General features: G+C 66.7%; 53 protein-coding genes (1 of these 53 only partly in view). 17 read left to right on the top strand and 36 right to left on the bottom strand.

All coding sequences use genetic code 11. The features are described from left to right. On the bottom strand, positions 1-954 hold the start of the coding sequence (locus tag FG94_RS25150) for a TonB-dependent receptor (protein ID WP_051997097.1). It extends 1,938 nt beyond the left edge of the window; only the first 954 of its 2,892 coding nucleotides appear in the window; it begins with the start codon at positions 952-954; the stop codon falls past the left edge of the window. A 240-nt stretch (positions 955-1,194) separates the two neighbouring features. Here FG94_RS25150 and FG94_RS25145 point away from each other — a divergent pair, with 240 nt between their 5' ends. Continuing rightward, a complete protein-coding gene (locus tag FG94_RS25145; RefSeq protein WP_036217461.1) occupies positions 1,195-1,998 on the top strand; it encodes a ThuA domain-containing protein in 804 nt (267 codons plus the stop codon). A 1-nt stretch (position 1,999) separates the two neighbouring features. On the opposite strand, the gene FG94_RS25140 is transcribed toward FG94_RS25145, so the two are convergent. From FG94_RS25140 to FG94_RS25125, 4 genes are all read right to left on the bottom strand, one after another. Then, entirely contained in the window at positions 2,000-3,517 is a 1,518-nt protein-coding gene (locus tag FG94_RS25140; protein ID WP_036217683.1) for a family 43 glycosylhydrolase, read from the bottom strand. A gap of 5 nt (positions 3,518-3,522) precedes the next feature. Continuing rightward, the gene (locus FG94_RS25135) at positions 3,523-4,827 is read right to left on the bottom strand and encodes a glycoside hydrolase family 28 protein (protein WP_051997096.1); all 1,305 of its coding nucleotides are present in this window, start codon (positions 4,825-4,827) and stop codon (positions 3,523-3,525) included. A gap of 95 nt (positions 4,828-4,922) precedes the next feature. After that, a complete protein-coding gene (locus FG94_RS25130; RefSeq protein WP_051997094.1) occupies positions 4,923-6,719 on the bottom strand; it encodes a penicillin-binding protein 2 in 1,797 nt (598 codons plus the stop codon). Next, positions 6,720-7,361, bottom strand: a complete 642-nt coding sequence (locus FG94_RS25125; RefSeq protein WP_036217458.1) for a trimeric intracellular cation channel family protein — start codon at positions 7,359-7,361, stop codon at positions 6,720-6,722. A 116-nt stretch (positions 7,362-7,477) separates the two neighbouring features. Here FG94_RS25125 and FG94_RS25120 point away from each other — a divergent pair, with 116 nt between their 5' ends. After that, a complete protein-coding gene (locus tag FG94_RS25120; RefSeq protein WP_036217456.1) occupies positions 7,478-8,365 on the top strand; it encodes a LysR family transcriptional regulator in 888 nt (295 codons plus the stop codon). A gap of 24 nt (positions 8,366-8,389) precedes the next feature. Beyond that, the gene (locus FG94_RS25115) at positions 8,390-8,785 is read left to right on the top strand and encodes an STAS/SEC14 domain-containing protein (RefSeq protein WP_036217453.1); all 396 of its coding nucleotides are present in this window, start codon (positions 8,390-8,392) and stop codon (positions 8,783-8,785) included. On the opposite strand, the gene FG94_RS25110 is transcribed toward FG94_RS25115, so the two are convergent. The 3 genes from FG94_RS25110 to FG94_RS25100 form a co-directional block, all read right to left on the bottom strand. Beyond that, on the bottom strand, positions 8,778-9,203 hold the full coding sequence (locus tag FG94_RS25110) for a DoxX family protein (protein WP_036217450.1): 426 nt from the start codon (positions 9,201-9,203) through the stop codon (positions 8,778-8,780). The two genes, FG94_RS25115 and FG94_RS25110, sit on opposite strands and share 8 nt — an antisense overlap. Positions 9,204-9,273: 70 nt before the next feature. After that, the gene (locus tag FG94_RS25105) at positions 9,274-10,059 is read right to left on the bottom strand and encodes a dioxygenase (RefSeq protein WP_036217448.1); all 786 of its coding nucleotides are present in this window, start codon (positions 10,057-10,059) and stop codon (positions 9,274-9,276) included. A gap of 99 nt (positions 10,060-10,158) precedes the next feature. Next, entirely contained in the window at positions 10,159-11,061 is a 903-nt protein-coding gene (locus FG94_RS25100; RefSeq protein WP_036217446.1) for a LysR family transcriptional regulator, read from the bottom strand. Between the two features lie 102 nt (positions 11,062-11,163). Between FG94_RS25100 and FG94_RS25095 the strand changes: the two genes are divergently transcribed. Further along, complete coding sequence (locus FG94_RS25095) at positions 11,164-11,538, top strand: group III truncated hemoglobin (protein ID WP_036217444.1); 375 nt, start codon at positions 11,164-11,166, stop codon at positions 11,536-11,538. A gap of 10 nt (positions 11,539-11,548) precedes the next feature. Continuing rightward, on the top strand, positions 11,549-11,824 hold the full coding sequence (locus FG94_RS25090; protein ID WP_036217443.1) for a DUF1971 domain-containing protein: 276 nt from the start codon (positions 11,549-11,551) through the stop codon (positions 11,822-11,824). On the opposite strand, the gene FG94_RS25085 is transcribed toward FG94_RS25090, so the two are convergent. Continuing rightward, complete coding sequence (locus FG94_RS25085) at positions 11,821-12,897, bottom strand: PEP-CTERM sorting domain-containing protein (protein ID WP_036217442.1); 1,077 nt, start codon at positions 12,895-12,897, stop codon at positions 11,821-11,823. The genes FG94_RS25090 and FG94_RS25085 overlap by 4 nt on opposite strands. Before the next feature lie 111 nt (positions 12,898-13,008). On the opposite strand from FG94_RS25085, the gene FG94_RS27755 reads away from it, so the two are divergent. Beyond that, positions 13,009-13,503, top strand: coding sequence for a universal stress protein (locus FG94_RS27755; RefSeq protein ID WP_051997093.1), 495 nt, complete (start codon positions 13,009-13,011; stop codon positions 13,501-13,503). 16 nt (positions 13,504-13,519) lie between these two features. Here FG94_RS27755 and FG94_RS25075 read toward each other — a convergent pair whose 3' ends face one another. From FG94_RS25075 to FG94_RS25050, 6 genes are all read right to left on the bottom strand, one after another. Further along, positions 13,520-14,575: an NAD(P)-dependent alcohol dehydrogenase gene (locus FG94_RS25075; protein ID WP_036217440.1), complete on the bottom strand. Its 1,056-nt coding sequence runs from the start codon at positions 14,573-14,575 to the stop codon at positions 13,520-13,522. A 20-nt stretch (positions 14,576-14,595) separates the two neighbouring features. Further along, positions 14,596-15,432 carry a universal stress protein gene (locus FG94_RS25070; RefSeq protein WP_036217437.1) on the bottom strand — a complete coding sequence of 279 codons (837 nt, stop codon included), beginning with the start codon at positions 15,430-15,432 and terminating at the stop codon, positions 14,596-14,598. Between the two features lie 70 nt (positions 15,433-15,502). After that, positions 15,503-18,064, bottom strand: a complete 2,562-nt coding sequence (locus tag FG94_RS25065; RefSeq protein WP_036217431.1) for an HAD-IC family P-type ATPase — start codon at positions 18,062-18,064, stop codon at positions 15,503-15,505. After that, positions 18,061-19,200, bottom strand: a complete 1,140-nt coding sequence (locus tag FG94_RS26310) for a GGDEF domain-containing protein (protein ID WP_051997092.1) — start codon at positions 19,198-19,200, stop codon at positions 18,061-18,063. The genes FG94_RS25065 and FG94_RS26310 overlap by 4 nt, the downstream gene beginning before the upstream one ends. Positions 19,201-19,216: 16 nt before the next feature. Continuing rightward, complete coding sequence (locus FG94_RS25055) at positions 19,217-19,675, bottom strand: universal stress protein (protein ID WP_036217428.1); 459 nt, start codon at positions 19,673-19,675, stop codon at positions 19,217-19,219. 112 nt (positions 19,676-19,787) lie between these two features. Further along, positions 19,788-20,906 (bottom strand): 6-phosphofructokinase, encoded by a 1,119-nt coding sequence (locus FG94_RS25050; RefSeq protein WP_036217425.1) that lies wholly within the window; start codon positions 20,904-20,906, stop codon positions 19,788-19,790. Between the two features lie 139 nt (positions 20,907-21,045). On the opposite strand from FG94_RS25050, the gene FG94_RS25045 reads away from it, so the two are divergent. Next, positions 21,046-21,702: a VTT domain-containing protein gene (locus tag FG94_RS25045; RefSeq protein WP_036217422.1), complete on the top strand. Its 657-nt coding sequence runs from the start codon at positions 21,046-21,048 to the stop codon at positions 21,700-21,702. A 52-nt stretch (positions 21,703-21,754) separates the two neighbouring features. On the opposite strand, the gene FG94_RS25040 is transcribed toward FG94_RS25045, so the two are convergent. From FG94_RS25040 to FG94_RS26975, 4 genes are all read right to left on the bottom strand, one after another. Then, positions 21,755-22,456: a TetR/AcrR family transcriptional regulator gene (locus FG94_RS25040; RefSeq protein WP_036217418.1), complete on the bottom strand. Its 702-nt coding sequence runs from the start codon at positions 22,454-22,456 to the stop codon at positions 21,755-21,757. Between the two features lie 144 nt (positions 22,457-22,600). Next, the gene (locus tag FG94_RS25035; RefSeq protein WP_229446069.1) at positions 22,601-23,887 is read right to left on the bottom strand and encodes a hemolysin family protein; all 1,287 of its coding nucleotides are present in this window, start codon (positions 23,885-23,887) and stop codon (positions 22,601-22,603) included. Between the two features lie 122 nt (positions 23,888-24,009). Further along, a complete protein-coding gene (locus FG94_RS25030) occupies positions 24,010-24,876 on the bottom strand; it encodes an ADP-polyphosphate phosphotransferase (RefSeq protein ID WP_036217413.1) in 867 nt (288 codons plus the stop codon). Beyond that, entirely contained in the window at positions 24,873-25,025 is a 153-nt protein-coding gene (locus FG94_RS26975; RefSeq protein WP_373965868.1) for a DUF2256 domain-containing protein, read from the bottom strand. Before FG94_RS26975 ends, FG94_RS25030 begins: the two co-directional genes overlap by 4 nt. 97 nt (positions 25,026-25,122) lie before the next feature. Between FG94_RS26975 and FG94_RS25025 the strand changes: the two genes are divergently transcribed. The 3 genes from FG94_RS25025 to ftsZ all read left to right on the top strand — a co-directional run bounded on the left by FG94_RS25025 (position 25,123) and on the right by ftsZ (position 28,967). Then, positions 25,123-25,806, top strand: a complete 684-nt coding sequence (locus FG94_RS25025) for a Crp/Fnr family transcriptional regulator (RefSeq protein WP_036217410.1) — start codon at positions 25,123-25,125, stop codon at positions 25,804-25,806. Positions 25,807-25,921: 115 nt separating this feature from the next. Then, positions 25,922-27,604, top strand: coding sequence for an AMP-binding protein (locus tag FG94_RS25020; RefSeq protein WP_036217409.1), 1,683 nt, complete (start codon positions 25,922-25,924; stop codon positions 27,602-27,604). A 259-nt stretch (positions 27,605-27,863) separates the two neighbouring features. Further along, positions 27,864-28,967, top strand: a complete 1,104-nt coding sequence (gene ftsZ, locus FG94_RS25015; protein WP_229446065.1) for a cell division protein FtsZ — start codon at positions 27,864-27,866, stop codon at positions 28,965-28,967. Positions 28,968-28,993: 26 nt separating this feature from the next. On the opposite strand, the gene FG94_RS25010 is transcribed toward ftsZ, so the two are convergent. Then, positions 28,994-29,575 carry a hypothetical protein gene (locus FG94_RS25010; RefSeq protein ID WP_036217407.1) on the bottom strand — a complete coding sequence of 194 codons (582 nt, stop codon included), beginning with the start codon at positions 29,573-29,575 and terminating at the stop codon, positions 28,994-28,996. A 529-nt stretch (positions 29,576-30,104) separates the two neighbouring features. Between FG94_RS25010 and FG94_RS25005 the strand changes: the two genes are divergently transcribed. Then, on the top strand, positions 30,105-31,067 hold the full coding sequence (locus FG94_RS25005) for a glycoside hydrolase family 43 protein (RefSeq protein ID WP_051997088.1): 963 nt from the start codon (positions 30,105-30,107) through the stop codon (positions 31,065-31,067). 77 nt (positions 31,068-31,144) lie between these two features. Here the strand turns inward: FG94_RS25005 and guaA are convergent, their stop codons facing one another. Together guaA and guaB are read right to left on the bottom strand one after the other, a co-directional pair. After that, positions 31,145-32,755, bottom strand: a complete 1,611-nt coding sequence (guaA, locus tag FG94_RS25000; protein WP_036217405.1) for a glutamine-hydrolyzing GMP synthase — start codon at positions 32,753-32,755, stop codon at positions 31,145-31,147. 70 nt (positions 32,756-32,825) lie between these two features. Next, on the bottom strand, positions 32,826-34,286 hold the full coding sequence (gene guaB, locus FG94_RS24995) for an IMP dehydrogenase (protein ID WP_036217396.1): 1,461 nt from the start codon (positions 34,284-34,286) through the stop codon (positions 32,826-32,828). Positions 34,287-34,446: 160 nt separating this feature from the next. Here guaB and FG94_RS24990 point away from each other — a divergent pair, with 160 nt between their 5' ends. After that, positions 34,447-34,959, top strand: a complete 513-nt coding sequence (locus tag FG94_RS24990) for a DUF4124 domain-containing protein (RefSeq protein ID WP_036217387.1) — start codon at positions 34,447-34,449, stop codon at positions 34,957-34,959. Between the two features lie 4 nt (positions 34,960-34,963). On the opposite strand, the gene FG94_RS24985 is transcribed toward FG94_RS24990, so the two are convergent. From FG94_RS24985 to FG94_RS24975, 3 genes are all read right to left on the bottom strand, one after another. Then, entirely contained in the window at positions 34,964-36,172 is a 1,209-nt protein-coding gene (locus FG94_RS24985; RefSeq protein ID WP_051997086.1) for a GGDEF domain-containing protein, read from the bottom strand. A 125-nt stretch (positions 36,173-36,297) separates the two neighbouring features. Continuing rightward, positions 36,298-36,606, bottom strand: coding sequence for an RnfH family protein (locus FG94_RS24980; protein ID WP_036217384.1), 309 nt, complete (start codon positions 36,604-36,606; stop codon positions 36,298-36,300). Next, the gene (locus tag FG94_RS24975) at positions 36,599-37,030 is read right to left on the bottom strand and encodes a type II toxin-antitoxin system RatA family toxin (protein ID WP_036217380.1); all 432 of its coding nucleotides are present in this window, start codon (positions 37,028-37,030) and stop codon (positions 36,599-36,601) included. The genes FG94_RS24980 and FG94_RS24975 overlap by 8 nt, the downstream gene beginning before the upstream one ends. Before the next feature lie 107 nt (positions 37,031-37,137). Between FG94_RS24975 and smpB the strand changes: the two genes are divergently transcribed. After that, positions 37,138-37,587, top strand: a complete 450-nt coding sequence (smpB, locus tag FG94_RS24970) for an SsrA-binding protein SmpB (protein WP_036217379.1) — start codon at positions 37,138-37,140, stop codon at positions 37,585-37,587. 9 nt (positions 37,588-37,596) lie between these two features. Here the strand turns inward: smpB and FG94_RS24965 are convergent, their stop codons facing one another. After that, positions 37,597-38,772: a multidrug effflux MFS transporter gene (locus tag FG94_RS24965; protein WP_036217378.1), complete on the bottom strand. Its 1,176-nt coding sequence runs from the start codon at positions 38,770-38,772 to the stop codon at positions 37,597-37,599. A gap of 236 nt (positions 38,773-39,008) precedes the next feature. Next, positions 39,009-39,677, bottom strand: a complete 669-nt coding sequence (gene lepB / locus FG94_RS24960; RefSeq protein ID WP_036217377.1) for a signal peptidase I — start codon at positions 39,675-39,677, stop codon at positions 39,009-39,011. Positions 39,678-39,838: 161 nt separating this feature from the next. Here lepB and ppk1 point away from each other — a divergent pair, with 161 nt between their 5' ends. Next, positions 39,839-41,995 (top strand): polyphosphate kinase 1, encoded by a 2,157-nt coding sequence (gene ppk1, locus FG94_RS24955; protein ID WP_036217372.1) that lies wholly within the window; start codon positions 39,839-39,841, stop codon positions 41,993-41,995. Continuing rightward, positions 41,961-42,437: a histidine phosphatase family protein gene (locus tag FG94_RS24950; RefSeq protein WP_036217370.1), complete on the top strand. Its 477-nt coding sequence runs from the start codon at positions 41,961-41,963 to the stop codon at positions 42,435-42,437. The genes ppk1 and FG94_RS24950 overlap by 35 nt, the downstream gene beginning before the upstream one ends. A 150-nt stretch (positions 42,438-42,587) precedes the next feature. Here FG94_RS24950 and FG94_RS24945 read toward each other — a convergent pair whose 3' ends face one another. Genes FG94_RS24945 through FG94_RS24935 form a run of 3 tightly spaced genes read right to left on the bottom strand, consistent with a single transcriptional unit; the run spans position 42,588 to position 45,436 of the window. Further along, positions 42,588-44,036: a Ppx/GppA phosphatase family protein gene (locus tag FG94_RS24945; protein ID WP_036217367.1), complete on the bottom strand. Its 1,449-nt coding sequence runs from the start codon at positions 44,034-44,036 to the stop codon at positions 42,588-42,590. 60 nt (positions 44,037-44,096) lie between these two features. After that, on the bottom strand, positions 44,097-44,279 hold the full coding sequence (locus FG94_RS24940; RefSeq protein WP_036217364.1) for a hypothetical protein: 183 nt from the start codon (positions 44,277-44,279) through the stop codon (positions 44,097-44,099). Continuing rightward, the gene (locus FG94_RS24935; protein WP_036217361.1) at positions 44,276-45,436 is read right to left on the bottom strand and encodes a PepSY domain-containing protein; all 1,161 of its coding nucleotides are present in this window, start codon (positions 45,434-45,436) and stop codon (positions 44,276-44,278) included. Before FG94_RS24935 ends, FG94_RS24940 begins: the two co-directional genes overlap by 4 nt. Before the next feature lie 124 nt (positions 45,437-45,560). Here FG94_RS24935 and FG94_RS24930 point away from each other — a divergent pair, with 124 nt between their 5' ends. Beyond that, on the top strand, positions 45,561-47,717 hold the full coding sequence (locus FG94_RS24930) for a TonB-dependent siderophore receptor (protein ID WP_036217359.1): 2,157 nt from the start codon (positions 45,561-45,563) through the stop codon (positions 47,715-47,717). Between the two features lie 18 nt (positions 47,718-47,735). On the opposite strand, the gene FG94_RS24925 is transcribed toward FG94_RS24930, so the two are convergent. The 5 genes from FG94_RS24925 to ppsA all read right to left on the bottom strand — a co-directional run bounded on the left by FG94_RS24925 (position 47,736) and on the right by ppsA (position 53,486). After that, positions 47,736-48,578, bottom strand: coding sequence for a hypothetical protein (locus FG94_RS24925; protein WP_152571129.1), 843 nt, complete (start codon positions 48,576-48,578; stop codon positions 47,736-47,738). A 138-nt stretch (positions 48,579-48,716) separates the two neighbouring features. After that, complete coding sequence (locus FG94_RS24920; protein ID WP_036217355.1) at positions 48,717-49,526, bottom strand: SDR family oxidoreductase; 810 nt, start codon at positions 49,524-49,526, stop codon at positions 48,717-48,719. Further along, a complete protein-coding gene (locus FG94_RS24915; RefSeq protein WP_027865287.1) occupies positions 49,523-50,458 on the bottom strand; it encodes an SPFH domain-containing protein in 936 nt (311 codons plus the stop codon). The genes FG94_RS24920 and FG94_RS24915 overlap by 4 nt, the downstream gene beginning before the upstream one ends. 39 nt (positions 50,459-50,497) lie before the next feature. Beyond that, complete coding sequence (locus tag FG94_RS24910; protein WP_036217353.1) at positions 50,498-50,920, bottom strand: NfeD family protein; 423 nt, start codon at positions 50,918-50,920, stop codon at positions 50,498-50,500. A gap of 208 nt (positions 50,921-51,128) precedes the next feature. After that, positions 51,129-53,486, bottom strand: coding sequence for a phosphoenolpyruvate synthase (gene ppsA / locus FG94_RS24905; RefSeq protein WP_036217351.1), 2,358 nt, complete (start codon positions 53,484-53,486; stop codon positions 51,129-51,131). Between the two features lie 264 nt (positions 53,487-53,750). Between ppsA and FG94_RS24900 the strand changes: the two genes are divergently transcribed. Then, positions 53,751-54,611 (top strand): pyruvate, water dikinase regulatory protein, encoded by an 861-nt coding sequence (locus FG94_RS24900; protein ID WP_051997082.1) that lies wholly within the window; start codon positions 53,751-53,753, stop codon positions 54,609-54,611. A 556-nt stretch (positions 54,612-55,167) separates the two neighbouring features. Here FG94_RS24900 and FG94_RS24895 read toward each other — a convergent pair. Further along, entirely contained in the window at positions 55,168-55,557 is a 390-nt protein-coding gene (locus FG94_RS24895) for a hypothetical protein (RefSeq protein ID WP_036217349.1), read from the bottom strand. Between the last annotated feature and the right edge of the window lie 279 nt (positions 55,558-55,836).

Below are 55,836 nucleotides of genomic sequence, written 5' to 3'. Positions count from 1 at the left end.
ACGCTTGCGCTCACCCTGGACGTCGCTCTGGAAGATGGCGTCGCGCGCCAGGTAATACGGATAGGCCTTGCCGTCGAAATTCAGGGTCGAACCGGCTGCCATCGGCAAGCCGGTACGGGTTCCGGGCGCCCAGATGTTGTTGTCGAAGATGCGCTGCAAGGGCGTATACCCTGGCGGCACTTCGGCCGCATTCGGGCTGGTGAACGGCACCATGGCGCCCGGCGTCACGCTTTCATTGCGATATCGCGTCTGGGTGGCCGCCAGGTTGACCAGGGCGCCAACCTCGCCGATGCCGGTTTCCCAGCGGTTGCTGAACATGGCGCTGAGCTGCGGGTTCCACTTTTTCGCGGGATCCAGATAGGTTTCGCGCGCCGAGATCGACACCTGCGGCCCCTTGAAATCGAAGGGCCGCAGCGACTTGACGTCGATCTGGCCTGCAATGCCGGTTTCCAGCTGGCTGGCGTCGCGCGTCTTGTACACGTCAATCTGGCGCACCAGGGTCGAGGGAATGTCCTGGAGCGCGACCTGGGTGCCCGAGGCGGTAAAGATGTTACGGCCGTTCCAGGTGGTCTGGACGTCGGGCAGGCCGCGGATCGACAAGGCGCCGACTTCGCCGCCGGCGCGGTTGGTGACCTGGATCCCGGTCACGCGCTGCAGCGCTTCGACGACATTGTTATCGGGAAGCTTGCCGATGTCTTCAGCAACGACCGATTCCACCACCTGGTCGCTGATGCGCTTGATCGCCAGGCTCTTGATGAGCGATGCCCTGACGCCGGTGACGACCACGGTCTGCGTATCACTCGGCTCCGTCGTGTCGGCCGCGGGAGAGATTTCCTGGGCGCCAACCGTGGCGGCGCTCATCAGGCCTGCTCCGGCCAGTGCGGCGACCGTGGCGCGAAGTGTGAAGGCGTGACCGGTACTGGCCGCGGCGCGGCCGAATGATGTGCGTTTCATACGTCTCCTGATGTCGTTGTCGTTATGGCCGCTGTGCCGCGGCTTTGCTGTTATTACATGCTCGACAGGAATGGTAGGCGCTGCATCGAGAGCATTCCAATCATATTTTTGGCCAATCCGATACCAAAACATGTATCGGCCGGGCAATCACAATCGTGATTGCTTGCCTGGCCATGCGCACGCGCTGCCTTGACTCGCTACCATGCAAGCCTGTCTGCTCATCCGAACAAGAAGGACATCATGCTCAAACCGATCGCCGGCGCCGCCGCACTCTTCTTCTCCACCCTCCCCGCGGCGCATGCCGAGGCGCCCAGGCCGGTCAAGGTGCTGATCGTCAGCGGCGGCTGCTGCCATGACTATCCGCGCCAGCGCGCAGTGCTGGAACGGGCGCTGAAGGAGCGCATGCCGGCCGAAGTCAGCCACGTCTACCACGATCCCAGGCCCGGAGAACAGGCGACGCGTCCGGCGCTGCCCATCTACGGCAATCCGGGCTACGCCGACGGCTACGACGTGGTGATCCACAACGAATGCGCGGCCGACGAGGACAGCGCGCAAGCGCTCGACGCCGTGCTGGCGCCGCACCGCAAGGGCATCCCGGCCGTGAACCTGCACTGCGCGATGCATTCCTACCGCTCGGGCGACTGGCGCCGGCCAGTGAAGGCCGGCGACGCCAATGCGCGCTGGTTCGAGTTCACCGGCATCCAGTCCAGCGGCCACGGGCCGCAGTCGCCGATCCGCCTGAGCCTGGCCGCCAAGGAGCATCCGATCGTGAAGGGATTCGTGCCCTACACGACCGGCAGGGACGAGCTGTACAACAACCTGAGCAACTTCGGCGTGACGCCGGTGCTGACCGGGACGCAGCCGGAATCGAGCATCGAAGCGGACCGCGCCAAGGTGTATACGGTGGCCTGGACCCACCTGTACGGACCGCAGCGCACGCGTGTGTTCAGCACCACGCTGGCCCACAACGCGGCCGAGATGGAAGACCCGCGCTACCTCGACCTGGTCGCGCGCGGTGTGCTGTGGGCGGTCGGCAGGCTGTGACTCAGTCGCGGACCAGGCTGACGTCGTCCAGCATCAGCCACTGCCCGTCCTTGCCCTCGGTGTAGACACCGACCTGTACGCTGCCCTTGCGCACGTCGATGCCGGGCAGCGTGACCTGCGTCCAGTCACCGAGCGCCCCGGTAAAGACATGCGCGATTTCCGGTCCGCCGTGGCCGCTGACGAACAGGCGCGCCACGCCGTGGGCGCCACTGCTCCTGACCCAGGCCCGCAGGGTGTAGCTGCCGTTCGGCAGCTTGATGTCCTGGATCGCGCTGCCCATGCTCGGATCGGCATGCCTCAGCACCAGCGCCCAGCGGCTGTTGCGGCCATCCAGGGTGTTCACGATCGGCGCGGCGCCTTTCAGGCTGGTCCAGCTGGTGCGCCAGCCGGCCACGCTGGTTTGCGTGACGCGGTCAGCCTCGAAGCCGGGATTGAGCACGTAGTTGTTGCCCTTGCCGACCGACCAGCTGCCCTTGGCGGCATCGAGCCTAAATTCGCTGAGCGAGTTGAACACCGGTTTATCGCCCTCGAAGGAGAGCGGCGCCCAGATGTTGTAGCCGATGCCGTTGGCGGCGTAGTTGCTCCAGCGGTCGCCCGCGTACAGCACGGTCGTGCCTTCGCTGCCCTGCACGGGAACGAAGAAGCCGTTCTGCGACACGTGCGAAAAATCGGCCTCGGTGCCCTCGATCAGCCGCTCCGGCGTGTAGGGGCCGGTGATGCTGGTCGCGGTCATGTAGAAGCTGCGCGAGGCGTTCCAGCCGTGCAGGTCCGACGAGCAGAAGTAGTACAGGCCCTTGTACTTGAACATGGCATTGCCTTCGCGCCCGCCGGCCGGCGCCGAATGCACCAGGGTGGCCGGTTCCACGGCCAGGAAGTCCGAGGCGCGCAGCGGCGCCACGTACAGCTTGCGCCGGTCGCCCCCGCTGCTGAACACCAGCCAGGCCTGGCCATCGTCGTCGACGAACACGGTCTGGTCGCCCGACGTCGGCGTGGCGACCCGGTCGATCCGGGTCTGCAGGCGCTCATAAGCGAAGGGCCCGGTGGGCGAATCGCTGGTGGCGAACAGCACGCCGCTGCCGTTTTCCCGGCTGCCGTACTGGGTCAGCAGCACGTACTTGCCGCTGCGCTTGTTGTGGACCACGCCCAGGCGTCCGACCCAGCCTGGCTTGTCGAACATCTTGCCCGCCGCACCCGCCTTGAGCACCTCGCCTTCGAACTTCCAGTTGACCAGGTCGGTGGACGAGTAGGCCGTTACTGCGCTGAACGTCGGGTTGGCGCTATTGGGCTTCGGCGTCGGCGCCCTGGCGTAGCTGACCGCCTCGGCGTACTTGGCGCCGTACCAGTAGTAGGTGTCGCCCACTTTCAGGATGCCGCCGCCCTGCGAGTAGATCGGCGTGCCGGACGTGTCCTTCCAGAAGACGCCGTTGCGGATGGTCGATTCGGCGGCGCAGGCGATCGGCGCCAGGCCGCAGAGCCCTGCACATATGAGCAGGATTTGTAAATCACGGCGTGGATTCATGAAGCTCATTGATGAGTCGCTACCCGCTTGCCGTTGACGACCACGTTCTCCAGCCGCAGATTGGCGACATCCGCCGTATCGAACTTGTCGCCCTCCAGTCGCACGTCGAAGTCCTTCAGCAAGACGTCGCTGATCGATGTCTGTCCCGGATTCGGCTTGATCGTCCCGAAGGCCTTGAGGCGTCCGCGGATGCCCACCAGGCTGATGTTGCGCACGATCGACTTCGGCGGCGGCGCGCCCTTCAGGTCGAAGTACTGCGTCCAGGGCTGGATCGTGACGATCTGGCCGCCGGAGTTGTCGACCGTGATGTTCCTGAAGTGGATGTTCTCGTAGTGCTGCGGCGTGTCCGGGCGCAGCTTGAAGACGGCCAGGCTGTCCACCTTGCCCGTGACCCGGCAATCCTCGATGAGGACGTCGCGCACCAGGGTCGCCTCGCTGCCGAGGGCCAGCATGTGGTGGCCGCGCCGGAACTCGCAATTGCGTACCCGGATGCCGATTACCGGCGGGCTGTCCTTGTCCTCCATCGCGAACGGCCCCTTCGAACCCTTGGCGGCGATGCAGTCGTCGGTCACCGAGAAGTAGCAGCCTTCGACCAGCACGTGCTGGCAGCTGTCCAGGTCGATGCCGTCGGAGCTGGGCGCCTGGTGGTAGTCCTCGGGCACCACGAAGCGGGCATTGCGTACCGTGACCTGCTGGCAGCGGTACAGGTGCAGGTTCCAGAACTGGGAGTCCTTGAAGGTGACGCCCTCGATGCTGACGTCCTTCGAGCGCTCGATCAGGGCCAGGCGGGCGCGCGGGATGCCGATGTTCTTGAAATTGTGCGGATCGGGTGCGGCATTGCGCAGCTTCCAGAACAGGTCCCAGATCGGCCGGCCGGCGCCATCGAAGGTGCCGGACCCGCTGATCCGCAAGCCGTCGCAGCCGTTCGCATTGATCAGCGCCGGATTGAAGTTGGGGGCGAAGTGCCCCTCGATGCGGGTGCGGCCGGCCGGGAAGTGGCGCAGGTCCGTCGAGCAGCGCAGCACCGCGCCCTCGTCCAGGTGCAGGTTGACCTTGGGCTTGAAGAACAGCGCGCCGCTGACGAACACGCCGCTGGGGACCACCACGGTGCCCCCGCCCTGCGCCGCCACGTGGTCGATGGTCTTCTGGATGGCCGCGGTGTTGACCGTGGCGGCATCGGCGACGGCGCCGAACTCCGTGATCGAAGTGCGCCGCGCCGGCGCGGGCGTGGACGGCGAAGCGCAGCCCCACAGGGGAGCCGAGAGTAAGGACAGCGTCAAGGCGCGGCGGGTGGAAAGACGGTTTGGCATGCTGGCTTCCTGATCTCCTGTTTCGTGGGCCGCCGATGCGGCCCCCAAGGTATAGACGAAAACCGGGAATCAGTCTCTAGCCGCCGCCGGGATAATCACATTGTTGATTGCTTCTCGGCGGCTGCGGGGGCAAGCGCGTCCTCGTCCGCGGCCTCGATCGGCGCCCGCAGGATGTCCTCTACCGGCGCGTCCGGCGCGACGTCGAGCGTGCGCAGCGCATCCTGGACCACGCTGGCGAACACCGGCGCCGCCACCCGCCCGCCGAAGTAGCCGCCCTCGGTCGGCTCGTCGATCATCACCGCGACGATGATGCGCGGCCGCGACACCGGCGCAAGACCGACGAAGCCGGCGATGTAGCGCTTGGTGTAGCGTCCTCCCACCGGCTTGTGCGCGGTGCTGGTCTTGCCCGCCACCCGGTAGCCGGGCACCCGCGCGCGCGGCGCGGTGCCGCCCGGCCAGGTGGCGCGCTCCATCATGGCGCGCACCGCGGCCGCGCTGGCGCTCGACAGCACCGGGCGTGCGGCCGGCGGCTCGTCCACTTTCAACAGGCTGAGCGGCACCATGTCGCCGTCGCGCGCGAACACTAGGTAGGACTGCGCCATCTGCATCAAGGAGGTCGCCATGCCGTGTCCATAGCTGATGGTGGCCTGCTCGATCGGCTTCCAGGAGCGGTGCGGGCGCTGGCTGCTGGCCGCCGTGCCGGGAAAACCCAGCTGCGGCGGCTGGCCGAAGCCGACCTGCATCAGCATCGACCACATGTCTTGCGCCGGCATCTGCAGCGCCAGCTTGACGGTGCCGACGTTGGAGGACTTCTGCAGCACCTCGGCCACCGTCAGGGTGTCGTGCCGGCTGGCGTCGCGGATGGTGGCGCGGCCGATGGTGAGGCGCCCGGGGGCGGTCTCCACCAGGGTGTCGGGCGTGGCCAGGCCTTTCTCCAGGGCCAGCGCGATGGTGAAGGGCTTGATCACCGAGCCCGGCTCGTAGATGTCGGTCAGGGCCCGGTTGCGCAGCTGGGCGCCGGTAAGGCCCTTGCGCTCGTTCGGGTCGTAGTCCGGCAGGTTGGCCAGCGCCAGCACCTCGCCGCTGCCCACGTCGAGCACCACGATGGCGCCGGCGGCCGCCTGGTGGCGCTCGACCGCCGCCTTCAGGTGGCTGCGCGCCGCATGCTGGATACGGCCGTCGATCGCCAGCGCCAGGTCGCGGCCGTCGCGCGCCGGCAGGCGCCCGCCCGCGTCCTCGGCGATGCGCCCGAGGCGATCGCGGATCACGCGGCGGCTGCCGGCCGTGCCGCCCAGGCTGGCCTGGTGCGCCAGCTTGATGCCCTCCTGTCCCTGGTCCTCGACGTCGTTGAAGCCCACCACGTGCGCCGTCAAGGCCCCATGCGGATAGTGGCGGCGGCTCTCCTTGTGGGTGTGGATGCCGGCGATGCCGAGCGCCTGGACCCGTCCGGCGGTGGCCAGGTCGACCTGGCGCTTCAGGTAGACGAAGCCGCGCCGCGAGTCGAGCCGGGCGTCGATTTCCGCCCGGCTCAGCCCGAGCTGGCGCGCCAGTTCGTCCAGTTGCGCAGGCTGGGCGCCGCGCGCCTCGGCGGGAATCGCCCACACCGCGCGCGCCGGCAGCGACAGCGCCAGCACCTCGCCGTTGCGGTCGAGGATGCGCCCGCGGGTGGCCGGCAGCTCCAGCGTGCGGGCATAGCGGGCCGCGCCCTGCTTCTGCAGGAATTCGTCGGACCACAGCTGCAGCCAGACCGCGCGCCCGGCCAGGGTCGCGAAGGCGGCGAACAGCACCAGCAGCAGCAGGCGCGAGCGCCAGGCCGGCAGGCGGCTCTCCAGCACCGGGCTGGCGCTGAAGGCGTGGCCCTTGCCGGCGGCGACGCGGCCGGTCTCGCCCATCTAGCCGTGCTCCCGCGGCTCGTCGAAGCTGCTGGTGTCGGCTTCCAGCACCGGCAGGGCCAGGCCGAAGCGCAGCGCCAGCAGGCGCAGGGCGAAGCCTGCCGCGATCGCGGCGCTGGTGGCGACACCGGCGGCCACGCCCAGCTCCAGCAAGCCCAGGTAAAGCACCCCGGTGGCCAGGGACACCGTGGCGTACAGGTCGCGCTGCAGCACCAGCGGCACCTGGTTACACAGGACGTCGCGCAGCAGGCCGCCGAACACGCCGGTGGCCATCCCCATCAGGATCACCACCACCCAGTGCGCGCCGGTGGACGCGGCGACGTCGCGACCGATCACGGTGAAGGCCACCAGGCCGAGCGCGTCCAGCCACAGGAAAGCGGTCTTGAGGCGATGCATGCGGCGCGCCAGCAGCGCCGCCGCGATCGCGGCGCCGACGGTGAAGGCCAGGTATTCGGGATGCGCGACCCAGCCAAGCGGGTAGTGGCCGATGAGCAGGTCGCGGATGGTGCCGCCGCCCAGCGCGGTGACGGTGCCGACCACGCACAGGCCGAACAGGTCCATGCGGCGCCGCATGCCCATCAGGGCGCCGGACGCGGCTTCGGCCGCGATGGCGACCAGGTAGATCGTGTGGAGCAGGCTCATTCTCGGGGGTCGACAGGATGGCGGAGTTCGGTGCGGGGCATGGTACGATGCGGCTATCGATGTGTCCAATGCATTATTCTTGCCATATTGATGCATCGAGTGCATGGGAGCGGGACGTGAACATCAAGCAGCTGGAACATCTCATCGCGGTCGCCGAAGCGCGCTCCTTCAGCCGCGCGGCCGAGCGCCTGTTCATCACCCAGCCGGCGCTGAGCCGCAGCATCCAGGCGCTCGAGGACGACCTGGGGGCGCCGCTGTTCGACCGCATCGGCAAGCGCATCGAGCTCACGCCGCTGGGCAGTCATGTGTTGACGCGCGCCGGCCGCCTGGTGCGCGATGCGGGCGAGCTGGCGCGCAGCGCCGATATCTTCCGCCAGGGCGCGGGCGGCGCGCTGCGCATCGGCATGGGATCGGGTCCGGCCGCCATGCTGATGGCGCCGCTGCTGTGCCACATGGCCGAACGGCACCCGGGGGTCAAGCTCGGCATCACGCGCGGGCCGCTGGCGCAGCAGCTGGTGCAGCTGCGCGCCGGCCAGCTCGACGCCCTGGTCGCGGACGCGCACAGCATCGCTCCGGCGGAGGACCTGGTGGCCGCGCCGCTCGGCGAGCTGCGCACCTGTTTCGCCTGCCGCCCGGGCCATCCCTTGCTGGCGCACGACACGCTCACGCTGGAGCAGCTGCTGGCCTTTCCGGTCGCCTCCACGCCTCTGTCGGACGAAGTGGCGCGCCTGTTGGTGGCCGCCTACGGGCCGGCGGCCCTGCCGGAACGGATGGTCACCCTGCAGTGCGAGGACGTGGCCAGCCTGGTCGATGCGGTCGGCCGCTCGCAGGCCCTGTTCCTGGGATTGGCAGCGGCCGCGCGCGCCGGCGGCCTGGCCGAACTGCCGCTCCGTCCGCGCCTGGACGCCAGGGCGCGCTTCGCCTGCGTCACCCTGGCGGGCCGCACCGAGAAGCCCTTGCTGCCGGCGTTTCGCGCCTTCGCGGCCGGGCTGCTGCAGGACTGAAGCTGGAACTTAGGAGAGCAAAGAATGGATACGCAACAACTGTGGGTCGAGCCGGTCGGCGACATCATCATCGCGCGCATTCGCGGCGCCTGCACCGCAGCGCTGCTCGAGGAATGCCAGCGGCGCGTCATCGCGCTGGTGCAGGATACCCGCCAGGTGAAGGTGCTGTACGACTCGCTCGAAATGGACGTCCCCTCGGTCGACATCGCCCTGGTGCAGCAGGACCTGGAGTCGCGCGCCTGGGAGCGCTACGGCCCCCTGCCCTTGCGCCGGGCGATCCTGGTCGCCAATACCCGCATCGCCTACCGGGCCCGGATCGCCTTCGGCGAACTGGGCGAAGGCAGCTACCGGGTGTTCTACAACGACCTCGCGGCGGCGCTGCGCTGGCTCGACGAGCCGCCGCAGATCCCGCTCAGTTGAAGCGCCCGGCCGTGCCGCCCAGGCTGTAGCGGCCGGCGCCCAGCAGCGCGACCGCCAGCGCCGCGGCCAGGAACATGCCCTGCAGTTCGAGCGCCCAGCCGCCGGTGTCGTTGAGCGTGAAGAACTGCGCGGTATGGGCCAGCAGCACCGCCACGATCATGTTGACCGCCACCACCAGCGCCGCCGCGCGGGTGAACAGCCCGACCAGTATCAGGATCGGCGCCACCACTTCGCCGACGTACACGCCGTAGGCGAACACCCCCGGCAGGCCGGCGCCTTCGACCATGCCGGTGATCGGGCCGATGCCGCCGACCAGCTTGGAAAAGCCATGGAACAGCAGCATGACCGCAAGCGCCGCGCGCAGCAGCAGCTTGCCTTCCTCGTCCATGCTACGGGGTGCAAGGTTCGTGGTTTGCATGATCACTCCTTCCGGATGAGTTGTCTTGACATCATCGCCCTTCGACCGATTCGCGGGCGCACCGTTCGCTTCATTCGAATGCATAGGCGTCCATCGCCAGCACCCCGTGTTCCACGCTCGCGTGCAGGCGGGTGGCACGCGCTTGCGGCCCGCCCGCACCCAGTGCGACGAACAGGGGCAGCAGGTGTTCGTCGGTCGGATGGTTGCGTACCGCGTTCGGGGCGCGGCGGCGGTAGTCCAGCAGCTCGGCCTGGTCGCCGTTCTCGAGCGAGGCCTGCATCCAGCGGGCGAAGTCTTCCACCCACGCGGGCGCCGGCGCCTCGACCGCCTGGCCCCGGTATTCGTGCAGGTTGTGGGTCAGCGAACCGGAGGCCAGCACCAGCACGCCTTCGTCGCGCAGCGCGCCCAGGGCCTGGCCGATGCGCAGGTGGGCGGCGGGATCGCCGCCCTGCAGGATCGAGAGCTGGGTGACCGGCACGTCGGCATCGGGATACATCAGGCGCAGGGGCACCCAGGCGCCGTGGTCGAGCCCGCGCCCGGCGCTGCGTCCGGCCTGGATGCCGGCCTGCTCCAGCAGGGAAAGGGCGCGTTCGGCCAGGCCGGGCGCTCCCGGCGCCGGATACCGGATCTCGAACAGGGCGCGCGGAAAGCCGCCGAAGTCGTGGATGGTGGCGGGTTGCTGCGCCAGGCTCACGGCCGGGGCGCCGATGGTCTCCCAGTGCGCCGACACGGCCAGCACCGCGCGCGGACGCGGCAGCGTTGCGCCGAGCTGTTCGAGGAAGCGGCGCGCCGGGCTGTCCTGCAGCGCCAGCATGGGCGAGCCGTGGGAAATGAACAGGGCGGGAAGGCGGGGCATGGTGTCTCTCCTCATGAAAGACCCCATCTTATTGTCTTATGCAGCGCCGATAAATAGGCTTGAGCGGATAGGACTGTTTCACTTACAGGAACAATCGTCTTAATCGCGCCAGGGCGGATCCGCGAATGCCTCGACCAGGAAATCGATGATCACCCGCACCTTCGGCGCCAGGAATTTACGCGAAGGATAGACCGCATAGATGCCCAGCGCGATCGAGCGCCAGCCTGGCATCAGTTCCACCAGCAGGCCCTCGGCCAGGTCGGCGCCGACCATGAAGCTGGGCTGGAGGATGATGCCCTGCCCTGCCAGCGCGGCGGCGCGGCAGGTGTCGCCATTGTTGGTGCGCATGCGCGGCTGCACCTTCACGGATTCCTCGCCCGCGGGGCCGGAAAAGCTCCAGGTGTCGCCGGACGCGAACAGGCTGTAGCCGATCACCGCATGGCGCGCCAGCTCGGCCGGCCGTGCCGGCGCGCCATGCGCGGCCAGGTAGGCCGGCGCGGCGCAGGCCACCAGCCGTGTCGAGGCAAGCCGCCGGCTCACCAGCGACGACGCGGGCAGCTGGCCGATCCGCACGGCCAGGTCGTAGCCCTCGTCCACCAGGTCGACCACCCGGTCCGACAGGCTGACGTCGAGTTCCAGTCCGGGATGGCGCTCCAGCAGCCGCGGCCACAGCGGCGCCAGGTGCATCAGGCCGAAGCTGAGCGGCACATTGGCCCTGGCCACGCCCTGGGCCGTGGTACTGCCCGATCCGAGCTCGGCTTCCGCTTCCTCGAGCCGGTCCAGCAGTTCGCGGCAGCGCGCGTGGAACAGCTCGCCTTCCGCGGTGGTCGAGAGCCGGCGCGTGGTCCGGTGCAGCAGGCGCACGCCGAGGCGCTCCTCGAGCTCGGCCACGTGGCGCGACACCGCCGCCTTCGACATCCCGAGCCGCGCCGCGGCCGCCGTGAAGCCGCCCGCCTCGACCACGGCCGCGAACACGCGCATTTCCTCGAACCTGTCGGTCATCCATCTTTCCTGGTCTGCAATGATGAGGGCGATTCTACCCGCACATCTCGCCTGAACCCGCCGGTTCTGCCACAATGTGGCCGTACACCGGAGCCGCACGATATGTATCACGAACCGAACCGCCAATCGATCAGCATGCTGGTCAGGGATTTTTATGCCGATATCCGGCGCGACGAGCTGTTGCAGCCGGTATTCGACGGCGCCATCGGCGCCAACTGGGAAGCCCACCTCGAGCGCATGGTGGACTTCTGGTGTTCGGTCATGCTGTCGAGTAGCGAGTTCAAGGGCAATGTCTACGGCAAGCACATGGGCTTGCAGGGCATCGAGGCGGAGCATTTCCGGCGCTGGCTCGGCCTGTTCGAGGCGCATGCGCGGCGGCTGTTCGCGACGGAAACCGCCGACGCCTTCCTGGCGGCGGCCCGGCGCATCGCCGCCAGCCTGCAATACGGTTATTTCGGCCGCGTCGAAGTGGCTTGAGGGGAGCATCATGAAACACCTGCCCGCCGGGCTGGATCACTACAAGAGCACGCCGGTGTTCGACCAGGACACGGTGCCGGCGGGATTGCGGCGCGCGCACAGCACCGCGGCCGGCGTCTGGGGCCGCATCGTCGTCCACGAGGGCAGCCTGCGCTATGTGATCGAGGCGCCGGAGGCCGAAGAACACGTGCTCGCGCCCGGGACGCCGGGCATCGTCGAACCGGGCGTGCCGCACCATGTCGACATCGCAGGGCCGGTGCGCTTCTGCGTGGAGTTCCACCGCTAAGCGGCCGTTCGCCTGCGCCTCAGCGCGCGGCCCGGCGGCAGCGCCGCGGCCAGGCCCAGCCCCGCCAGCAGCATCGCCAGCGTTGACGGTTCCGGCACCGCCGGCACCGGGTCGAGCAGCACCGAGCCGTAGCAGAACACGCCGGTGCGGTCGCAGCGGTGCGCCAGGATCTGGCCGCGGTCGTTGATCTCGTCGGCCGCGATCAGCAACAGGTCGGCGTCGCGGTCGATGCGGGTGTTCAGGTCGATCAGCCGGCCGTCGGCATACAGGAAGGCGCGGCCGTCCGCGACGCCGACCACCTGGCCGAGATTGTTGATGTCGTAGGCGAAGCCGTTGCGGGCCCGGGGCGTCAGGTTGAAGTAGGTGTCGCCGTCCCAGAGGAAGGCGTGGTTGCGGCCGTCGGCCTGGGTGAAGTAGCCGGTCACCCAGCCGGCGTCGTTGATGGCCTGGCCGGACACCGGGCTGCCGCCGACGCGTGGCAGCTCGGTCAGCATCCCTTGGCTGTACACGGCGGTGCGGGATCCGAATCCGTTGTCGTAGACGTCGTAGCTGACCAGCACCTCTCCGCGCTCGTTGATGTCGCCCGGGCCGCTGTACTCGGGACCGACGATGTCGACCACCCCGTCCCTGAGTACGGCGGCGCGGAAATCCGGACTGCGCGCTGCGATCTCGCCGCGCTTGTTGATGTCGCGCGCATCCTGGATGCCGTAGCGGGCCGTCAGGTCCTGCATGTGACCTTCCGCATACAGGAAGGCATGGTCCTCGCCCGTGGCCGTGGTCGACAGTCCCACGGCCTGGTCGAGGTCGTTGAGCGCGCGGACCTGGGTGATGTAGCCGCCCAGGCCGCCGACCGATTCCGCGAAGCGCTGGCGGATGATCCCGGCGCCCTGATAAGGCGTTTCCGGTCCGAAGCTATTGACCGCGTAATGTCCCTGGTTGTTCAGTGCGAGCGCGCGGGCGTACTTGCTGCCCGCCCCTGTCCAGGAAAAATAATCGGGCGCCGCGGTGGCCAGCTGGGGCAGCGTGCCCAGCAGTGCGGCGGCGCAGGCGCAGCGCCAGGTCGTCCTCGTCATATCAGCCGCCCGCGGCGCTTGCCTGCGCCGCCCTGCATATTTGATTTGCATCGAAGCCCACCTTTCGAGTATTTTCGATCCTGTCCACACGCACGACGAAAGGACCACACCATGTTCCTCGAACGCGTCTGTATCGCCACCGATGGCTCCGATCTGGCCGTCCGCGCCGCCCAGATGGGCACCCTGCTCGCCCGCTCGGGCGCCGGACGCATCGTCGCGGTCTCGGTGGCGCAACCGCAGTTCCACCGGCCGGAAAGCGGCAAGGCCGCACCGGACAACGAATGCGCCCAGGCGGAATTCGCACGCGCCCGCCGGGCCGCCCAGGCCCACGTCGAAACGGTGCTGGACATCGCCCGCCAGACCGGCGTCAGCTGCGATGCCGAGACGCCGCTGGCTTCGGCGCCCGGCCCCGACATCATCCGGGTCGCGGAAGAACATGGCTGCGACCTCATCGTGATGGGCACGCACGGGCCGAACGACGCGAACCGCCTGTTCGTCGGCAGCGTGGCGCAGTACGTGCTGGCCAATTCCAGCATCCCGGTGCTCCTCTTGCGCGACCCGCGTGAAGCGTCGCAGCCCGACTTCATCGAGGGCGTCGCGTCCTGAGCGGCGGCTTTCCGCCTCAGGGCACGATCGCCACTTTCAGCACCCCGTCGCGCTGGTTGGCGAACAGGTCGTAGGCTTCCTCGATCCGCTCGAGCGGGAAGCGGTGGGTCACCAGCGGCCGCAGGTCGACGCGGCCTTGGGCGACGATGTCCATCAGCCGACGCATGCGGTGCTTGCCGCCGGGGCACAGCGTCGTGACCAGCTTGTGGTCGCCGAGGCCGGCGGCGAAGGCGTCGACCGGCAGGCCCAGCTTGCCCGAATACACGCCCAGGCTCGACAGCGTGCCGCCCGGCTTGAGGGCGCGCAGGCAGCTTTCGAAGGTCTGCTGGGTGCCCAGGGCCTCGATCGTGACGTCGGCGCCCTGCCCGTCGGTGAGTGCGAGGATGGCCTCGACCGGATCGGCCTGCCGGAAGTCGATCACGTGGTCGGCCCCCAGCCGCCTGGCCATCTCCAGCCGCGCCGGCACCGTGTCGACCGCGATGATGCGGCTGGCGCCGCGCAGGCGCGCCCCGGCGGTAGCGCACAGGCCGATCGGCCCCTGGGCAAAGACCGCCACGGTGTCGCCGATGCGGATCGCGCCGTTCTCGGCGCCGCCGAAGCCGGTGCTCATGATGTCGGGGCACATCAGCACCTGCTCGTCGCTCAATCCGCTTGGTACCGGAGACAGGTTCGCCATCGCGAACGGCACCCGGACGTACTCGGCCTGGCAGCCGTCGATCGTGTTGCCGAAGCGCCAGCCGCCGAGCGCATGTCCGCCGCACTGGGACTGGTGGCCCTCTACGCAGGGATGGCACTGGCCGCAAGGCGTGATCGCCCCCACCACCACCCGCTGGCCGAGCGTGTAGCCCTCCACCCCAGGGCCGAGTTGGGCGATCACGCCGACCGGCTCGTGGCCGATGGTCAGGCCCGGCGCGACCGGATACTCGCCTTTCAGGATATGGACGTCGGTGCCGCAAATGGTCGTCATCGTCACCTTGACCACCGCTTCGCCGGGACCGGCCCGGGGCACCGGCTTGCGCTCCAGCGCGATCCGGCCGGGGCCGAGTAAGACTGCCGCTTTCATCATTTCCATGGGATCCTCCTGCCGCTGGTTCAGTGCGCCATCAGGACGGGCAAGCGCGCGTTCTGCAGCACGTAGCGCGTGACGCCCCCTAGGAACAGCTCGCGGAATTGCGAATGGCCGTAGCAGCCCATGACCAGCAGGTCGCAGCCCTCCTGCGCCGCCAGCCCAAGCAGTGCCTGCCCGCCGTCGAGGCCGCGCTCGACCGCCATGATCCGGGCCTGGACGTCGTGGCGTGCAAGGAAGGCGGCAAGGTCGGCCTGGTGCTGCGGCTCGCCCAGCTCGGTGTCGCCGGGCGCGCGGAAGGCAACGACGCTCACGCGCGCGGCGCGCCGCAGCAGCGGCAGCGCGGCCTGTAGCGCGGCCGCCGCCTCCTTGCTGCCGTTCCAGGCGGCGAGCACATGGCGCAAGGGACCGGGCAGGGCCGGGGCGCAGGGCACGACCAGCACCGGGCGCGCGCAGGTGAAAGCCACGTATTCGGGGATGCGCACCACGGTCTCGCTCAAGGCTTCGTCCGGGTCGTCCTGGCTGACCACCACCAGGTCGGCGAAGCGTCCCAGCCGCGCCAGCGCTTCGCTCGGGAGGTCGCACACCAGGCGTTGTTCGAACGCCACGCCGGCGTCCCCCGCCAGCGTGGCGAACTGCGCGAGCGCGCGCCCTGCCGCGTCGTGCAGGGGAGCGAAGTAGCTCGCCTCGAGGCTGCCCGGCACCACCTTGTAGCCGTGGGGGAAAACGTCGCGCGAAACACCGATGGCGGCGACACCCAGCAGGTGCGCCCCGTGTTCCCCGGCCAGCCAGGCCGCGACGCGGAGTCGTTGCGGCGCGTGACGTGATTCGTCGGCATGCACGACGATGGTCCGATAGCTCATCGATCTCCTCCTGTGCCCGAGGCCGCAAGCGCAGTCGCGCGACCCGCCTCGCCCCTGTCTTTTGACCGGATCAACCAACCCTGGTTCGTGCCGCCATCCACTTGCGCAGCTCCAGTCCGGCCAGCGCCAGCAGCGCCATGCCGAGGGCGGCGGCCAGCGCGGCCGGCGGCGGCGGGGCCAGGTCGAGGAGCCCTGCCAGCGCCGGCACGAACAGCGCCAGCGCGAGCAGCAGCAGCGCCGCGCCGGCGATCGCCCAGAACACCGGGTTGGCGACCCGCAGCGTGCTCCCGACACCGTCGAGCTGGCGGTTCGACAGCAGTAGTGCGAGGTTGCACAGCACCAGCGCGGCAAAGGCGGCGCCGCGCGCCTCCGGTTCCGGCAGCCATGCGAGCGCCCAGGCATACAGTGCCACGAGCAAGGCCAGCACCCAGGCGCCCTGGACCAGCGCACTGCCGACGGCCGCGCGCCCGAACAGGGCCTCGCCGGGCGCGCGCGGCGGGCGCCGCATCAGGTCCGCCTCGGCCGGTTCGTTCTCGAAGGCGAGCGAACAGGCGGGGTCGATCACCAATTCCAGGAACACGATATGGAGCGGGTACAGCATGACCGGCCAGCCCAGCAGCACGGGCAGCAGCGCCATGCCGGCAATCGGGACATGCATCGCCATCACGTAGCACATCGACTTGCGCATGTTGCCGAAGATCCGCCGGCCCGTCGCGATGGCCTCGACCAGCGAAGCGAAGCGGTCGTCGAGCAGGGTCAGTTCGGCGGCTTCGCGCGCGACGTCGGTGCCGCGCCGGCCCATGGCGACGCCCACGTCCGCGGCGCGCAGCGCCGGCGCGTCGTTGACCCCGTCGCCGGTCATCGCGACCACCGCGCCGCCCTGCTGGAGCGCCTGCACGATGCGCAGCTTCTGCTGCGGGGCGACGCGGGCGCAGACGTCGGTGGCGGCCAGGCGGCGCGCCAGCCCGGCGGCGTCGAGCGCGGCGATCGCGGCGCCGGTCAGCACCGCGTCGGGCGCTCCCGCGTCGAGCCCGGCCTGGCGCGCGATCGCGCGCGCGGTCTCGGGATGGTCGCCGGTGATCATCACGACGCGCAGGCCGGCGCCGCGGCAGGCCGCCACGGCGGCGGGAATGTCGGGACGCAGCGGATCCGCCAGCGCGGCGAGACCGAGCGGCTCGAGGCCGAAGGCGGCCGGCTCGACCGGCATGGCCCGGGCCCCGGCAGTGGTCCACGCGCGCGCCACCGCCAGCACCCGCAGGCCGGCCGCCGCCATCCGCGCGGCCGCCTCGAGCAGCGCCGCACCCGCGGGCGCGGGCGCGCCGCACATCGCCACGATCGCCTCGGGCGCCCCCTTGGCGGCGACCAGCAGGCGGCCATCGCCGCAATCCCAGACCTGCACCAGCGCCGGCCGCTGCGGCGTCAGGCCGTACTCGTGCACCAGCGTCCAGCCGGGCGCCAGCGCCCCGCCATCGGGCAGCGCATCGGCGGCCAGGCGCCAGAACGCGGCCTCCATCGGGTCGCTGCCGAGCGCCCGGCTGGCGCGCAGCGCGCAGGCCAGCAGCTCCTGGTGCGGCGCGGCCATTGCGTGCCCGGCAGGTCCGTCATGGAGGCTGCCGTCGCGCCACAGCTGCGCCACCGCCATCCGGTTCTCGGTCAGGGTGCCGGTCTTGTCGACGCACAGCACCGAGGTCGAGCCCAGAATCTCGATCGCCGCCAGGCGCCGGGTCAGCACCTGGCTGCGCGCCAGCCGCCAGGCGCCGATGGCCGGGAACACGGTCAGAATGACAGGGAACTCTTCCGGCAACATGGACATCGACAAGGCGATGCCGGCCAGCAGCGCCTGCAAGGGATCCTGGCCGCGCAGCACCAGCAGCAGGACCAGTGCGGCGCTGACGGCGCCACCCAGGATCGCGAAGCGGCGCGCCAGGGCCCTGGTCTCGCGCTGCAGGCGCCCGGGCGGCGGCGCGATGCCGCCCAGCGCCGCCCCGATGCGGCCGATCTCGCTGCGCACGCCGGTGGCGCTGACCCGGGCCAGGCCATGCCCCTGCACCACCAGCGTGCCGGAATACACCCACGGCAGGTCGGCGCCGCCGGGCGCCTGCGGGCGGTCCGCTCCTGCGCCGCCCTGCGGCGCGGGCAGCTTGCCGACCGGGACCGATTCGCCGGTCAGCAACGACTCGTCCACCTGCAGGCCCGCCGCCGCCAGCAGCAGGCCGTCGGCCGGCACCCGGTCGCCTTCGCCCAGCTCGACCAGGTCGCCTTCGACCAGTTCGGCGGCCGGCAGTTGCCGGGCGCTGCCGTCGCGCCACACCAGGGCAGTCGGCGCGCCGAGCTCGCGCAGCGCCTGCAGGGCGCGCTCGGTGCGGCCCTCCTGGTACAGCGTCATGCACAGCATCAGGACCACCATCCCGAACAGGAAGGCCCCTTCGAAGGGTTCGCCCAGCACCAGGTACAGGACCGCGGCTCCGACCAGCAGCAGGTACATCGGTTCGCGCGCGGCATCGAGCGCGATGCGGCGCCAGCGCCGCCCGCCGCTGTCGGGCAGCTGGTTGGGGCCGTCGCGCGCCAGGCGCCGCGCGGCTTCCTCGCTGTCCAGCCCCGCAGGGGCGGCGGCGCCGGGCTCGACTTTCATGGGGTCTCCCTTTCGGAGGCCGGCAGGGTCTCGCGCGCCAGCTCGACGCGGTCGCGGCCGTTCGATTTGGCCCGATACAGCGCCGCGTCGGCGTCGGCCAGCAGATCCTCGACGCCGGCATGCCCGGGGGCCAGGCCGGCGACCCCGATGCTGATCGTACAGCGCACTTCGCCCCGAGGAATCGCGAGGCGGATCGCGCCCACTGCCGTTCGCATGCGCTCGGCGCAGGCGAGGGCTTCCTCGACCGTGGTTTCGGGCATGACGCACACGAACTCCTCTCCCCCAACCCGGCCGAAGTAATCGCTGGCGCGCAGCAAGTCCGCGCATGCCTGGCTGACCGCGCGCAGGAGCGCGTCGCCGACCGGATGGCCCCAGGTATCGTTGACGCGCTTGAAGAAATCGATGTCGAGCATGGCGATCGCCAGCGGATGGCCGTAGCGCCGCGCCAGGGTGATATCGTGGCTGGCCAGTTCGAGCAGGTAGCCTCGCGCCAGCACCCCGCACAGGCTGTCGTGGCGGGCTGCATGGCGCAAGGCGCGCTCGGCCAGGAAATTCCTTCGCACCAGCCGTCCCTGGAAGCGCGCCACCTCCGCCACCAGGCCGAGCATCACGAGGTAGGCCAGCACGCTGCTGGCGAAGGCCGGCTCCGGCAACTGCGCTGCCGCCAACCCGAGGAATAGCAGGCTCGGCACCAGGGCCAGCGCGGACAAGCGAAGCAGGCGCGGTTCGACCAGGGCCAGCGGGAACATCACCCCCGTGATCGCCGGCAGCGCCAGCAACAGGCCATCGGGCAGCAGGGCGGCGCTGAGGATCATTGCGCCGGCATGGGTGATGTAGACCAGGGCACAGCGCCAGGCGAGCGGGATGCGCCCGTCCCAGTCCCGATAGCCGATGGCGCCGATCAGGACCAGGCCCAGCCGGATTAGCGCAGTGGTGGCGGCCTGCTGGGGAGAGATCCAGTAGTCCCATGCGCTGAACAGCAGCACGCCGAGACCGAACAAGCCTCCGAGCGCCGGCAGCATGCCGGACAGGCTGCGGTCGAGCGCCAGGCCGAATTCGCGTTCGTCGTCGGGCGCGAGCGCGCCGGTCAGGCGCGCGGCCCGGAATGGAGATGCGGCCGGACGCTGTTTCCCCATCTGCACGTGGCCGCTCTTAGCCGGCGCCGGCGGCTGGCCGCAAGACCATGACCGGCACCGGCGCGCCTGCGAGCACGGCCTGGGTCACGCTGCCGGCCAGCAGACGGCTCAGGCCGCGCCGGCCGTGCGAACCCATGACGATCAGGTCGCATTGCTGCTCGCGGACGGTATCGGCGATCGCCTCGGCGGGGTCGAGCGCGCTGCAGGTCAGCGCCGTGCAGGCCACGCCCGCCTTGGCGCAGCGCGCGGCGATGGCATCGACATAGCGCTGGGCATGCTCCAGCAGCACGTCCATCTGCAGGCCCGGATCGTAGGCCATGGCGCCTTCGAGCGACTGGAAGGTGGGTTCGGGAACTGCGACGGACAGCGCCACGATCTCGCTGCCCTCGCGGCCGTAAACGAACTCGATGGCGGCATCGACCGCCGCTTCGGAAACGGGCGACCCGTCGGTCGGGACCAGGATACGTCGGTACATGGCAATCTCCAGACAGGGTGGACGAACGGTTGAGGACCAGTCTGTCCTCGCGCATGCTAAAAATCTTTGATTTAAATCAAAATCGAACCGATGTCTTGATGCTTTGGCAAGCCTAGCAAACTGCCCGGTCGCCGAAGCAGATGCCGAGCTCGCGCGCCGTGCGCACCATATCGCCGTCGAGCGGCACCCGCTTGCTGCGGCCCGCCACCTCGCCCAGGGGCACGGTGCCGATCTCCTGGCCACCCAGCGCCACCATCACGCCGGACTCGCCGCGCGCCAGCGCGCGCACCGCGCAAGCGCCGAAGCGCGCCGCCACCACGCGGTCGAAAGCCGACGGACTGCCGCCGCGCAGCAGGTGGCCCAGCACCACGCTGCGGCATTCCTTGCCGGTGCGCTGCGCCAGCTGCGCCTCGACCCAGGCCCCGATGCCGCCCAGGCGCTCTGCATGCCCGCCGCCGGCGGCCGCCAGCCGTGCGCGCTCGCCGCCGAGCGGCTGCGCCCCTTCGGCGGCCACCACGATCGCATGGCGCCGGCCGGCGGCGTCGCGCCGTCCGATGGCTTCGGCCACCACCTCGAGGTCGAAAGGGATCTCGGGAAGCAGGATCGCATGGGCGCCCCCGGCCATGCCGGCCTGCAGTGCGATCCAGCCGGCGTAGCGTCCCATCACCTCGACCACCATCACGCGGTGCTGGCTGTCGGCGGTGGTGTGCAGGCGGTCGATGCATTCGGTGGCGAAGCCGGCCGCCGTATCGAAGCCGAAGGTCTGGTTGGTGGCGTCGAGGTCGTTGTCGATGGTCTTGGGCACGCCGACCACCGGCAAGCCCTGGCGCTGCAGGCAGGCGGCGATTTCCATCGAGCTGTCGCCGCCGACCATCACCAGCGCGTCGAAGCCGCGCCCCCGGCACAGGCCGACCAGCTCGGCGCTGCGGTCCTGCTCCACCATGCCGGCCGCGCCCTGGACCGGGTAGCGCAGCGGGTTGCCGCGGTTGGTGCTGCCGAGGATGGTGCCGCCGAGGTGCGCGATGCCGTGCACGGCGTCGGGCGACAGGCGCAGGACCGGCTCGCCCAGGCAGGTGGCGGGCGCGAGCAGGCCGTTGAAACCGTCGCGGATGCCCCAGCATTCCCAGCCGTGCCGGCTGGATGCGAGCACCACCGCGCGGATCACGGCGTTCAGGCCCGGAGCGTCGCCGCCCCCGGTGACGATGGCAATGCGCTGGATGCGGGTGTCCATGGGCGCCTCCTGTGGTGCTGCCGACTATAGCATGCGCACCCGGAACGATTCGCCGTTCGTGGCGGATCCGCACAGCCATGATGGGCAGGGCACCGCGGCAGAGGTACAATGCCGCCCACACTATCCAAACACAAACGACATGCTGACTACCCTGCTCGACTGGTTCCTCCACCTTGACCGCCATCTCTCCGTACTCGCAGCCGAATACCAGGTGCTCGTCTACGTGCTGCTGTTCGCAGTGATCTTCGTCGAGACCGGCGTGGTCGTCATGCCCTTCCTGCCCGGCGACTCGCTCCTGTTCGTGACCGGCGCGCTGGCGGCGAAGGGCATGCTCTCACTCCCGGTGCTGATCCCGCTCCTGATCGTCGCGGCGGTGGTCGGCGACATCGTCAACTTCGCGATCGGCACCGTGTTCCGCGATCGCGTGAGGAATGGCTACCGGCTGCGTTTCATCAAGCCCGAACACATCGCCCATACGGAGCGCTTCTTCGAGCGCCACGGCCCGAAGACGATCGTGCTGGCGCGCTACGTCCCGATTGTGCGCACCCTGGCCCCCTTCGTCGCCGCGCTGGGCAGCATGCGCTACCGGACCTTCCTGGCCTACAACGTATCGGGCGGCACCCTGTGGGTCGTGTCGCTGACCCTGGCCGGTTATGCCTTCGGCAACATCAAATGGGTCAACGACAACCTGACCGCGGTCATCATGGGCATCATCGTGCTGTCGCTGGTGCCGGGCATCCTGGCCTGGATGCAGGAGCGCTATCGCAGCAAGCGCGCGGTCGGTCCCCAGGGCTGACAGAGCGCGGACCACAACGCTAACGCCGTGATGTGTAGACGGCCGAAGGGGATCAGGTCTGGCCGGCGGCGGCGCGCGCTGAGGCTGGTTTGCGGGCATTACCCGCGCGCTCACGCAAGCAGGTGGAGGCCGCCTCTACCAGGTGCACCAGGCTGGCCGCCAGCATTGGACGGAAGGCCTTGGTCGCCTCCCCCGAGGCGCCGGCGATCGCATTCCCATCTTGCAAGGCCAATGCAAAGCCGCTGAGCCGCTCAGGTAGTTCAGGGTCGTACTTGAGCAATTCAGAAGGCAAGACGGTGCTCCACCAGGATACAAATTCGGCACGCTGCAACTGGCGAATCTTGAGGAAGCGCTCGCGCGCCACCTGTTCGCGCACCGATTTTTCCACGCTGAGGATCACACCCAGGCGCCAGAAGTCGGCGGCATCGAGCTGGCGTTCGGGGTCGGCGGCGAACACGCGCTCGATGTGTTCGGCGAAGCTTTCTCCCTCCCGGGGCAGGTGCAGGGTCGCGAACTGGCTGTGCCAGCGCGCATAGCTGGTCTCGATCAGCACGGCCAGCAGCATGTCCTTGTTCTCGAAGTGCCAGTACACGCTTCCCACCGGCAGCTCGGCCTTACTAGCCACCTTGGCCATGGTCGCGCCGCTGTAGCCATCGTCTCGAATTACCTTGAATGCGGCATCGAGGATGCGCTCGCGCGATGCGGCGCTGGAGCGGTGTTCTCCGGAACGGCGGGGGCGGTCGAATACGGACATAGGCAGTGGCACTGAGCTGACAGGAATGAAAAAAATGGTAACACGGAAGATTAGCCCCTCAACGCACCGGTTCGCCGAAAATGCCGCAGGGCGCTCGACCGTTCACGACGGCTTCGCTCCAGATGAAACGTCGCTAGGTACATGTCAGCCGATTGATCCCGGCTCGCCGTGCGGGGGCGGCAGGATCCTCACCAGGAGCTGGTCGATCCGGTAGTGGTCGACGTCCAGCACCTCGAACTTGACCCCCATGTACTCGACGCTGTCGGTCCGCTTGGGGACCTTGCGCAGCATGTACATCATGAAGCCGGCCGCGGTCTCGTAGTTTTCCTCGTCCGGCAGGCTTTCCAGGCCGACGGTGCGCTTGACGTCGCCCACCGGCGTGCTGCCGTCGATCAGCCATGAGCCGTCCTCGCGCTGCATGATCTGGTCGTCCTGGTCCAGCGGACTGCCCCAGCTGCCCATCACGGTCAGCATGATGTCGCTCAGCGTGATCACGCCCATGACCAGGGCGTACTCGTTGATCACCACCGCGAAGGTTTCCTTGGTGGCGCGGAACTTGTCGAGCAGCTCGGACAGGGTCAGCGTGTCCGGGATGATCAGGACGGTGCGCACGCTCGATTCGTTCAGCTGGAACACCGACTGCTTGTTCAGGAGCCGCACCAGGATGTCGCGCGTATCCACGTAGCCGATCACCCGGTCGATGGTGCCGTCGCAGACCGGGAACTTCGAATGCCCCGCCACCTTCTGGCGGATGCTGGTCTCGTTTTCCGTCAGCGTGAAATACACCACGCTGTCGCGGTTGGTCATGGCCGAGGCCACCGAGCGCGACTCCAGCTCGAACACGTTCTCGATGAAATGCTGCTCCTGCTTCTGCAGCACGCCGGCCTGGGCGCCCGCTTCCACCGCGGCGGAGATCTCGTCGAAGGTGATGCTGTCCTCACGCGTGGTCTCGATCTTGAAGATGCGGAAGATCAGGTTGGCGACCAGGTTCAGCGCCCATGCGAAGGGTTTGCAGATCCGGATGTACAGCTGGACCGGCTTGATCACCGCGATGGCGATGCGCTCGGGTGCGATCATGGCCAGGCGCTTGGGCATCAGGTCCGCGAACAGGATGAACAGGCAGGTGACGAACAGGAAGGACAGCGCGAAGCCGATGTTGTCCAGCGCCGGGCCGACGTACACCGTCGACACCCAGTCGATGAAGAAGGGCCGCAGTGCGCCCTCGCCCAGGATGCCGCCCAGGATCGCGATCGCGTTCAGGCCGATCTGGGAAGCGGCGAAGAATTCCGCCGAGTGCATCTGCAGCGCCATCACCTGCACGGCGCGTTCGTCCCCGGCCTCGGCCAGCAGCTTGAGCTTGATCTTGCGCGCGCCGGCAAAGGCGATCTCCGTGAGCGAGAGGAAGCCGGCGGCCAGCACCAGGAGGATCATCAAGACGATATGTTGAAACAAGCTCACAGGACACCTGATTGGAAGACGAGCGAAACGACGCGATAGTGCCCAGTATACGTTTGACAATTACTTGTGGCAACGCGAGCCGGCAGCGGGCCGGCTCAATCGAGCAGGCGCCGGCGAATCGCCTGCAAGACTTCGCGCTGGCGCGCGTCCGCCCGGGGATAGCGCAGCCCGAGTTCGCGCAGCGCGTCGAGGACGATCCGGGACACGATCAGGCGCGCGTTCTTCTTGTCGTCCGCCGGCACCACGTACCATGGCGCGGCCCGCGTGCTGGTGCGCGCCAGGCATTCCTCGTAGGCCGCCATGTAGGCCGGCCAGTAGGCCCGCTCCTGGATGTCGGACAGCGCGAATTTCCAGTTCTTCTTCGGATCGTCGATACGCGCGAGCAGGCGCTTCTTCTGTTCTTCGCGCGAGACGTGCAGGAAGACCTTGATGATGCGCGTGCCGTTGGCGCTCAGGTGCCGCTCCAGGTTCCTGATCGAGCGGTAGCGCTCGCGCCAGACGGCCTCCTCGTCGGCGGCCGCCGGCACCCCTTCGCTGCGCAGGATCTCCGGATGCACGCGCGCGATCAGCACCTCTTCATAATAGGAGCGGTTGAAGATGCCGATGCGCCCGCGCTCCGGCAGGTCGACCGTGGTACGCCAGAGGAAATCGTGCTGCAGTTCCCGCGGGGCCGGATGCTGGTAGCTGTGCACCTGGCAGCCTTGCGGATTCACGCCCGACATCACGTGCCTGATGGCGCCGTCCTTTCCCGCCGCATCCATCGCCTGGAAGATCAGGAGGATCGCGTGGCTGTTCGACGCAAACAGGACCTGCTGCCGGGCGCTGAGCCGGGCAACGTGCCTGGCGAGCATCTCGCGGTAGTGCTGCTTCGAGCGGTACACGGGCGCGACCTGGGTCGGCAGCTCAGCCAGGCGGACCCTGCGTTCGCCGTCGATGCGAAAACGCTGCGCGTCGATGTTCATGGTGTTACCGATCCGCCCCGGGCCGTGCGGCGGCAGCGCTCGGAGCAGTACCTGACCTGGTCCCAGTCCCGCGCCCACTTCTTGCGCCACGCAAACGGACGCCCGCACTGCAGGCAATCCTTCACCGGCAATTCCGCTTTCTTGCGCATCCTCATGGCGTGATTCTAGCGCAGCCGTGCGCCCGGCCGGCGCCCGGCAAACGGACTAGAATACTGCTCTGTTTGCATGACGGGGCTGGCAAGGGCAATGGCAACTGGAGCAGTGAGGGATTTCGTCGCGTCTTCCGCCTGGGGGCAGTTATTGACCAGTGAGCAGCTGGAGCGGGTCCTGCGCGATGTCTCCGAGTCCGGCGCCGGCCCCGGCGAAGCCATCTGCAGGAACGGGCAGCGCTCCGACTACTGGTACGGCGTGGTCGAAGGCCTGGTCAAGGTGTCCAATGTGGGCCCCGACGGCAAGCCGACCACCCTGATCGGCATCCCGCGCGGCGGCTGGTTCGGCGAGGGCTCGGTGTTCAAGCACGAACGCCGCCCCTACGATGTGGTGGCGCTGCGCGAATGCCGGGTGGCCCAGGTGCCAGCCGATACCTTCCACTGGCTGCTGGCCGAGAGCATCGCGTTCAACCACTACCTGATCGGCCAGCTGAATACCCGGCTGGCGCAGTTCGTGATCCGCTGCGAGCACCTGCGCTCGTATGCGCCGGAGCGCCACGTGGCCCTGTGCCTGGCCGAACTGTTCAACCCGGTGCTGTATCCCGGCACCACCATGACGCTCCAGCTTTCGCAGGAAGAGCTCTCTTTCCTGGCCGGGGTCTCGCGCGGCATCGTCAACCGCGCCCTGCGCCACCTCGAACAGGAGGGCATCGTCGAAGCGCGCTACGGCAGCATCGACATTCGCGACCTGGCCGCCTTGCGCGCCTCCGCCTTCCGCTGAGGCCGACAGTCTCCCTGGATACAGATCTTTCAGGCAATTGTTGTTGCGTGAACAGTCAGCGCGCCCGATGGCGGCTAAGCTAGAGCGAGCAAGCACATACAATCAGGAGACAACTATGCAGCAATGGAGCTATGTTCATGGGCCCAGCAATATTCCCTTGATCGGCGCATCGATCGGCGCCCACCTGGCGGAGATCGCCGCCCGTCACGGCGGGCGCGAGGCCCTGGTGGCGCCTTTCCAGGGAATCCGCTGGACCTACGCCGAATTCGACGAACGGGTCTCGCGCGTGGCCGCCAACCTGCTGGCACTGGGGCTGGCGCCGGGCCAGCGGGTCGGCATCTGGGCGCCGAATTGCGCGGAATGGGTGCTGGTGCAGTTCGCCACCGCGCGCGCCGGGCTGGTCATGGTCAACATCAACCCGGCCTACCGCCGCTCCGAACTCGCCTACGCACTGGACAAGGTCCAGTGCAGCGCCCTGATCCTGGCCCCCGGCTTCAAGACCAGCGACTACCTCGCGATGATACGCGACGTCGTGCCCGCGCTGGCCCGCGGCGGCGCCATGCCACTTCAGGACGACAGCCTGCCCCACCTGCGTCACGTGATCCGCCTCGGTCCCGAAGCCACGGCCGGGATGCTGAATTTCGACATGCTGCTGGCCCCGCCGGGCGCCGAGGCGCTGGCGCGCCTGCGCCAGGTGGCGGACGCAGTGCAGTTCGACGATCCGGTGAACATCCAGTTCACCTCCGGCACCACCGGCGCACCCAAAGGGGCGACGCTAAGCCACCACAATATCCTGAACAACGGTTTCTTCGTCGGCGAGGCGATGCGCCTGACGAGCGCGGACCGCCTGTGCATCCCGGTGCCGCTCTACCACTGCTTCGGCATGGTGCTCGGAAACATGGCCTGCGTGACGCACGGCGCTACCATGGTATTCCCGAGCGCCGGCTTCGACCCGGAGGCCGTGCTGGAGACCGTCCAGGCCGAGCGCTGCACCGGCCTGCACGGCGTGCCCACCATGTTCATCGCCCTGCTCGAATACCCCGGCTTCGCGCGCTACGACCTGTCGACGCTGCGCACCGGGATCATGGCAGGCTCGCCCTGCCCGGCCGAGGTGATGAACCGGGTCATGCAGACCATGCACATGGCGGAGATCACGATCGCCTACGGCATGACCGAGACCTCGCCGGTGTCGTTCCAGAGTTCGGTGGACGACCCGGTGACGCTGCGCGTGACCACCATCGGCCGCGTCCATCCGCACATCGAGTGCAAGGTGGTGGACGCGAACGGCGCAATCGTCCCGCGCGGCGTCAAGGGCGAACTGCTGACGCGCGGCTATTCGGTCATGCTCGGCTACTGGGACGACGAAGAGAAGACCCGGGCCACCATCGACAGCGCCCGCTGGCTGCATACCGGCGACCTGGCGGTGATCGACGAACACGGCTTCGCCTCGATCGTCGGGCGCTGCAAGGACATGGTGATCCGCGGCGGCGAGAACATCTATCCGCGCGAGATCGAGGAGTTCCTGTACCGCCATCCGAAGGTCCAGGACGTCCAGTGCATCGGCGTGCCCGACACGAAGTACGGCGAGGAACTGTGCGCCTGCATCATCCTGCGTCCCGGCATGCAGGCCAGCGCCGAGGACATCCAGGCTTTCTGCCGCGGCCAGATCGCGCACTACAAGATTCCCCGCTACGTGCGTTTCATGGAGGCCTTCCCGATGACGGTGACCGGCAAGATCCAGAAGTTCGTGCTGCGCGAGCAGATCAGCACCGACCTTCGACTGGGGCAAGACACCTGAGGCCGCAAACCGCTCCGCGCGGGATCGATTGATTTCTACTGGGAACTGACTCTTTCTCCTGGATACATGGCTGATGTGCATACGTCAGCCATGCTTCCTTTCGGCGTGCACGCGTTATTACAAATGCTTGCGTTTGAAACGTTTTCGTCCTTTCGTGTGCGCACCCTTTGCCAGTAGTCTTATGGGCTCTGCAGTCCACGGCGCCAGTCGCGACGCATGGAGCGGCATGCCGGCTTTATCTTTTCATACGGAGTGTTTCTTGTCCGAATCAAATTTCCCCCAACCTGAAACGGTCATCAAGGTAATCGGCGTGGGTGGCGCCGGCGGCAATGCCGTCAGCCACATGGCCTCGTCCGGCCTGGCCTCCTTCGAATTCATCTGCGCCAACACCGACGCCCAGGCCCTGTCGAATACCAAGGTCGAGAAGCGCATCCAGCTCGGCGAGGGCGGCCTCGGCGCCGGCAGCGACCCGATCGTTGGGCGCGAAAGCGCGGTGCGCGAGCGCGCCGTCATCGCCGAGGCGCTCAAGGGCGCCGACATGGTCTTTCTCACCGCCGGCATGGGCGGCGGCACCGGCACCGGCGCAGCCCCCGTGGTTGCCGAAGTGGCGCGCGAGCTGGGCATCCTGACGGTCGGGGTGGTGTCCAAGCCCTTCGACTTCGAGGGCCCGCGACGCATGCGCGTGGCCGAGGAAGGCATCGCCACCCTGGCGCGCTGCGTCGATTCGCTGGTGATCGTGCTCAACAGCCGTCTCGAGGAAGTCCTGGGCGACGACATCACTCAGAAAAGCGCCTTTGCCGCCGCCGACGAGGTATTGAGCAAGGCGGTCACCGGCATCGCCGAGATCATCACCGTGCCCGGCATGGTCAACGTCGATTTCGAGGACGTGCGCACGGTGATGCGCCAGACCGGCATGGCGATGATGGGCTCGGCCCAGCACGCCGGCGAGGACCGCGCCGTCAAGGCGGCCGAGGAGGCGATCGCTTGTCCCCTACTCGATGGCAACAACCTGCGCGCGGCGCGCGGGGTCCTGGTCAACATCGCCGCCTCCGAAGAGACCTTGCGGCTGCGCGAAACCAAGCTGGTGATGAACACCATCTGCGCCCAGACGGGCGACGATGCGATCATCAAGTTCGGTGCGGTATTCGACGACAGCCTGGGCGACGCCATGCGCGTCACGGTGGTGGCCACCGGCCTGAACCGCCCCGCCGACTTCGCCGCGGGCCGCCGCACCCCGGGGACGCGCGCGGCGGCCATGGCGCAGCCGGTCCTGCGTCAGGGCGGGCTTGCCGCGGTGGCCCGGCCCGCGCCGACCCAGCATGAAGCGCGCACGGGCCCGGCGCCGCGGCAGTCGGCCTCCTAGCGGCGCCCCGGCGGTCCTGCCCTGCCTCAGGCCAGGCCGCCGCTCTCCTGCTTCGCGGCGAGCACGCGCCCCAACGCAGTCTCGGGATCCAGTCCGGCCATCATCTGGTTGATGATCTCCTGCTTGTCCTCGGGGCCGAGCTTCTCGCAGGCTTCCCGGTGCGAACAGTAATAGGCGTACCACGCCACGTCCGCCGGGCGTTCCTTGCGCGGCTTGAAGCGCGGCGGGACCTTGGCGCGCATCGCTTCCACATAGGCCGGCAACTGCGCATCGATAGCGCTCCAGTCGACGCCGGCGACAGCGCGCCGGTCGGATTCCCAGTCCCCCTGGTAGCCGGACCGCGGCCTTGCGCTTTCCCGTTCCACCGCAAGACTCGCCAGGTTCGGATAGCCGTGCGCAGCGCAGAAGCCTTCCACGAACAGCAGCTTGGGTCCGATGCCCACCGTTACCGCGCGGCCAAGCACCTCGTCTTTCGGATGCAGGGAACGCGCCAGCGTGAGCAGGTCGCCATGGGTGATCGGCATGCCCCGCAAGGTGCTCGCCTGGCGCGCCAGGGCCTCGACCAGGCGCGCGCCCACCTCGATGTCGTTGAAGGTGAATGGAATCATGCGGATACGGCGTTCGGTGCGCCGGCTGAGAGCGTGTTCGCCATCGAAACGTTTTCCTTGTGTCAATGCCGCATCTTAGCAAATCCTTGAACCAGGCACGCTGTCTCTCTCGGGGCTACCGCTCTCGGGATCGCTGGCATGGATGCCGCCCGCCCCTCCTGGAGGCCTTGGTGGCGTCGTGTCGGTTCGATCGAAGTCGTTAGCGCTGAACTGATCTTGCTGGCTGAAATACCCAGTGGGTTAGTTACATTTTTGTGGCGATAAGGTGCTCGGTTGGCCAGGCTGGTGCGCCTGACTGCAAGCGGATCGGACGTGCGCCATTTGCTTTCGGGTTGTCGGGAAAGAAATCCGCCGAATCCTGTCTTCATGCCCCCCGGCGTCTGATAGCGCAATCATTTTATTGGTTAAGGATGTTACGCGGGCTCATTTTGCTGCTAGGATCGTGGTAACTTGTTAATTACCAAAGGTTTTGCCCGGTGGAGGTCGCCGAGCAGCATACCTTCCAAACCTCGAGGCCATCCTGTCAAACATGAAACCCATTGCTCTTCTGCTCGCCCTCTTCGGCGCGCTGCCCGACGCCCACGCTGCCAATCCGATCGTGACCGACGTCTTCACCACCGACCCGACCGTCCTGGTCGACGGAGGACGCCTGTACATGTACACCGGCCGCGATGAGACAAAGAAGGGGGGCAAGGGCTACACGATGAACGAGTGGCGCCTGTACTCGACCTGCAACATGCAATCCTGGGTCGATCACGGCGTGGTGGGCGGCTGGCGCACCTTCGCCTGGGCCAAGAGCGACGCTTATGCGCCGGATATCGTCAAGCGCAACGGGAAGTACTACCTATATGGGCCGGTCCAGCATGATGCGACGAAGCCCGGCTTCGCCATCGGCGTGGCGGTTGCCGATTCCCCGCTGGGACCGTTCAAGGATGCCCGCGGCTCCGCGCTCATCACCGATGACATGACGCGCGAAACGCCCAACGGCTGGGACGATATCGACCCGGGCGTGTTCGTCGACGACGATGGGCAGGCGTATATGTACTTTGGCAACAAGGTGCTCAAGTATGTCAAGCTCAAGCCCAACATGATCGAGCTGGACGGGCCGATCCACACGGTAGGTCTGTTTGAATTCGAGGAAGCGCCTTATCTGCACAAGCGCAATGGCGTGTATTACCTCAGCTACGCGAGCCGTCTGCCGGAGGTGATCGCCTACGCGACCGCGCCCAGCCCGACCGGGCCGTGGACCTATCGCGGGGTGATCATGGAGAAGAACAAGTTCACGCACACGATCCATCAATCGTTTGCTGAATTCAACGGCAAGTCGTACTTCTTTTATCACAACGACGCGCTGTCTAACGCGGACTTCCGGCGCTCGGCTGCGGTGGAGGAGTTTAGTTATGGAAAGAATGGGGAGATTCCCTTGATTGCGCAGACCAAGAGTGGGCCGAAAGCAAATCCGGGACTGGGGTGTGCCAAAGCATCGCCTTGAGTGGAACCCGGGCAGTAAAAAGCCCCTGAGGTCAGGGGCTTGGGCTTACTTCGTGAAATTCACCGCTGAGCTGTGAATTATTCCCACTCGATGGTCGCCGGCGGCTTCCCCGAAATGTCATACACGACGCGATTCAACCCGCGCACTTCATTGATGATGCGATTCGACACCTTCCCCAGCAGCGCATGCGGCAAATGCGCCCACTGTGCCGTCATGAAGTCCAGCGTCTGCACCGCACGCAGCGCCACCACGTACTCATAGGTGCGGCCGTCGCCCATCACCCCCACCGACTTCACCGGCAGGAACACGGCGAACGCCTGGCTGGTCGCCTCGTACCAGTTGGTCGGCGCCTTGCCCGGATCGATGCCCGCTACGGCAGGCAGCTCGAACGGCGTATTGCGCAGCTCTTCGATGAAGATCGCATCCGCTTCGCGCAGCAGGTCGGCATACTCCTTCTTCACCTCGCCCAGGATGCGCACGCCCAGGCCCGGGCCCGGGAACGGGTGACGATAGACCATGTCGTGCGGCAGGCCGAGCGCAACACCGAGCTTACGCACTTCGTCCTTGAACAGCTCGCGCAGCGGCTCGAGCAGTTTCAGGTTCAGCGTCTCCGGCAGGCCGCCCACGTTGTGGTGGCTCTTGATGGTCTGACCCTTCTTGCCCTTGCCGGCCGATTCGATCACGTCCGGGTAGATGGTGCCTTGCGCCAGCCACTTCGCGTTGGTCAGCTTGCCGGCTTCCTGCTGGAACACCTCGACGAACTCGCGTCCAATGATTTTGCGTTTCTGTTCGGGGTCAATGACGCCGGCCAGGTGGCCCATGAACTGGTCTTCGGCATCGATGCGCAGCACCTTCACGCCGAGGTTTTTCGAGAACATGTCCATCACCATCTTGCCCTCGTCCTTGCGCAGCAGGCCGTGGTCGACGAACACGCAGGTCAACTGGTCGCCGATGGCGCGGTGGATCAGGGCTGCGGCCACGCTCGAGTCGACGCCGCCGGACAGGCCGAGGATGACTTCGTCGGTGCCGACCTGCTCGCGGATCTTCTGGACGGCTTCGCCGATGTAGTCCGGCATGTTCCAGTCCGACTTGCAGCCGCAGATTTCGTGCACGAAGCGGCCGATGATGGCTTCGCCTTGCGTGGTGTGGGTGACTTCCGGGTGGAACTGCAGCGCGTAGAAGCGGCGGTCTTCGTCGGCCATCGCGGCGATCGGGCAGCTGTCGGTGGAACCCATCAGCTTGAAGCCCGGCGGCATGTCCAGCACCTTGTCGCCGTGGCTCATCCAGACGCGCAGCATGCCGTGGCCTTCATCGGTGACGAAATCGTTGATGCCGTTCAGGAGGGCCGTATGGCCGCGGGCGCGCACTTCGGCGTAGCCGAATTCGCGCAGCTTGCCGTTCTCGACCTTGCCGCCGAGCTGGGCGGCCATGGTCTGCATGCCATAGCAGATGCCCAGCACCGGCACACCGGCTTCGAACACGGCCTGCGGGGCGCGCGGCGAATCGCCCTCTAACGTGGAGTTGTGGCTGCCCGAGAGGATGATGCCGCTGGCGCCGTAGTTGCGCACGAACTCGTCGCTGACGTCATACGGGAAGACTTCGGAGAACACGCCGGCATCGCGCACGCGGCGCGCGATCAGCTGGGTAACCTGGGAACCGAAATCGAGGATGAGGATTTTCGAATGCATGTAGAGGGCAACGATAGAAGATGAATGGGTAATGCAAAAACGCGGCCCTCGGGCCGCGTCTCATGGATGTTCATTCCGAACGGTAGTTCGGCGCTTCCTTGGTGATCTGCACGTCGTGCACGTGCGATTCGCGCATGCCGGCCGAGGTGATCTCGACGAACTCCGCTTTTTCGCGCAGTTCGTCGATGGTGGCGCAGCCGCAGTAGCCCATCGACTGGCGAATGCCGCCGACGAGCTGGAAGATGATCGCCAGCACGCTGCCCTTGTAGGCGACGCGGCCTTCGATGCCTTCCGGGACGAACTTGTCGGCCTTGCTCGATGCTTCCTGGAAGTAGCGGTCGGCCGAACCTTCGGCCATTGCGCCCAGGCTCCCCATGCCGCGGTAGGACTTGTAGCTGCGGCCCTGGTACAGGATGGTCTCGCCCGGCGCTTCATCGGTGCCGGCGAACATGCTGCCCATCATGACGGTGTGCGCGCCTGCTGCCAGCGCCTTGGAGATGTCGCCCGAGAAACGGATGCCGCCGTCGGCGATGCAGGGCACGCCGGTGCCTTCCAGCGCCTTGGCCACGTTCGAGATCGCGGTGATCTGCGGCACGCCGACGCCGGCCACGATACGAGTGGTGCAGATCGAGCCAGGGCCGATGCCGACCTTGACCGCGTCCGCGCCGTACTCGACCAGCGCTTTCGCAGCGGCCGCGGTGGCGATGTTGCCGCCGATGACGTCCACGTGCGGGAAGCGGTCCTTGATCCACTTGACGCGGTCCAGGATGCCCTGCGAGTGGCCGTGCGCGGTGTCGACCACCAGCACGTCCACGCCGGCGGCGACCAGCAGTTCGATGCGCTCTTCGTCGCGTGCGCCCACGCCCACGGCCGCGCCGACCAGCAGCTTGCCCTGCGAGTCTTTCGATGCCAGCGGGTGCTCGTGCGACTTCTGGATGTCCTTGACGGTGATGAGGCCGCGCAGCTCGAAGGCTTCGTTGACGACCAGCACGCGCTCGAGGCGGTGCTTGTTCATCAGGCGCTTGGCTTCTTCGGTGTCGGCGTCTTCGTTCACGTAGACGAGTTTTTCGCGCGGGGTCATCTTGGCGCGCGCTTCTGCGTCCAGGTCTTCCTCGAAACGCAGGTCGCGGTTGGTGATGATGCCGACCACCTGCTTGCCCTCGACTACCGGGAAGCCGCTGATGCCGTGCTGTTGCGACAGCGCCAGCACTTCACGGATCTTCATGGTGGGAGGAATGGTGATCGGGTCGCGCAGCACGCCGGATTCGTAGCGCTTGACGCGCGTCACTTCACGGGCCTGGTCGGCCGGGCGCAGGTTCTTGTGAATGATACCGATGCCCCCCTCCTGTGCCATCGCAATCGCCAGGCGCGCTTCGGTCACGGTGTCCATCGCAGCCGACAGCAGCGGGATATTCAGCGTGATATTCCTGGTCAGTTTGGTGCGAAGGGAAGTGTTGGCCGGAAGAACGTTGGAATAGGCCGGGACGAGCAGCACGTCATCGAAGGTGAGTGCTTTTTGGAGGAGACGCATAGTTATTTTCCTATAGGCGCAAAAGTGAATTATACAGAAACGGCGAAAAACTGTCGCAGCCATGCCTAAATTTGCCGGGGAAAACGCGGTATCGCGCACCTGCGATTGACAGCGCCGAGGAAGCATGGCGAAATCGCTCTGTTACCCAAGGAAAACTTTTATGCCGTCTCCGTCCCCCACCCTCCGCCTGTTTGCCGCCTGCGCCCTGCTGCTGGGCAGCAGCCTGGCACACGCCCAGTATTCCTGGGTCGACGCGAACGGCGTACGCCATTTCTCCGACCGCCCTCCTCCGCCATCGACGCCGGCGCACAAGATCCTCAAGGCGCCGGGCCGTGCAGCAGCGGCCGTGCCGCCGGCGCCCGCCGAGCCTGCACCGCCCGCGGAGGCCCCCACTCCGGCCAAAGGTCCAAAGACCCTGGCACAGCGCGAGAAGGAATTCCTTGCACGCAGCAAGCTGCGCGAAGAACAGGAAAAGAAGGATGCCGCGGCAGCGCAGCGCCGCCGCGACCTGGCCGAGCATTGCCAGGATGCGCGCCAGATGCGCGCGCAGGTGGAATCGGGTGTGCGCATCGCGAAGTTCGATGCGAAAGGCGAGCGCAGCTTCATGACGGACGAGGAACGGGCCGCCCAGCTGGCCCGTGTCAACAAGGCACTGGCGCAGTGCCGTCAGTAGCTGCTCAAGGCCGCAGGCGAATGACCTTGGCGCTGCCCGGCTGGCGCGCCGGTTCGGGGTTGATGCGGGGCGCCACCTCGACCCGGTTGCGTCCGCCGGCCTTGGCCGCATACAGGGCCGCATCGGCACGGCGCATCAGGCCGGCGAAATCCTCCCCCTTCTCCAGCATCGCCAGGCCGATACTGACCGTATAGGCAGCCCCGGGCGCCGCTGGCGCGCCGGTTGCGGGGCGGTCGAGGGCGGCGCGCAGGCGTTCGGCAACGGCGCGCGTGGTGTCGAAGGACGCGTCCGGCAACAGCACCCCGAACTCCTCGCCGCCGAGGCGGGCAAAATAGTCGATCTTGCGAATTTCCTCACGGGTGTGTGCCACCAGGTCGCGCAAGACCTCGTCGCCGACGCCGTGCCCATAGGTATCGTTGATGCGCTTGAAATGGTCGGCATCCAGCAGCAGCAGGCCCAGTCCGCTGCCATGGCGCCGCGCCCGCGCCAGCTCGCGTTCGGCCATGTCGAAGAAGGCGCGGCGCGAGGGGGCGCCGGTCAGGTGGTCATGCTCGGCGGCGTAGGCGGTGTCGGTCAGCACGCGTGCATTGGCCAGCATGACCGCGCCCAGGCTCAGGGCCGGCAGCGCCAGCGTGCCGATCGCAAAGAACACCAGGTTGGCGATGGCCGGGTCGAGCAGCGAGGGCTGTGCGTAGGCCTCGAAGGCATAGAAGGCGCCGCGGCCGAAATGCCCCAGCCCCAGCAGCAAGGCCGCGGTCCGGCTGAAGGCGTTCGGATAGCGCAGGCGGCCATCCGCGACCTTGGGCAGGCTGGCGTAGATACCGAAACAGATGGCCACGTGGAAGGCCGACATCGCCACCACGCGCAGCGGCAGCGAATTGTGGACGTAGTGGAACACCACCACGCCGGCGAAGGCGGCGATGCCGCCGCCCGCCAGCAGGCGCCAGGGCACCGGCAGGCCGAGGTAGCGCCGGTAGCCGGCCAGCATCAGGCTGGCGGTCAGCAGCAGCAGTGCGTTGGCGACTTCGATGCTGAGGACGTCGGGAATCACGTCGCGCGCCGCGAACAGCAGCAGCGCGATCACCGCCACGCCATTGGCCTGCGCCCATTCGCGAATGCCTGCCACCCTGCTGTCGGCAAGCGACGTCAGGACGAGCAACATCACGGCGGACATCGCAGTGGTGACCAACAACAGGCTTACGGTAATCAGCATGGGCGGAACGGGCAACGGAGGGCGGCTTCGAGGCGGGCTCTATGATACCCTGAAGCGTACCCAAGAATTTGCCCGGTCGGAATTTTACAACTGAGCAAAACGCCAAGGCGGACCTGCCCCCTACCTTAGGCGGCCGGCGGTGCGGCGTCCCCCAGCTTCTTGGCCGCGCGCTTGCGCCGCGAATCCTTGGGATCGGCCACCAGCGGCCGGTAGATCTCGATGCGGTCGCGCTCGCGCAGCACGGTGTCGAGCGTCTTCTTCTTGGCGTAGATGCCCACCGCTTGCGTGGTTAGGTTAATGTCGGGATACGCTTCCAGCACACCGCTCATCTCGATGGCCTGGCCGATCGTGGTGCCGGCCGCGACCTTCATGGGGCGCAGGAATTCCTCGCGCGCGGTCGCGTAGCAGACAACCACCTGTACACCCTCATCCATAGACGGCCTCGGCGCGCTTGCTGAAGGAATCGACCATGGTATTGGCGATCATGCCGAACACCGGGCCGATGATCTGTTCCAGGATGATGCTCGAGAACTCGTAATGCATGTCGAGCTCGACCTTGCAGGCGTCGGCGCGCAGCGGCTTGAAGGTCCAGGTGCCTTCCAGCACCTTGAACGGGCCGTCAACCAGGTGCATCTTCATCTGGGTCGGGCGATTGTTGTGGTTCGAGGTGGTGAAGCTTTGCTTAACGCCATGGAAATTGATTTGGAGGCTGGCCACCAGCTTGTCCTCGCTCCGCTCCAGCACTTTCACGCCGCCGCACCAGGGGAGGAATTTCGGATAGTCTTCGACCTTGGCCACCAGGTCGAACATTTGCTCGGTGCTGTAGCCGAGAAAAACTGATTTGTGCACTACTGCCATTGGTCAACCGTTTGTTATGATGTTGGACGAGTTGCATTTTGCGCCATGCAATCTTTGCATTGGTGCCACAGCAGTAGTTTAACCGAGACGCGGATTTTCGCTATTTCATGAGTATTGTTGACAATAAAAAAGCTTTTTTCGACTACTTCATCGAGGACCGGTATGAAGCCGGCATCGTACTTGAGGGGTGGGAAGTCAAGGCCATCCGCGAAGGCAAGGTACAGATCAAGGAGGCCTATGTCGTCGTGCGCAACGGCGAACTGTTCCTGTTCGGCGCCCACATCAGCGCGCTGACCACGGCGTCCGCCTTCAGCCATCCCGAGGCCTTGCGCACCCGCAAGCTGCTGCTGCACCGCGCCGAGCTGGACAAGCTGGTCGGCAAGGTCGAGCGCGCCGGCTATACCCTGGTGCCGCTGAACCTGCACTTCAAGGGCGGGCGCGTGAAGTGCGAGATCGGCCTGGCCAAGGGCAAGAAGCAGCACGACAAGCGCGCCACCGAGAAGGACCGCGACGCCAAGCGCGAAGTCGCCTCGGCGATGAAGCAGCACAAGCGCTAGGCCCGCCTCTTACGGCGCCGCGAAACGCCGGCTCAGGCGCCACATCAGGAAGCTCAGCAGCACGCCGACGGCCGCGCCGCAGGCCAGCTTGAACGCGCTGCCGAACAGCAGCGGGGCCACCAGGCCGGACACCAGCGCGAAGGACATCATCTGGATGAAGCCGACCATCGAGGCCGCCAGGCCGCGGTTGTGCGGGAACAGTCCCATCGCGGTCAGCTGGATGCCCGGCATGGCCACGGCCAGGCCGAAGGTGAACACGGCCAGCGGCAGCACCGCCCAGGGCACGCTGGCCGGGAACAGCGCGTTGTAGCCGACGTTCAGTACAGAGGCCACCGCCATCACCGCGTAGCCGGTCCACAGCAGGCGCCCGGGCGGCGCCTTGTGGGCGCGCTTGCCACCCCAGGCCGAACCCACCACCATGCCGCCGATCAGCGGGATGAACATCCAGGCGAAGGCCGTCTCCGGCAGGCCCAGGATCTCCATCACGAAATTGGCGGCCGCGCCGATGTACAGCGACAGGCCGCCGAACACCAGGCCGAGCGCCAGCGACAGCATCACGAACTGCGGGTTGCGCAGCACCATGAGGTAGTTGCGCGAGATCGTCACCGGATGGAAGACCTGGCGCTTCTCACGCGGCAGGCTTTCCGGCAGCATGCGCAGCACCAGCAGGATCATCGCGGCGCCGAACAGGGCCAGGAAGATGAAGCTCGAGCGCCAGCCGAAGCTCACGTGCAGCCAACCGCCCAGCACCGGCGCGATGGCCGGCGCCAGGCCGAACACCATCATGATGTGCGACATCATCTTCTGCGCCTGCGCGCCTTCGAAGCGGTCCTGCACGATGGCCTGGCCGATCACCGAACCGGCGCCGGCCGACAGGCCCTGCAGCGCGCGGAATGCCAGCAGCCAGCCGAAGGTCGGGGCAAACGCCGCGCCGACCGAGGCCAGCGTGTACACCGCCAGCGCTCCGAGGATCACCGGGCGGCGCCCGAAGGAATCCGACAGCGTCCCGTAGAACAGCATCATCAGCGCAAAGGTGAACAGGAACACGCTCAGGGTCTGCTGCACCGCCACCGGCCCGACGCCGAAATCGACCCCGATGGCGGGCATCGAAGGCAGATAGGTGTCGATCGCGAGGGCCCCCGTCATGCCGAGGCAGGCGAGGATGGTGGTGAGGAGTCGTTGCATGGGAGTGCCTTGTGAAAAACCGGCACTGCGGGGGCAAGCGTCCGGAGGGGACGCAATTGTACTGGGTTTCTATAAAACAAATCGGCGCCCCTCCAAAACTGGAAGAGGCGCCGACGACAGCACCAGGGGTCACACCAGGGGTCAGGTCTGACATTTAGACACGGACTCGTGCGTAGCACTATGGTAGCGCTCAGTCCGTGTCCGAATGTCAGACCTGACCCCGGCCTGGGGGGCGATCAGCGCAGCGACTGGCCGAAGCGCTCGGTGCGCGGCATCCAGTTGCCCTGGTAGTCGGCCGAGACCAGGATGCGCTCGGCACGCCCGATCAGCAGGTGGCGCGGCACGAAGCCGATGTAGCGCGAGTCGGCGCTGTTGTCGCGGTTATCGCCCAGCATCAGGTAGGCGTCCTGCGGCACGGTGACCGGCCCGAAATCGCGCATCACCATGCGCTGCGGCAGCACCTGGATGCGGTGGCGGCGCCCGTCGACCACTTCCTCCATGCGCAGCGCATCCATGACGCGGCCCTCGTCGGTCGTTTCCTGCACCACTTCCTCGAGCGCGTACTGCGACTCGACGCCGTTGATGACCAGGCGCTCGTTGCGCATCTCGACGCGGTCGCCCGGCAGCGCCAGGATGCGCTTGATCAAGCGGGTGCCGTCCGCCGGCGAGGAGAAAGTGACGACGTCGCCGCGTTGCGGCTCGCCGGTGCGCGCGATCACGAGGTCGGTCAGCGGAAGCTTGACGTTATAGGCCAGCCGGTTCACGAACACCACGTCCCCTTCCAGCAGGTTGGGCCGCATGGAAGCGGAAGGAATCGGGTTCCAGTCGGCCACCGCGGTGCGGAACACGCCGAACAAAAGCATGAACAACAGGAAACCCTTGTTGGCGCGCACGAACGCTTTCATCTCGCAATGCTCCTCTTGTTATGATTAACGATGAGAAGCTTTATACGCGGCCAGCCTTTAGGCATGCTTAAACGTCAAGGGCGGCGCGCCGAGGTCCGCGTGTAACAACATTGTCATATTCGCCAACTACACTGCCTGCGCCGAGACTACGACGCAGACCCATGGATATGAAACACAAGGCCCAGGAAGCCGAGGCCAGGAGCATTCCCGAAGGCGGCGCCTTCCTGAACCGCGAACTGTCGCTGCTCGAGTTCAACCGCCGGGTAGTGGCCCAGGCCGAGGATCCCAGCATGCCGCTGCTCGAGCGGCTGCGCTTCCTGACCATCGTGTCGGGCAACCTCGACGAATTCTTCGAGGTGCGCGTGGCCAGCCTGCTGGCCCAGCACCAGATGGAGGCCGGCCACAACGGCATCCCGCACGCGCTGGCCAGCACCCTGGAGCGCGCCAGCCTCGAGTGCCGTACGCTGATCGAGCGCCAGTACAAGCTGTTCAACCACGAGATCCTGCCGCTCCTGTCCGAGAATGGCATCCACATGCTGCGGCGGGGCGAGCGCAACGCTGCCCAGCGCGCCTGGGTCAAGCAATTCTTCGACCGCGAAGTGCGCCCGCTGCTCACTCCGATCGGGCTCGACCCTGCCCACCCCTTCCCGCGCGTGGTCAATAAAAGCCTGAACTTCATCGTCGAACTGGCGGGCAAGGACGCGTTCGGGCGCGGCACCGGCATCGCCATCATGAAGGCGCCGCGTGTGCTGCCGCGCGTGATCCGCCTGCCGGCCGAACTGTCGGACAAGAAGGGCGAGTCCTACTGCCTGCTGTCCTCGGTGATCCAGGCCCACCTGGCCGACCTGTTCACCGGCCGCGAGGTGCTCTCGTATTCGCAGTTCCGCGTGACCCGCAACAGCGACCTGTGGGTCGACGAGGACGAGGTCAAGAACCTGCGCCAGGCCCTGCAGAGCGAACTGCACAGCCGCAACTACGGCTTCGCGGTGCGCCTGGAAGTGGGCCGTGCCTGCCCGCCGCACCTGTCGAACTTCCTGCTGGACCAGTTCGGGATCGACCCATCGCGCCTGTTCGCGGTGGACGGCCCGGTGAACCTCGGGCGCATGCTGGAAATCGCCAACACCCACGACAAGTCGGAACTGAAGTTCACCCCCTTCACGCCGGGTTTTCCGGCCAAACTGGTGGGTCCCGACATTTTCGCCGTGCTGCGCAAGGGAGACGTGCTGCTGCACCATCCATTCGAATCCTTCCAGCCGGTGATCGAATTCATCCAGTCGGCCGCGAACGACCCCTGCGTGGCGGCGATCAAGCAGACCATCTACCGCGCCGGCATGAATTCCGACCTGATGGAAGCCCTCATCGCCGCCGCGCGGCGCGGCAAGGAAGTCACCGTCATCGTCGAACTGATGGCGCGCTTCGACGAGGAAGCCAACATCAACTGGGCCGAGCGCCTGGAGCAGGCCGGCGCCCAGGTGGTCTATGGCGTGGTCGGCCTGAAGACGCACGCGAAGTTGGCGCTGGTGCTGCGCCGCGAAGACAATGGACTGCGGCGCTACGCCCACCTGGGCACCGGCAACTACAACTCGACCACCGCCAAGTTCTACACCGACTTCGGCCTGCTCACCTGCGACGACGAGCTCACCGCCGACGTCAACGAGGTCTTCATCCACCTCACCAGCCTGACGCGCCCGAAGCAGCTCACCAGCCTGTGGCTGGCGCCCTTCTCGCTGCAGAAGGAAATCGTGCGCGCCATCCGCGACGAGGCCGCGATCGCACGCAATGGCAAGCCTGCGCGCATCATCGCCAAGATGAATTCGCTCACCGACGAGTCGGTCATCCGGGCGCTGTACGAAGCCTCGCAGGCCGGCGTGCGCATCGACCTGATCGTGCGCGGCGCCTGCTCGCTGCGGCCCGGCGTGAAGGGCTTGAGCGAGACCATCCGAGTGCGCTCGATCGTCGGCCGCTTCCTGGAGCACACGCGCATCTTCTATTTCCGCAACAATCTCAAGCACGACATCTACCTGTCGAGCGCTGACTGGATGAACCGCAACCTGTTCCGGCGCGTGGAAGTGGCCTTCCCGATCCGTTCGCCCGCGCTCAAGCGCCGCGTGCTGCGCGAAGGACTGCATCCCTACCTGAAGGACAATGTCAACGCCTGGGAACTGGGCAGCGACGGGCGTTATCGCCGCAAGAAGGCGCGCGGCGGCCAGAAGGCGCTCAGCGCGCAGCAAGACCTGATGGAGACGCTCGGCGCGGGCCTTCATTCCAACAAGGAGAACGAGCATGGACCTGATCCTGTGGCGCCACGCCGAGGCTGAAGCGCACGTCGCCGAGGGCGATGTCGAGGGCGACTTGCGGCGCGCGCTGACGCCGAAAGGCAAGCGCCACGCCGCGCGCGTCGGCGCCTGGCTGCACCGCCAGCTGCCGGAGGACCTGCGGGTGCTGAGCAGCCCGGCCAGGCGCTGCGTGCAGACGGTGGAAGCGCTGGGGCGCAACTACAAGCTGGTGGATGCCCTCGCGCCAGATTCGGGCGCGGAAGCGATCATCGAAGCGGCCGGCTGGCCCGAGCACCGCCAGCCGGTGCTGATCGTCGGCCACCAGCCGCTGCTGGGACAGGTGGCGTCATTGGTGCTGTGCGGCGGCAAGCAGGACTGGCGCATCCGCAAGGCGGGGGTGTTCTGGATCACCCACAAGAACAGCGATGGCCTGCCTTATGTGAAGCTGGTGGTGGGGCCGGATTTTATTGGCCAGCTGCGCTAGAGCTGTCCCAACCCACTCGTTAGCCGCAAGACCGTCGTTCCGGCGCAGGCCGGAACCCAAGCTTGTTCGCGCTTCGACTGCTCCACGAACTTGGGCACCGGCCTTCGCCGGTGCGACGGTCTCACGGCCAACGAATACCAAGTCGAATCCTCAGCTCTCACGCACCTGGAACGGCATTCCGACCTCGCTCCACGCCCCCTCTTCCTTCTGCAGCCACGGCCCCAGTGTCGGATGCTTCTCCAGCAGCGCGGCCGGCAGTTCCAGCTCGATGCGCTGCCGCATGCGCATGTTCAGGCCCGCCAGGTCCTCGTCCGCGCGCGCATGCATGAACACCACCGCCATGCGCAGCGCCAGCACCGCCTTGGCCACGTCGGCCTCGCCCAGGGCCTCGCGGATCTTGCGCAGGTTGCCCTTCTGCCCCAGGATCAGGCTGGCCATCAGGCGCTGCTCGCGCGTGGTGAAGCCCGGCAGGTCGGCATGTTCGACGATGTAGGCGCCGTGCTTGTGCGCCCCCGTCATCGAGATCTGCAGGCCGACTTCGTGCAGCATGGCGCTCCAGCACAGGTAGTGCTGCGCGTCCGAGGGGTTCAGCTTTTCGTATAGTAGCGAGGCGATCTTCGCCGTGCGCAGCGCGCGCTGGCTGTCCACGCCGAAGCGGCGCATGCAGGCGCGGATGGCGGCGTCGCGGCGGTCGCGCCGGTTGGCGCGCAGCTCCAGGTCGGACAGCACGCCCAGGCGCAGGCCGGCGTTGATCGCGGTGAGCTGCTGCACGCCGAGTTCCTGCATCACCCCGATCAGGACCGTGAGGCCGCCCACCATCACCGGCACCCTCTCCTTCTTGACGCCCGGCAGAGTGAAGGCGTCGACATGGCCCAGCCCCAGCAAGATGTCGCGCAGCGCGTACAGGCTGGCCTGCGACATGCGACCGTCGCCGATACCATTCCTGCTGATCACCTCGTTGATGGCGCGCATGGTGCCGGACGAGCCATAGGCCGCATCCCAGCCCTGCGCCTTGTACAGGTCGGCGGCATCCTCGAAGCGGGCGCGCGCCTCGGTGACGGCGGCGTCGAAGGCCTGCGGCGTGATGCGGCCGTCCGCGAAGAAAGCGGCGGTTTGCGGGTGGGTGCCGATGCCGAAGGATTCGACCAGGTTGATCTCGGGGCCGATGGCGGCGATGACTTCGGTCGAGCCGCCGCCGATGTCGATCACCAGCCGGCGCTCGTCCGGCTTGTCGATGGCGCGCGCCACGCCCATGTAGATCAGGCGCCCTTCTTCCTCGCCCGAAATCACTTCGATCGGATAACCGATGGCCGCCTCCAGCTGGGGCAGCAGCTGCTCGGCGTTGCGCGCCACGCGCAGGGTATTGGTGGCGACCACGCGCACCGCGTCCAGCGTGTATTCGTCGAGGATGGCGCGGAAGTCCTGCAGGGTCTTCACCGCGCTGCGCATGGCGGCCTCGGTAAGCATGTTGTCCCGGTCCAGGCCCGCGGCCAGGCGGATCGGGTCGCGCGCGGTGCGCACGATGTGCATGCGCCCGCCCGCGGGCTCGCCGATGTGGAGCCGGAAGCTGTTGGACCCCAGGTCCACTGCTGCAAACATAGGCGCTCTTTCGCTGTGGTTGTTGGCGAAGTATACAGCCTTAGCGCGCTTGAGGCAGCCCTAGCGGCGCGCGCGCGGGCGGCGCAGCGCGTACCAGGCGCCCACTGCGACCGGCGTGCCCAGGCTCACTGCCGAAACCAGGTCCCAGATACCGTCGCCCAGCAGGGCCGGGACCAGGCCGATGACGGTCAGGATGGCCAGCAGGACCGGCATGGCCCAGATCTGGGTGCGAGTACGGATCATGACGCCTCCCTCGAGCGCGCCAGCGCCGGCTCGGCGACGCTGGCCTTGCCCGCTTGGGCGACCCGGGTCTTGCGGCTGCGCTTGAGCCACAGGTAGAGGCCACTGCCCAGGATGATGATGGTGGCGATGTCGAGCAAGGCCCACAGCAGCTTCATGGCCTGGCCGCCGTAGTCGCCGAAGTGCAGCGGCTGCGACAACAGCAGCGCCGTCAGGTACCAGGGCAGCTCGCGGCGGTCGGTGATATCGCCGGTGGCGGCGTCGATCAGCACCGGCTTGTACAGGCGCGAGCTGAAGGCCTCTTCGCCGCGCATGAAGATGCCGTAGTGGTGCGGGCTGCTGAAGGGCGTGCCCGGGAAGGCCACGAACGCGACCTTCATGCCCGGTTCGGCGGTTTCAGCGCGCACGATGGCGTCGTGGATCGAGGACATCCTGGTGACCTGCGGTTGGCCCTCGTAGGGCTTGAGCATCACGGCCAGTTCGTTGTTCTGCCAGTACTTGAGCAGCAGGTCGGCCCAGGTGTTGACCATGCCGGTGGCGCCCACCACGAAGACCCAGACCATGGTGACGATCCCGAGCAGGTTGTGCAGGTCGAGCCAGCGGATCACGCGGCTGCGCTCGCGGCGCACTTCGCCGAAATCGAGCTTGCGCATGAAGGGCGCGTACAGCACCACGCCGCTGACGACGGCGACGATCAGGAGGAAGCCCATGAAACCGAGGAACAGCTGGCCATACAGGCCGGCGAACAGGTCGACGTGCAGGCGCAGCATGGTCGACATGAAGGCGCCGCCTTCGAAGGCCGGTTCGGTGATGACCTTGGTGGTACGGGCGTCGACCGCGATCGGCTTGTAGTGCTCGTCGTTCGGATGGTCGCCCAGGGTGACGTTCCAGATCGCCGGTTCGTCGATTTCCTGCGACATGTACATCGCAATCTTGTTGGGGTAGAGCTCCTTGGCCGAGGCCAGCACGGCGTCGATGTTGCCGCGCGGGGTGTCGACGGGCATGGCGGGCGCTTCTACGTCGGTGCCGAGCAGGTGGCCGATCTCGTGGTGGTAGATCAGCGGCAGGCCCGTCAGGCAGAGCAGCAGCATGAAGACGGTACAAACCAGGCTGCTCCATTTATGGATCCAGCTCCAGAGGCGCAGCTTATTTGGCGACATAGGTGGGTGATATCGGACGTCGGAATCGACAAGTTCGGCAAATAATAATCGTTCTCATTTACACGCGCAAGCCAAAACGGATAGAATGACAATCATTCTCATTAAGAAAAACCGAGCCCCACCGATGAAACTGTTCCGCCTGACTCCGATCGCCCTCGCCGCCGCGGCCTTTGCCGCGCAAGCACAAGACACCACCTCCGAACCTGTCGCCACCGTCGTCGTCACCGCCTCGGCCGACGCATCCAGCCAAGGCCTACCCTCCGCCTACGCCGGCGGCCAGGTCGCGCGCGGGGGCCGCCTCGGCCTGCTGGGCAACGTCGACATCATGGACACCCCCTTCAATTCCATGAACTACACCCAGGCGCTGATCCAGGACCAGCAGGCGCGCAGCGTGGCCGACGTGGTGCAGAACGACCCCTCGGTGCGGGTGGCGCGCGGCTTCGGCAACTACCAGGAGCTGTACTTGATCCGCGGCTTCGCCGTCAACTCGGACGACCTGGCCTACAACGGCCTGTACGGCCTGCTGCCGCGCCAGTTCGTGGCCTCGGAACTGCTCGAACGCGTCGAAGTGCTGCGCGGCGCGAACAGCTTCGTGAACGGCGCGGCGCCGGGCGGCGGCGGCATCGGCGGCGCCATCAACCTGCTGCCCAAGCGCGCGCCGAACGCGCCGCTGACCCAGCTGACCGTGGGCGTCGAGACCGGCGGCCAGGCCTATGTGGCGACCGACTTCGCCAACCGCTTCGGTCCGGAAGGCCGCCTGGGCGTGCGCGTGAACGCGGTGCGCCGCGAGGGCGACACCGCGATCGACCGCGAAAGTCGCGAACTGAGCCTGTACTCGGTCGGCGTGGACTACCGCGGGCGCGGCTACCGCCTGTCGGCCGACGTCGGCCACCAGGACCACCAGCTGCGCGGCGCGCGCCCGAGCGTGACGATGGCGGCCGGCGTGCCGATCATCGCGGCCCCGGAAAGCGACAGCAACTACGCCCAGCCCTGGACCTATTCCGGCGAGCGCGACACCTTCGGCACCCTGCGCGGCGAAGTCGACCTGCCGGGCGGCGCGACCGCCTGGGCGGCCTTTGGCATGCGCGAGGGCGACGAGTTCAACATCATCTCCTCGCCGACCGTCACGAACGTGGGCGGCGATGCCACCATGACTCGCTTCGACAACGCTCGCGAAGACAAGGTGCGTACCGGCGAAATCGGCGTCCGTACCGAGCTCAAGACCGGCGCGGTCTCGCACAAGCTGAGCGCCTCGCTGTCGGGCTTCCATTCGGAGTCGAAGAACGCCTACGGCATGAGCGACTTCGCCGGTTTCGGCTCGAACATCTATCGTCCGCTCGATGCGCAAGCACCGCCCTCCGGCTTCTTCACCGGCGGGAACATGAACAACCCGCTCCTGACCAGCAAGGCGATCCTCTCGAGCTTTGCCGTGGCCGATACCCTGGGCTTCATGGACGAGCGCCTGCTCGTGACCGTGGGCGCGCGCCACCAGACCATCAAGTCCTTCGGCTACGACTACAACACCGGTGCACCGAACGCGCGCTACGACGAAAGCGAAGTGACGCCGGTGGCGGGCATCGTCTACAAGCCCATGAAAGGTGTGTCGGTCTACGCCAACTACAGCGAGGCGCTGCAGCAGGGCCCGGTGGCGGCGGGCACCGACATCGTCAACCAGGGCGAGGTGTTCGCGCCCTTCGTCTCGCGCCAGAAGGAAGTCGGCGTCAAATACGATAGCGGCAAATTCGGGATGACGGCAGCCGTGTTCAGTACCGCGCAGCCGAGCGCCTACGTCCAGGACCGGCGCTTCGGCGTGTTCGGCGAGCAGCGCAACCGCGGCCTGGAGTTGAGCGTATTCGGCACCCCGGCACGCGGCCTGCGCCTGCTGGGCGGCCTCACCCTGCTGGAAGCCGAGCAGCGCCAGACCGCCGGCGGCCTCAACGAGGGCAAGGATGCGATCGGCGTGCCGGGCACCCAGCTGAACCTCGGCGCCGAATGGGAAGTGCCGGGCGTGCAGGGTCTGTCGCTCAATGCGCGCGCCCTGTACACCGCGACCCAGTACGCGGATGCGGCCAACACCCAGAAGCTGCCTTCGTGGTCGCGCCTCGACATCGGGGCGAACTACCTGATGCGCTTCATGGACCGCGACGTGACCCTGCGTGCGCGCATCGACAACGTCACGGACAAGAACTACTGGGCGTCGGCGGGCGGCTATCCGGGCTTCGGCTACCTGGTGCAGGGCGCGCCGCGCAGCGTGGTGGTGTCGGCGACGGTCGATTTCTGAGCGCCGCCGACCGGTCCGTCAGAAGCGGACCTTGAGGTAGGCGGAAGGTCCGGTCAGTTTCAGGTCGAGCTCGGCGCTGCGGTCGCCGTTGCGGTGCAGGTCGATCTTCTGGATGCCGTAGTCGAGCACCAGGCCGACGTTCTTCGCCGCCATCCATTCGATGCCCGCGGCGGCGTTGACCACATGGCCCTCGACGCTGCCGCCATTGCGCTTGACCCCGCCCGCCTCGGCATACAGGCGCACCTTGTCGTTCAGCGCGTGGCGCCATGCCAGCTCGACGGTCGGGGCCCACACGCTGTCGCTGGCGGAACCGGAACCGCTCCAGCGGTAGGTCTCGACCGGCGCTTCGGCGCGCAGGTCGGCCTCGGCCGTCGCCGAGATCCTGGCGCGCAGGTGGGCGGCGCCCAGGCCGATCCCGAAGGCATTCCTGTCCGAACCGAACCAGTATTTGTAGGCCAGGCGCGCCATCTCGATGCGCAGCTTGGCATCCGCGCGGATGCTGCCGCTCACCGGACGGCCTTCGTAGACCGTGGCGCCGCTCGGCGCGGCCGCGTAGTCCTCGTTGAAGCGCCAGTAGTCGAACGATGCGCCATGGCGCTCGCCGAACAGCAGTTCGGCTTTCACGCGCGGCAGGGTGCCGTCACCGAGCTTCTCGTCAGGCGTGTCGACGCGGCCGTAGCGGGTATCGCCGCCAAGGCGGATCTCCGGTTCGGCATGGAAGGCGCCGACCGACAGGCTCATGCGATCTAGCGCCGGCGACTGCTGCGCCTGGGCCAGGCCGGCGGCGGCCGCGCCGAGCACGATGGCGCCTTTCAGGAATTTAACGGATACGACGGACGTGCGTGATACAGGGCGAGACATGGATACTCCGATCATCAAGGGTGTGTTCAGAAATGTCCGCCAGACTATGTCTAGCGCGACAACACCCTGATTATCGCAGTTATCAAAATATTATCTCGCACGATTGGCGAATCTTGATTCTATAAATACGCGGCGCCGCTAGTGCGGCCGCACATCCTGCTTCAAGGCCGCCAGGGCCATCTTCTCCACCAGTCCCGGCGCCAGCAGTTTGAGGAAGCGACCGATCTTTCCCTTGGCCGTCATCACGACCTCGCGCCGGCGCGCTTCCATCCCGTCGATGATGAGGCGCGCACATTCCTCCACGCTCATGGCCCCCTCTTCCTTCAAGGCGCTGGACCCCATCGCTTCGCCCTGCGCATTGAAGCCGCGGTAGCGGATCCTGGTCGCCACCACGCCCGGATAGGTGGTGGTCACGGACACGCCGTGGCCCTTCATTTCCGCGCGCAGCGCCTCGAAAAATCCGGTCATGGCGAACTTGGTGGCGCTATAGGCGGTGCGCCCCGGCACCCCGACCAGGCCGGCCAGCGAGGACACCGCGACGATGCGGCCCCTTGAGGCCTTCAGCGCCGGCAGCGCGGCCTGGGTGCACCAGACCGCGCCCCACAGGTTCACGCGCATCAGCTCCTCGTACCAGGACAGGTCCTCGACTTCCTCGAACAGCGCATGGGCCGAGCGGCCGGCGTTGTTGACCAGGACGTCGATGCGCCCGAAGTGCTCGAGCGCGCTGACCACCAGGCGCCGGCACTGGATCTGCACGCCGACATCGGTCGCTACCACCAGCGTCTGCGCGCCAAGCGCGGCGCATTCGCCCGCGACCGTGTCGAGCTGGGCCGCGTTACGCGCCGCCAGCACCAAAGCCACGCCAGCGCCCTCTTTTGCCGCCAGCTGGCGCGCGATCTCGGCGCCGATGCCATCCGAGGCGCCGGTGATGACGACCACGCGCGTCATCGGAGGATGTCCGGCTGCTGCGACTTGACGATCTGCAGCGCGCTGGCGATCACGCTGCTCATGTCGCCCATGTTGGCCGGCACGATCAGCGAATTGTTGGTCTTGGCCAGCTTGCCGAAGGCGTCGACGTAGTGCTCGGCCACGCGCAGGTTGACCGCATCCATGCCGCCCGGCTCGCGGATCGCGGCGCCCACCTGGCGCAGCGCGGCGGCGCTCGCATCGGCGAGGGCGACGATGGCGCTGGCTTCGCCCTGGGCGCGGTTGATCGCAGCCTGGCGCTCGCCCTCGGAGCGGGCAATCGCCGCTTCGCGCTCGCCGCTGGCGATGTTGATCTGTTCCTGGCGGCGGCCTTCGGAAGCGGCGATCAGGGCGCGCTTCTCGCGCTCGGCCGTGATCTGGCGCTGCATCGCGTGCAGGATCTCGGCCGGCGGGGTCAGGTCCTTGATCTCGTAGCGCAGCACCTTGACGCCCCAGTTGGCCGCCGACTCGTCGATCGCATTGACGATGGTGGTGTTGATGTGATCGCGCTCTTCGAAAGTCTTGTCGAGCTCCATCTTGCCGATCACCGAACGCAGCGTGGTCTGGGCCAGCTGGGTGATGGCCTGGATGTAGTTCGAGGAGCCGTAGGAGGCGCGCATGGCGTCGGTCACCTGGAAGTACAGGATGCCGTCGACCTGCAGCTGGGTGTTGTCCTTGGTGATGCAGACCTGGGGCGGCACGTCCAGCGGAATCTCCTTGAGGCTGTGCTTGTAGGCGATACGGTCGATGAAGGGCACCACGATGTTCAGGCCGGGCGCCAGCACGGCGTGGAACTTGCCGAGTCGCTCCACCACCACCGCGTGCTGCTGCGGCACCACGTTGATGGTCTTGAAGATGAATACCAGCGCAATGATGAAGAACACCAGCGCCACAGTGCCGAACGTGAATTCCATGAGCATCCCTTATAGATGAGTATTAATTATTAGTTGGTCTTATGAATTAGTGAGGATCAGGCGGCTGCCGCGCACCTCGACGATGCGGTAATCCCCTGCTTCAGGCTGCGCACCGGGGCCGAGTTCGACGTCCCACAGCGCGCCGCGGTACATCACGCGGGCGCGGCCATCCACCCAATGCGCTACCGCGACGCGCTGCCCGATGTCGAGGTTGACGTTGCGGTCGCGGGTCGCTTCAAGCTTGGCCGGCTTGCCGAAGCGGCTGCGGTGCAGGAGCGCGGTTGCGGCCAGGCCGACCAATGCGGCTGCCAAGGTCTGCATCGGGCCGCTGGCGCCCGCCAGGGCGGCCAGCGCGCCGGCGCTCAGGCCGATCGCGATCATCAAGAGATAAAAGGTGCCGGTGAACAGTTCGGCGATCACGAGGACGCCGGCCACTACCAGCCAGCTCATCCAGTCCGTCATTGGCGTGTCTCCTTGAAGTGGTGGATCAGAAAAGTAAAAAACCCCCGCAACCTGCAACAGGCGGCGAGGGTTTCAGAATGTCGATGCGCTTGCTTATTGTGTGCTTTCTGGCAAAGAGTTATCGATGCCAGTGTAGCAGGTCTAGTCAGGAATAAAAGATCCTCCGTTGACGTTTATCGCAGGCGCATAAGCATATGGTTCAGGCTGGTCAAGCCCGGCCCGCGGCCAGCTTCTGCCAGGTCTCGATCACCGAGTCCGGATTGAGCGACATCGACTCGATGCCCTCGCCCACCAGCCACTCGGCGAAGTCCGGGTTGTCCGACGGCCCCTGGCCGCAGATGCCGATGTACTTGCCCTGGGCGCGGCAGGCCTTGATGGCAAGGCTCAGCATGGCTTTCACGGCCGGGTCGCGCTCGTCGAAGTCCTTGGCCAGCAGCTCCATGCCGGAGTCGCGGTCCAGGCCCAGGGTAAGCTGGGTCAGGTCGTTCGAGCCGATCGAGAAGCCGTCGAAGTACTGCAGGAACTGTTCGGCCAGGATCGCGTTGGACGGCACTTCGCACATCATGATGACGCGCAGGCCGTTCTCGCCGCGCTTCAGGCCGTATTTCGCCAGCAGCTCGATGACCTTCTCGGCCTGGCCCAGGGTGCGCACGAACGGGATCATGATCTCGACGTTGGTCAGGCCCATGTCTTCGCGCACGCGCTTCATGGCCAGGCATTCCATCTCGAAGGACTCGGCGAAGTCCTCGGCCAGGTAGCGCGCGGCGCCGCGGAAGCCCAGCATCGGGTTTTCTTCGTCCGGCTCATAGCGCGAACCGCCGATCAGCTTCTTGTACTCGTTCGACTTGAAGTCGGACAGGCGCACGATCACCGGCTTGGGCCAGAAGGCCGCGGCGATGGTGGCGACACCCTCCGCCAGCTTGTCGACATAGAAGGCGCGCGGCGAGGCGTGGCCGCGTGCCACCGACTCCACCGCCTTTTTCAGGTCGACGTCGATGTTCGGGTACTCGAGGATGGCCTTCGGGTGCACGCCGATGTTGTTGTTGATGATGAACTCGAGGCGCGCCAGGCCCACGCCGCCGTTCGGCACCGACTGGAAGTCGAAGGCCAGCTGCGGGTTGCCGACGTTGAGCATGATCTTGGTCGGGATCGGCGGCAGCTCGCCGCGCGAGACTTCGGTGATCTCGGTTTCCAGCAAGCCGTCGTAGATCTTGCCCTCGTCGCCTTCGGCGCACGAGACGGTGACAAAGGTGCCGTCCTTCAGCGCCTCGGTGGCGTCGCCGCAGCCGACCACGGCCGGCACGCCCAGCTCGCGCGCGATGATCGCCGCGTGGCAGGTACGCCCGCCGCGGTTGGTGACGATGGCCGAGGCGCGCTTCATGACCGGTTCCCAGTTCGGGTCGGTCATGTCGGCCACCAGGACGTCGCCCGGCTGCACTCGCTCCATCTCGCTCGGGTCGTGGATCACGCGTACCGGACCGGCGCCGATCTTCTGGCCGATCGCGCGGCCGCTCGTCAAGACGGTGCCGGTGCCCTTCAGGCTGAAGCGCTGCTGGGCGTCGGTGGCCTTCTGCTGCGACTTTACGGTTTCCGGACGCGCCTGCAGGATGTACAGCTTGCCGTCGCGGCCATCCTTGCCCCACTCGATGTCCATCGGACGGCCGTAGTGGTTCTCGATGATGACGGCGTACTTGGCCAGCTCGACCACTTCGGCGTCGGTCAGCGAATAGCGGTTGCGCATCTCGATCGGCACGTCGACGGTGCGCACCGAGCGGCCGGCCTTGGCTTCGCTGGTGAACTCCATCTTGATGAGCTTCGAGCCGATGTTGCGGCGGATGACAGGCAGCTTGCCCTGGGCCAGCATCGGCTTGTGGACGTAGAACTCGTCCGGGTTCACCGCGCCCTGCACCACCGTCTCGCCCAGGCCGTAGCTCGAGGTGACGAAGACCACGTCCTTGAAGCCCGATTCGGTATCGATGGTGAACATCACGCCCGCGGCGCCCGTGTCCGAACGCACCATGCGCTGCACGCCGGCCGACAGCGCCACTTCGGCGTGGGTGAAGCCCTTGTGGACGCGGTAGGAGATCGCGCGGTCGTTGTAGAGGGAGGCGAAGACGTGCTTCATGGCTTCCAGCACGTTGTCGATGCCGACCACGTTCAGGAAGGTCTCCTGCTGGCCCGCGAAGGACGCGTCCGGCAAGTCTTCGGCGGTGGCCGAGGAGCGCACGGCGAAGGAGACTTCGGTATCGGAATCGGCGACCAGGCGCTCGTAGAAGGCGCGGATTTCCTGTTCCAGGCGCGGCTGGAATGGGGTGTCGACGATCCATTGGCGGATCTCGGCGCCGGCGCTGGCCAGCGCGCGGACATCGTCGATGTCGAGGCCTTCCAGGCGCGTGGCGATGCGCTGGGCCAGCGAAGGCCCGCCATCGCTGTGCTCGAGGAAGTCGCGGAAGGCGTCGGCCGTGGTGGCGAAGCCGCCCGGCACGCGCACGCCGGCGCTGGCCAGCTGCGAGATCATCTCGCCCAGCGAGGCGTTCTTGCCGCCGACCGACTCGACGTCGGTCATGCGCAGGTTCTCGAACGATGCTACATAGACCCGTGATGCTTGCTCAGGCTCCTTCAATGCTGCTACAGACAGGTTAGTCATGGTGATACACCCTTACTTGAGATAGAAACCTTTTGGCTACCTAGCGCATCGTGTCCGGGCGACGGGGTGTTCTTGTTATTCTGGCCGTCGTGCAGCACAATGCAGAACCGTTGCCGAGCATTTTACCGCGTGAGCGGCAAACCACGCTGCAACTTTGTCAGGACGACTTAGTATTTCGACACCATGATCGTAGAAACCACCGCTTCGCCCGCCCCGGGTTCCGCCCCTTCCTCGCGCACCGTCTTCTTCGTCTCGGACGGGACCGGCATCACGGCGGAGACCTTCGGCCACGCAGTGCTGAGCCAGTTCGAGATGCGTTTCCGCCAGATCCGCCTGCCCTTCATCGACTCGGTCGAAAAGGCCCACGAGGCCGCGCGCCGCATCAACGACAGCTTCGCGCGCGACGGCCAACGGCCGATCGTGTTCTCGACGCTGGTGAAGCATGACCTGTCGAGCATCATCCGGGCCGCGCGCGGCATGCACATGGACCTGTTCCAGACCTTCGTGTCGCCGCTGGAGCAGGAACTGGGCGTCAAGTCGACGCACACGATCGGACGCATCCACAATGCAGTGGACACCGAGGAATACAAGAACAGGATCGAAGCGATCAACTTTTCGCTGGCCCATGACGACGGTCAGTCGCACAAGAACCTGGCCGAGGCGGATGTGATCCTGGTCGGGGTGTCGCGCTCGGGCAAGACGCCGACCAGCCTGTACCTGGCGATGCAATATGGCCTGAAGGCAGCGAACTACCCGCTGATCCCCGACGACTTCGAGCGCGGCAAGTTGCCCTCTTCGCTGCCGCCGTTCAAGGCCAAGCTGTTCGGGCTGACGATCACCCCGGAGCGCCTCTCGCAGATCCGCAACGAGCGCCGCGCCGGCAGCAAGTATGCGTCGATCGAGAATTGCCGCTATGAAGTGAACGAGGCGGAAGCGATGATGCGCCGCGAGGGCATCCGCTGGCTGTCCTCGACTACCAAGTCGATCGAGGAAATCGCTACGACCATTCTGCAAGAGATCAAGCCGGACCGGCGCGAGTATTAAAGGTCTGGGAAAGCGGTGGAGCCAAGCCAAGGTGACTTCCGCTTCTGGCCGTTCTCGATCATTTAATGGAAGCCAGTCCTTCCGTCCAATACGGGACTCAATTGTCAGTCAACGCGGTCGGCGACGTTTGACAATCCAACCAACTAGCATCAGGGCGCCGAAATAGATAGCGATGTTAGCCAACAGTGCACCGATGTATAACTTGTCTTCGATGAACGCGAGCTTCCCCTCGACGGAAATGCCTGGCTGATCATACAGATACCCGATGGGGAACCCGCCCTTTAGTGCAGGCTTATAGCAAGGCTCGAAGCGTGGAGCTCCACAAAGATTTCCATGCTGGACCTGCTCCGGACCTACGCGTTCAACACTGACCGAGAGTAGTGCAAGCGTAGTTGCTGCGGCTAACGCAAGGCTAGTAAAGGTAAGTCGCGAAAGAGTTCTTTTCATCTTTCGACCCGCCTGTTCAGTAAGTTCAATCGTCTGCTAATGGCTGGCAGACGACCTACCTGGTCAGTCTGCTTGCGACCCAGAGCGGACCGTGACAGCGGTCGGACGATCAGCTCTTTTTGCTTTCAAGCGGAGGCCAGCAATGCACGGCGCCACTGGTCTCCCCCATTGCACGGCGCCAAACCTCTTCGGGAAAATAGCCGCGCTCCGTCAACGCTCCAAAAAAATCAGAGCCGCCCTTGGCCTCGCTCGGCACTACAACGGGGCCCTCTCGTCCGTGCAGTTGGATGATGATCGAGTCTGAAGAGTACAGGCCTTCATCCTTGAAACAAACCCGCGAGATGTCGTCCCACAGGAATTCTTGATTCCAAACAGGATCAAGTCCCCCAAGGACGAGCACCTTGACTCGTGCGTCATCAAACTCAACGGCCAGTATTTCATGCAACGGCTTTGGTCGTCTAGAAAGAAACCATGCCTTAATGCTCTGCAGACTGAACATGTCTTCCCTCAGATACGGGTGTTACGGCTCTTGGCAGAACCCGGCTGTTGAGCTCAGCATAGCAGGTTGCCAAGCACGGAAAATCGCCAACTGTCACGAAGGACCGTACCCAACCCATTGCAAACATATGAATTGCTTTGGTGTGCTTGACGTGAGATAGCCCCTTGAAGTACCAGACACAGTCGATGCTGTATCCTTACGGATAGGAATAAGACTGTGAGTATGACTAGAAACAACCAAACCATCGAAGTCGTGACGGTGTCCGAAGAGCGACGCCGG

Source organism: Massilia sp. LC238 (assembly GCF_000735635.1).
In the GTDB taxonomy this organism is placed as follows: domain Bacteria; phylum Pseudomonadota; class Gammaproteobacteria; order Burkholderiales; family Burkholderiaceae_D; genus Telluria; species Telluria varians.
This window is presented reverse-complemented; position numbering and strand designations above follow the sequence as displayed.

Bases quoted from the DNA above. Each gene is read 5' to 3' on its own strand.
- FG94_RS25145 (WP_036217461.1), top strand. From the start codon at position 1,195: ATGCTCAAACCGATCGCCGGCGCCGCCGCACTCTTCTTCTCCACCCTC.
- FG94_RS25140 (WP_036217683.1), bottom strand. From the start codon at position 3,517: ATGAATCCACGCCGTGATTTACAAATCCTGCTCATATGTGCAGGGCTC.
- FG94_RS25135 (WP_051997096.1), bottom strand. From the start codon at position 4,827: ATGCCAAACCGTCTTTCCACCCGCCGCGCCTTGACGCTGTCCTTACTC.
- FG94_RS25130 (WP_051997094.1), bottom strand. From the start codon at position 6,719: ATGGGCGAGACCGGCCGCGTCGCCGCCGGCAAGGGCCACGCCTTCAGC.
- FG94_RS25125 (WP_036217458.1), bottom strand. From the start codon at position 7,361: ATGAGCCTGCTCCACACGATCTACCTGGTCGCCATCGCGGCCGAAGCC.
- FG94_RS25115 (WP_036217453.1), top strand. From the start codon at position 8,390: ATGGATACGCAACAACTGTGGGTCGAGCCGGTCGGCGACATCATCATC.
- FG94_RS25110 (WP_036217450.1), bottom strand. From the start codon at position 9,203: ATGCAAACCACGAACCTTGCACCCCGTAGCATGGACGAGGAAGGCAAG.
- FG94_RS25105 (WP_036217448.1), bottom strand. From the start codon at position 10,059: ATGCCCCGCCTTCCCGCCCTGTTCATTTCCCACGGCTCGCCCATGCTG.
- FG94_RS25100 (WP_036217446.1), bottom strand. From the start codon at position 11,061: ATGACCGACAGGTTCGAGGAAATGCGCGTGTTCGCGGCCGTGGTCGAG.
- FG94_RS25095 (WP_036217444.1), top strand. From the start codon at position 11,164: ATGTATCACGAACCGAACCGCCAATCGATCAGCATGCTGGTCAGGGAT.
- FG94_RS25090 (WP_036217443.1), top strand. From the start codon at position 11,549: ATGAAACACCTGCCCGCCGGGCTGGATCACTACAAGAGCACGCCGGTG.
- FG94_RS25085 (WP_036217442.1), bottom strand. From the start codon at position 12,897: ATGACGAGGACGACCTGGCGCTGCGCCTGCGCCGCCGCACTGCTGGGC.
- FG94_RS27755 (WP_051997093.1), top strand. From the start codon at position 13,009: ATGTTCCTCGAACGCGTCTGTATCGCCACCGATGGCTCCGATCTGGCC.
- FG94_RS25075 (WP_036217440.1), bottom strand. From the start codon at position 14,575: ATGGAAATGATGAAAGCGGCAGTCTTACTCGGCCCCGGCCGGATCGCG.
- FG94_RS25070 (WP_036217437.1), bottom strand. From the start codon at position 15,432: ATGAGCTATCGGACCATCGTCGTGCATGCCGACGAATCACGTCACGCG.
- FG94_RS25065 (WP_036217431.1), bottom strand. From the start codon at position 18,064: ATGAAAGTCGAGCCCGGCGCCGCCGCCCCTGCGGGGCTGGACAGCGAG.
- FG94_RS26310 (WP_051997092.1), bottom strand. From the start codon at position 19,200: ATGGGGAAACAGCGTCCGGCCGCATCTCCATTCCGGGCCGCGCGCCTG.
- FG94_RS25055 (WP_036217428.1), bottom strand. From the start codon at position 19,675: ATGTACCGACGTATCCTGGTCCCGACCGACGGGTCGCCCGTTTCCGAA.
- FG94_RS25050 (WP_036217425.1), bottom strand. From the start codon at position 20,906: ATGGACACCCGCATCCAGCGCATTGCCATCGTCACCGGGGGCGGCGAC.
- FG94_RS25045 (WP_036217422.1), top strand. From the start codon at position 21,046: ATGCTGACTACCCTGCTCGACTGGTTCCTCCACCTTGACCGCCATCTC.
- FG94_RS25040 (WP_036217418.1), bottom strand. From the start codon at position 22,456: ATGTCCGTATTCGACCGCCCCCGCCGTTCCGGAGAACACCGCTCCAGC.
- FG94_RS25035 (WP_229446069.1), bottom strand. From the start codon at position 23,887: ATGATCCTCCTGGTGCTGGCCGCCGGCTTCCTCTCGCTCACGGAGATC.
- FG94_RS25030 (WP_036217413.1), bottom strand. From the start codon at position 24,876: ATGAACATCGACGCGCAGCGTTTTCGCATCGACGGCGAACGCAGGGTC.
- FG94_RS26975 (WP_373965868.1), bottom strand. From the start codon at position 25,025: ATGCGCAAGAAAGCGGAATTGCCGGTGAAGGATTGCCTGCAGTGCGGG.
- FG94_RS25025 (WP_036217410.1), top strand. From the start codon at position 25,123: ATGGCAACTGGAGCAGTGAGGGATTTCGTCGCGTCTTCCGCCTGGGGG.
- FG94_RS25020 (WP_036217409.1), top strand. From the start codon at position 25,922: ATGCAGCAATGGAGCTATGTTCATGGGCCCAGCAATATTCCCTTGATC.
- FG94_RS25010 (WP_036217407.1), bottom strand. From the start codon at position 29,575: ATGATTCCATTCACCTTCAACGACATCGAGGTGGGCGCGCGCCTGGTC.
- FG94_RS25005 (WP_051997088.1), top strand. From the start codon at position 30,105: ATGAAACCCATTGCTCTTCTGCTCGCCCTCTTCGGCGCGCTGCCCGAC.
- guaA (WP_036217405.1), bottom strand. From the start codon at position 32,755: ATGCATTCGAAAATCCTCATCCTCGATTTCGGTTCCCAGGTTACCCAG.
- guaB (WP_036217396.1), bottom strand. From the start codon at position 34,286: ATGCGTCTCCTCCAAAAAGCACTCACCTTCGATGACGTGCTGCTCGTC.
- FG94_RS24990 (WP_036217387.1), top strand. From the start codon at position 34,447: ATGCCGTCTCCGTCCCCCACCCTCCGCCTGTTTGCCGCCTGCGCCCTG.
- FG94_RS24985 (WP_051997086.1), bottom strand. From the start codon at position 36,172: ATGCTGATTACCGTAAGCCTGTTGTTGGTCACCACTGCGATGTCCGCC.
- FG94_RS24980 (WP_036217384.1), bottom strand. From the start codon at position 36,606: ATGGATGAGGGTGTACAGGTGGTTGTCTGCTACGCGACCGCGCGCGAG.
- FG94_RS24975 (WP_036217380.1), bottom strand. From the start codon at position 37,030: ATGGCAGTAGTGCACAAATCAGTTTTTCTCGGCTACAGCACCGAGCAA.
- smpB (WP_036217379.1), top strand. From the start codon at position 37,138: ATGAGTATTGTTGACAATAAAAAAGCTTTTTTCGACTACTTCATCGAG.
- FG94_RS24965 (WP_036217378.1), bottom strand. From the start codon at position 38,772: ATGCAACGACTCCTCACCACCATCCTCGCCTGCCTCGGCATGACGGGG.
- lepB (WP_036217377.1), bottom strand. From the start codon at position 39,677: ATGAAAGCGTTCGTGCGCGCCAACAAGGGTTTCCTGTTGTTCATGCTT.
- ppk1 (WP_036217372.1), top strand. From the start codon at position 39,839: ATGGATATGAAACACAAGGCCCAGGAAGCCGAGGCCAGGAGCATTCCC.
- FG94_RS24950 (WP_036217370.1), top strand. From the start codon at position 41,961: ATGGACCTGATCCTGTGGCGCCACGCCGAGGCTGAAGCGCACGTCGCC.
- FG94_RS24945 (WP_036217367.1), bottom strand. From the start codon at position 44,036: ATGTTTGCAGCAGTGGACCTGGGGTCCAACAGCTTCCGGCTCCACATC.
- FG94_RS24940 (WP_036217364.1), bottom strand. From the start codon at position 44,279: ATGATCCGTACTCGCACCCAGATCTGGGCCATGCCGGTCCTGCTGGCC.
- FG94_RS24935 (WP_036217361.1), bottom strand. From the start codon at position 45,436: ATGTCGCCAAATAAGCTGCGCCTCTGGAGCTGGATCCATAAATGGAGC.
- FG94_RS24930 (WP_036217359.1), top strand. From the start codon at position 45,561: ATGAAACTGTTCCGCCTGACTCCGATCGCCCTCGCCGCCGCGGCCTTT.
- FG94_RS24925 (WP_152571129.1), bottom strand. From the start codon at position 48,578: ATGTCTCGCCCTGTATCACGCACGTCCGTCGTATCCGTTAAATTCCTG.
- FG94_RS24920 (WP_036217355.1), bottom strand. From the start codon at position 49,526: ATGACGCGCGTGGTCGTCATCACCGGCGCCTCGGATGGCATCGGCGCC.
- FG94_RS24915 (WP_027865287.1), bottom strand. From the start codon at position 50,458: ATGGAATTCACGTTCGGCACTGTGGCGCTGGTGTTCTTCATCATTGCG.
- FG94_RS24910 (WP_036217353.1), bottom strand. From the start codon at position 50,920: ATGACGGACTGGATGAGCTGGCTGGTAGTGGCCGGCGTCCTCGTGATC.
- ppsA (WP_036217351.1), bottom strand. From the start codon at position 53,486: ATGACCGACGTCGAGTCGGTCGGCGGCAAGAACGCCTCGCTGGGCGAG.
- FG94_RS24900 (WP_051997082.1), top strand. From the start codon at position 53,751: ATGATCGTAGAAACCACCGCTTCGCCCGCCCCGGGTTCCGCCCCTTCC.
- FG94_RS24895 (WP_036217349.1), bottom strand. From the start codon at position 55,557: ATGTTCAGTCTGCAGAGCATTAAGGCATGGTTTCTTTCTAGACGACCA.